42 protein-coding genes (2 of these 42 only partly in view) are annotated in these 57,671 nt (G+C 67.1%); 19 read left to right on the top strand and 23 right to left on the bottom strand.

From position 1 onward, the window contains the following. The 4 genes from KY501_RS31560 to KY501_RS31545 form a co-directional block, all read left to right on the top strand. Positions 1–3,545 carry the 3' portion of a UvrD-helicase domain-containing protein gene (locus tag KY501_RS31560; protein WP_224367346.1) on the top strand. 103 nt of this gene lie to the left of the window's left edge, so the window shows 3,545 of its 3,648 coding nt (coding positions 104–3,648); the start codon falls outside the window, past its left edge; its stop codon occupies positions 3,543–3,545. 10 nt (positions 3,546–3,555) lie between these two features. Beyond that, entirely contained in the window at positions 3,556–4,866 is a 1,311-nt protein-coding gene (locus tag KY501_RS31555) for an adenylosuccinate synthase (protein ID WP_224367345.1), read from the top strand. 24 nt (positions 4,867–4,890) lie between these two features. Then, a complete protein-coding gene (locus tag KY501_RS31550) occupies positions 4,891–6,261 on the top strand; it encodes a tetratricopeptide repeat protein (protein WP_224367344.1) in 1,371 nt (456 codons plus the stop codon). A gap of 64 nt (positions 6,262–6,325) precedes the next feature. Beyond that, complete coding sequence (locus tag KY501_RS31545; protein WP_224367343.1) at positions 6,326–6,760, top strand: PH domain-containing protein; 435 nt, start codon at positions 6,326–6,328, stop codon at positions 6,758–6,760. A gap of 4 nt (positions 6,761–6,764) precedes the next feature. Here the strand turns inward: KY501_RS31545 and KY501_RS31540 are convergent, their stop codons facing one another. Further along, positions 6,765–7,556 (bottom strand): FHA domain-containing protein, encoded by a 792-nt coding sequence (locus KY501_RS31540; RefSeq protein ID WP_224367342.1) that lies wholly within the window; start codon positions 7,554–7,556, stop codon positions 6,765–6,767. 166 nt (positions 7,557–7,722) lie between these two features. Between KY501_RS31540 and KY501_RS31535 the strand changes: the two genes are divergently transcribed. Continuing rightward, positions 7,723–8,928, top strand: coding sequence for a carbohydrate-binding family 9-like protein (locus KY501_RS31535; RefSeq protein ID WP_224367341.1), 1,206 nt, complete (start codon positions 7,723–7,725; stop codon positions 8,926–8,928). 21 nt (positions 8,929–8,949) lie between these two features. Here the strand turns inward: KY501_RS31535 and KY501_RS31530 are convergent, their stop codons facing one another. Both KY501_RS31530 and KY501_RS31525 read right to left on the bottom strand, forming a co-directional pair. Next, on the bottom strand, positions 8,950–9,204 hold the full coding sequence (locus KY501_RS31530) for a hypothetical protein (RefSeq protein ID WP_224367382.1): 255 nt from the start codon (positions 9,202–9,204) through the stop codon (positions 8,950–8,952). A gap of 4 nt (positions 9,205–9,208) precedes the next feature. Then, on the bottom strand, positions 9,209–11,674 hold the full coding sequence (locus tag KY501_RS31525) for a DNA internalization-related competence protein ComEC/Rec2 (RefSeq protein WP_224367381.1): 2,466 nt from the start codon (positions 11,672–11,674) through the stop codon (positions 9,209–9,211). Positions 11,675–11,870: 196 nt separating this feature from the next. Between KY501_RS31525 and KY501_RS31520 the strand changes: the two genes are divergently transcribed. Together KY501_RS31520 and KY501_RS31515 are read left to right on the top strand one after the other, a co-directional pair. Continuing rightward, positions 11,871–12,368, top strand: a complete 498-nt coding sequence (locus KY501_RS31520) for a CarD family transcriptional regulator (RefSeq protein WP_224367340.1) — start codon at positions 11,871–11,873, stop codon at positions 12,366–12,368. 63 nt (positions 12,369–12,431) lie between these two features. Then, positions 12,432–13,094, top strand: a complete 663-nt coding sequence (locus KY501_RS31515) for a hypothetical protein (protein WP_224367339.1) — start codon at positions 12,432–12,434, stop codon at positions 13,092–13,094. A 39-nt stretch (positions 13,095–13,133) separates the two neighbouring features. On the opposite strand, the gene KY501_RS31510 is transcribed toward KY501_RS31515, so the two are convergent. Then, positions 13,134–14,021, bottom strand: coding sequence for an SDR family oxidoreductase (locus tag KY501_RS31510; protein ID WP_224367338.1), 888 nt, complete (start codon positions 14,019–14,021; stop codon positions 13,134–13,136). An 86-nt stretch (positions 14,022–14,107) separates the two neighbouring features. On the opposite strand from KY501_RS31510, the gene KY501_RS31505 reads away from it, so the two are divergent. Then, positions 14,108–15,028: a LysR family transcriptional regulator gene (locus tag KY501_RS31505; RefSeq protein ID WP_224367337.1), complete on the top strand. Its 921-nt coding sequence runs from the start codon at positions 14,108–14,110 to the stop codon at positions 15,026–15,028. Positions 15,029–15,035: 7 nt separating this feature from the next. Here KY501_RS31505 and KY501_RS31500 read toward each other — a convergent pair whose 3' ends face one another. Continuing rightward, a complete protein-coding gene (locus KY501_RS31500; RefSeq protein WP_224367336.1) occupies positions 15,036–16,388 on the bottom strand; it encodes an FHA domain-containing protein in 1,353 nt (450 codons plus the stop codon). Positions 16,389–16,558: 170 nt separating this feature from the next. Here KY501_RS31500 and cysS point away from each other — a divergent pair, with 170 nt between their 5' ends. Then, on the top strand, positions 16,559–18,037 hold the full coding sequence (cysS, locus tag KY501_RS31495; protein WP_224367335.1) for a cysteine--tRNA ligase: 1,479 nt from the start codon (positions 16,559–16,561) through the stop codon (positions 18,035–18,037). 24 nt (positions 18,038–18,061) lie between these two features. Here cysS and KY501_RS31490 read toward each other — a convergent pair whose 3' ends face one another. The 7 genes from KY501_RS31490 to KY501_RS31460 form a co-directional block, all read right to left on the bottom strand. Further along, positions 18,062–21,430: a discoidin domain-containing protein gene (locus KY501_RS31490; RefSeq protein ID WP_224367334.1), complete on the bottom strand. Its 3,369-nt coding sequence runs from the start codon at positions 21,428–21,430 to the stop codon at positions 18,062–18,064. Between the two features lie 142 nt (positions 21,431–21,572). Next, positions 21,573–23,162, bottom strand: coding sequence for an HTTM domain-containing protein (locus tag KY501_RS31485; protein ID WP_224367333.1), 1,590 nt, complete (start codon positions 23,160–23,162; stop codon positions 21,573–21,575). After that, on the bottom strand, positions 23,143–24,063 hold the full coding sequence (locus tag KY501_RS31480; protein WP_224367332.1) for a DMT family transporter: 921 nt from the start codon (positions 24,061–24,063) through the stop codon (positions 23,143–23,145). Before KY501_RS31480 ends, KY501_RS31485 begins: the two co-directional genes overlap by 20 nt. Positions 24,064–24,071: 8 nt before the next feature. Next, on the bottom strand, positions 24,072–24,290 hold the full coding sequence (locus KY501_RS31475; protein ID WP_224367331.1) for a tautomerase family protein: 219 nt from the start codon (positions 24,288–24,290) through the stop codon (positions 24,072–24,074). A gap of 5 nt (positions 24,291–24,295) precedes the next feature. After that, positions 24,296–25,150: a class I SAM-dependent methyltransferase gene (locus KY501_RS31470; protein ID WP_224367330.1), complete on the bottom strand. Its 855-nt coding sequence runs from the start codon at positions 25,148–25,150 to the stop codon at positions 24,296–24,298. Next, complete coding sequence (locus KY501_RS31465; RefSeq protein WP_224367329.1) at positions 25,147–25,692, bottom strand: GNAT family N-acetyltransferase; 546 nt, start codon at positions 25,690–25,692, stop codon at positions 25,147–25,149. Before KY501_RS31465 ends, KY501_RS31470 begins: the two co-directional genes overlap by 4 nt. Before the next feature lie 5 nt (positions 25,693–25,697). Next, entirely contained in the window at positions 25,698–26,648 is a 951-nt protein-coding gene (locus KY501_RS31460) for an iron-containing redox enzyme family protein (RefSeq protein ID WP_224367380.1), read from the bottom strand. A 295-nt stretch (positions 26,649–26,943) separates the two neighbouring features. On the opposite strand from KY501_RS31460, the gene rocF reads away from it, so the two are divergent. After that, the gene (rocF, locus tag KY501_RS31455) at positions 26,944–27,882 is read left to right on the top strand and encodes an arginase (protein WP_224367328.1); all 939 of its coding nucleotides are present in this window, start codon (positions 26,944–26,946) and stop codon (positions 27,880–27,882) included. Here the strand turns inward: rocF and KY501_RS31450 are convergent. Beyond that, positions 27,863–28,324, bottom strand: coding sequence for an SAM-dependent methyltransferase (locus KY501_RS31450; RefSeq protein WP_224367327.1), 462 nt, complete (start codon positions 28,322–28,324; stop codon positions 27,863–27,865). The genes rocF and KY501_RS31450 overlap by 20 nt on opposite strands. A gap of 156 nt (positions 28,325–28,480) precedes the next feature. Here KY501_RS31450 and KY501_RS31445 point away from each other — a divergent pair, with 156 nt between their 5' ends. After that, positions 28,481–28,942, top strand: a complete 462-nt coding sequence (locus KY501_RS31445; RefSeq protein ID WP_224367326.1) for a dirigent protein — start codon at positions 28,481–28,483, stop codon at positions 28,940–28,942. 27 nt (positions 28,943–28,969) lie between these two features. Here KY501_RS31445 and KY501_RS31440 read toward each other — a convergent pair whose 3' ends face one another. The 7 genes from KY501_RS31440 to KY501_RS31410 form a co-directional block, all read right to left on the bottom strand. Next, positions 28,970–34,696: an ATP-binding sensor histidine kinase gene (locus tag KY501_RS31440; RefSeq protein ID WP_224367325.1), complete on the bottom strand. Its 5,727-nt coding sequence runs from the start codon at positions 34,694–34,696 to the stop codon at positions 28,970–28,972. Positions 34,697–34,888: 192 nt separating this feature from the next. Beyond that, positions 34,889–36,727, bottom strand: a complete 1,839-nt coding sequence (locus KY501_RS31435) for a sensor histidine kinase (RefSeq protein ID WP_224367324.1) — start codon at positions 36,725–36,727, stop codon at positions 34,889–34,891. 834 nt (positions 36,728–37,561) lie between these two features. Beyond that, entirely contained in the window at positions 37,562–38,143 is a 582-nt protein-coding gene (locus tag KY501_RS31430; protein ID WP_224367323.1) for a hypothetical protein, read from the bottom strand. Between the two features lie 74 nt (positions 38,144–38,217). Continuing rightward, positions 38,218–40,236: an adenylate/guanylate cyclase domain-containing protein gene (locus KY501_RS31425; RefSeq protein WP_224367322.1), complete on the bottom strand. Its 2,019-nt coding sequence runs from the start codon at positions 40,234–40,236 to the stop codon at positions 38,218–38,220. Positions 40,237–40,274: 38 nt separating this feature from the next. Further along, positions 40,275–40,979, bottom strand: coding sequence for a carboxypeptidase regulatory-like domain-containing protein (locus tag KY501_RS31420; protein ID WP_224367321.1), 705 nt, complete (start codon positions 40,977–40,979; stop codon positions 40,275–40,277). Next, positions 40,961–41,728, bottom strand: coding sequence for a hypothetical protein (locus KY501_RS31415; protein ID WP_224367320.1), 768 nt, complete (start codon positions 41,726–41,728; stop codon positions 40,961–40,963). Before KY501_RS31415 ends, KY501_RS31420 begins: the two co-directional genes overlap by 19 nt. Positions 41,729–41,837: 109 nt before the next feature. Then, positions 41,838–43,406, bottom strand: coding sequence for a serine/threonine-protein kinase (locus KY501_RS31410; protein WP_224367319.1), 1,569 nt, complete (start codon positions 43,404–43,406; stop codon positions 41,838–41,840). Positions 43,407–43,474: 68 nt separating this feature from the next. Between KY501_RS31410 and KY501_RS31405 the strand changes: the two genes are divergently transcribed. Then, positions 43,475–44,641, top strand: coding sequence for a peptidase associated/transthyretin-like domain-containing protein (locus tag KY501_RS31405; protein ID WP_224367318.1), 1,167 nt, complete (start codon positions 43,475–43,477; stop codon positions 44,639–44,641). After that, a complete protein-coding gene (locus KY501_RS31400) occupies positions 44,638–45,261 on the top strand; it encodes a hypothetical protein (protein WP_224367317.1) in 624 nt (207 codons plus the stop codon). The genes KY501_RS31405 and KY501_RS31400 overlap by 4 nt, the downstream gene beginning before the upstream one ends. Positions 45,262–45,288: 27 nt before the next feature. Here the strand turns inward: KY501_RS31400 and KY501_RS31395 are convergent, their stop codons facing one another. After that, the gene (locus KY501_RS31395; protein ID WP_224367316.1) at positions 45,289–46,617 is read right to left on the bottom strand and encodes an FHA and sigma-54 interaction domain-containing protein; all 1,329 of its coding nucleotides are present in this window, start codon (positions 46,615–46,617) and stop codon (positions 45,289–45,291) included. A gap of 181 nt (positions 46,618–46,798) precedes the next feature. Between KY501_RS31395 and KY501_RS31390 the strand changes: the two genes are divergently transcribed. The 4 genes from KY501_RS31390 (at position 46,799) to KY501_RS31375 (ending at position 53,391) form a co-directional block, all read left to right on the top strand. After that, positions 46,799–48,973 carry a hypothetical protein gene (locus KY501_RS31390; protein WP_224367315.1) on the top strand — a complete coding sequence of 725 codons (2,175 nt, stop codon included), beginning with the start codon at positions 46,799–46,801 and terminating at the stop codon, positions 48,971–48,973. A gap of 8 nt (positions 48,974–48,981) precedes the next feature. Continuing rightward, a complete protein-coding gene (locus KY501_RS31385; RefSeq protein ID WP_224367314.1) occupies positions 48,982–50,853 on the top strand; it encodes a hypothetical protein in 1,872 nt (623 codons plus the stop codon). A 71-nt stretch (positions 50,854–50,924) separates the two neighbouring features. Then, entirely contained in the window at positions 50,925–51,989 is a 1,065-nt protein-coding gene (locus KY501_RS31380) for a zinc metalloprotease (protein WP_224367313.1), read from the top strand. Between the two features lie 232 nt (positions 51,990–52,221). Beyond that, complete coding sequence (locus tag KY501_RS31375; RefSeq protein ID WP_224367312.1) at positions 52,222–53,391, top strand: hypothetical protein; 1,170 nt, start codon at positions 52,222–52,224, stop codon at positions 53,389–53,391. A 129-nt stretch (positions 53,392–53,520) separates the two neighbouring features. On the opposite strand, the gene KY501_RS31370 is transcribed toward KY501_RS31375, so the two are convergent. Then, positions 53,521–54,111 carry a TetR/AcrR family transcriptional regulator gene (locus tag KY501_RS31370; RefSeq protein ID WP_224367311.1) on the bottom strand — a complete coding sequence of 197 codons (591 nt, stop codon included), beginning with the start codon at positions 54,109–54,111 and terminating at the stop codon, positions 53,521–53,523. Between the two features lie 147 nt (positions 54,112–54,258). Between KY501_RS31370 and KY501_RS31365 the strand changes: the two genes are divergently transcribed. Then, positions 54,259–55,260, top strand: coding sequence for an SDR family NAD(P)-dependent oxidoreductase (locus KY501_RS31365; RefSeq protein WP_224367310.1), 1,002 nt, complete (start codon positions 54,259–54,261; stop codon positions 55,258–55,260). 314 nt (positions 55,261–55,574) lie between these two features. Further along, complete coding sequence (locus KY501_RS31360) at positions 55,575–55,868, top strand: hypothetical protein (protein WP_224367309.1); 294 nt, start codon at positions 55,575–55,577, stop codon at positions 55,866–55,868. An 80-nt stretch (positions 55,869–55,948) separates the two neighbouring features. Here KY501_RS31360 and KY501_RS31355 read toward each other — a convergent pair whose 3' ends face one another. Beyond that, positions 55,949–57,671 carry the end of a beta strand repeat-containing protein gene (locus tag KY501_RS31355; protein WP_224367308.1) on the bottom strand. It continues 2,705 nt past the right edge of the window, so only the last 1,723 of its 4,428 coding nucleotides appear in the window; the start codon falls outside the window, past its right edge; it ends in the stop codon at positions 55,949–55,951.

Below are 57,671 nucleotides of genomic sequence, written 5' to 3'. Positions count from 1 at the left end.
TCGCGGGCGCTCGGGAGGCGGGCCCGGCGGTGAAGCCCTCGCGGCTGTGCATGCTGACGTTCACGGACAAGGCCGCCGCGGAGATGCGCTCGCGCACCCGGGGGCGCCTGGATGCGTTGGCGCAGGGCGAGGCCCAGGAACCAGAGCTGCGTGCCTCGCTGGAGCGGCTGGGGCGTCCGTTTCCCTCGCAGGATGCATGGCGCGCATTGCGTGAGGATCTGGGGTCGGCCACGGTGGGCACGTTCCACTCGCTCTGCGGGCAGTTGTTGCGCCGTGCTCCTCCGGGGTTGGGCATCGATCCGGCCTTCGAGGTGCTTGATGAGCTGGAGGCGCTTGGGCTGGTGCTGGACGTGTGTGAGCGCGTGGTGCTGGATGCACTGGAAGCAGAGGATGCGCGCGTCCGGGAGCTGTGTCAGGAGCTGACGTTCTCGGGCACGGGGTTCTCCGATGGCCTGGTGGCGTCGCTGCGGCAGGTCTACGGCAAGATGCGCGAGGAGGGCCTGCGTTCGGTGTCCGCGGCGCTCTCGAATCCGGACGAGGCCCGTGCGGAGCTGGAAGTCCTCATCCAGGAAGGATTGCGGCACTGCGCTTCGGCCAGAGAGCTGGACGCCAAAGGCGAGTGGAGCCGCCTGACGTCCATGTGTGAGCGGGCGTTGAAGGGGATGACTCCGGAGAACCTCTTCGAGGCGGAGCATCTCCCATCGCTCAAGGCCGCGTTCCTGGCGGACGGCCGCAACTTCGCGAGGCTGAGCAAGGGGGCGGCAGGTCCCATCCGCTCGCTGTACTGGCTGGTCTTCGGCAAGAGCGACGGCTCGGTGCTGAGGCTGGAGGATGGCTACGCCGCGTGGCGGACCGCTCCCTTCGAGGCCTCCTTCCGCGAGCTGCTCGGTCGTGTGGAGACGCGTCACGAAGCCGAGTTCCTCCGCCGCAACGTCTTCGACTTCACGGCGCTGCTGGTGAAGGCGCGGGATCTGCTGCGTGACCACCCGGCCTTCCGGCGGCAGATCCAGGAGCGCATGGGCGCGCTGCTGGTAGATGAGTTCCAGGACACCAACCGCCTGCAGCTCGAGTTGGTGCTGCTGCTGTCCGAGCGACGCGAAGGTGGCCCCAGGACGGTGGCGCCGGACGACGAACTCCGGGCCGTGCTCCCGCTGGAGCCCGCGTTCCTCTGCGCGGTGGGAGACCGGAAGCAGTCCATCTATGAGTTCCGTGGCGCGGATGTCTCCGTCTTCACGCACCTGGCGAGCAAGATTGAGTCCGAGGGCGGAGTGAAGGACTTCCTCCGGAACAACCGTCGCTCGGTGCCTGCGCTGCTGGACTTCTTCAACCGGGCCTTCGCGGGAGTTCTGGTAGCGAGCAGCCCACCTCGTCCGTACGAGGTGGAGTATGTCCCGGCGGAGGACGACCTCTCACCGGTGCGGCACTCGCTCGCGGTGGAGCCTGCGGTAGAGCGGTTGGCTCTCGGCGAGCCTGAGTCCACTGCGGACGCACGTAATAAGGATGCGGAGGCAGTGGCTCGGCGGCTGAGGGTGATGCTCGCGCCGGGAGCGGCTCCCAGCGTGATGGACGAGGACGGTCAGCGCCTGCGGCCCGTGCGAGGCGGGGAGGTGGCCATCCTCCTGCGAACCTTCACGCACCTCGAGGTGTACCGGCAGGCGCTCATCCGTCATGGAGTCCCCCACCGGGTGCTGCGCGGGCGCGGCTTCTACGGGGCTCAAGAGGTGCTCGATCTGGCCTCGTTGCTCTCGCTGCTCTCGGACTCCGATGATTCGCTGGCGTTGACGGCCGTGCTGCGCTCGCCGCTCGTGGGCCTGTCGGATGCATCGCTCTTCCGGCTGGCCCGCCAGGATGAGAAGCACGGGCTGACGCTGGAGAGCGTGGTGAAGCAGGACCTGGCGGCCGACGAACTTCCGCTGCGGGAACGGGTACGGCTCGAACGTTTCCTCGCGGCGCTGCCTTCGTTGCGGCGTGAGCGGGATCGGCTGGGTGTGCGTGCCTTGCTCCAGGTGGCGCTGGAGGTGACGGGCTATCGCGAGGCCATGGCGGGCTCTCCCTACGCGGAGCAGGCCAGCGCCAACATCGACAAGCTGCTGGCGCTCGCGGGCCGGCGGGACGAGCGCGGCACGGGCGGATGCACGGCCTTCGCTCGGGAGCTGCGGATGCTGGCCGACTCGGATCCCACCGAGGCCCAGGCGGACCTGCTGGACGCCGGAGATCCCCGAGCGGTGCAGATCCTCACCATCCACAGAGCCAAGGGACTCGAGTGGCCCGTGGTGGTGGTACCCGCGCTTGGAGGCAAGCGTCGCCCCACGAGTGCCCGGGCCCACTTCGAGCGCACGCACGGGCTCGCGCTGCGGCCCTGGCTCCCGGACCGGCTGGAGGACTTCCGCTCGCGGCGCTTCGAGCTCGTGAAGGAGGAGCTCAAGGCCCGGGAGTTCGCCGAGTACCGGCGCCTCCTCTATGTGGCGCTCACCCGTGCTCGGGACAGATTGATCCTCTCTGGCTCGGCGGAGCGCGGAGCGTCGGACTCCTGGTGGCACATGCTCGACGAGCGCCTCGGCGAGGATGCGGCGCTCCGGGAGCAGGTCCAGGACGTGGACGTGGACGCGTTCCCTCCGCCAGCGGATCCTCAGCCACCGAGCGAAGAGGAACTGCAGGAAGCGGAGGCGCGCGTGGAGGCCGCCGTGCAGCGCGTGCGAGGTGCGGACGCCCTCCCCGAGCCGGAGGAAGTCGTGGCCTCGGCTGCGGCGCTCCAGGACTTCATGGCGTGTCCGCGGCGCTATCGTTACCTGCACCAGCTCGGGCTGTGCGGCCCTCGGCCGTGGGAGCTGCCATCCCGGACCATGCCGCCGTGGGTGGAGCTCGAGTCCTGGCTGGAGACTCGGAGTCCCGTGCAGCTCGTCCCGTTCCTGCTCCGGGACGTGGACCTGAAGGTGGTCGAGTCCCCAGCACCCGAGCGCCGTGCCCACGTGGAGAAGCTGCTTCGAGGCCTGGGGCGGCTGCCCGATGAAGAAGGCATGGAGGATGCGCTGGGCATGGTGGAGCGCTTCCTGTCGTCCGCGTTCGCCCGGAAGCTGGCCACGAGTCCGGCCTCGAGCCTCCACCGGGCGCTGTCCTTCCTGTTGGACCTGCCCTCGGGAGCAGGGCGAGGTCGGACAACGATCAGTGGCGAGCTGGATCTCTTATGGGAGACGCCCGAGGGTGAGGCCTGGGTGGTGGCCTGGCGGCCGGGGCGACGCCATCCGCTGGGAGTCGCGGCTTCCGCGCACGAATTGGTGGCCCAGGGGCTCGCGGCGAAGCGCCTGGTACGAGAAGGCGCGACCGTTCGGGTAGGCGTTGTCTTCCTGGGTGAGCCCACCCCGGAGCCGGAGTTCCTCACCGTTCCAGGAGGACTGGAAGAGCCCGCCGGGCGGCTGGAAGAGGCCGTGAGGGCTCTGGCGCAAGGGGATTTGCGCAGGGTGTGGCCCGGGCGTGAGAGGGCGACCTGCCAGGCCCTGCAGTGTGGCTTCGCGGAACACTGTCACCCCTCCCCCGGCGCGTGCTAAGGCGAGCCCCATGCCGAACGTCGTCGTGGTGGGAGCGCAGTGGGGTGATGAGGGCAAGGGCAAGGTCGTGGACCTGCTCACCGAGCATGCCCAGGTCGTGGTCCGTTTTCAGGGTGGCAACAATGCGGGCCACACCCTGGTGGTGGGAGGACAGAAGACCGTCCTGCACCTGATCCCCTCGGGGATCCTCCATCCGGGGAAGACCTGCGTCATTGGCAATGGCGTGGTGGTGGATCCGTCGGTGCTCGTGGGCGAGATCGATGCGCTGAAATCGCGGGGCTTTCTCAAGGATGACTCGCACCTGCTCATCTCGGACAACGCGCACGTCATCTTCCCGTGGCACAAGCTGCTGGACACCTTCCGCGAGAAGGCGCGTGGAGGCAGTGCCATCGGCACGACGGGCCGGGGCATCGGCCCTGCGTACGAGGACAAGGTGGCGCGCCGGGGCATCCGCGTGAGGGATCTGTTGCAGCCCGATCGCCTGCGCAAGCGCATCGACGAGCGGCTGCCCGTGGCGCTCGAGGAGCTGCGCGAGCTGTGCCGGTTGGCCAACGAGCCCGTGCCCGCGCTGGAGGCCGCGAAGCTCGCCTCCGACTACGCCGCGCTGGGCGATCGCCTGCGGCCCCACGTGGGGGACGCATCGCTGTTCCTGGCCGGGCAGGTGGCTCGGGGTGCGCGCATCCTCTTCGAGGGCGCTCAGGGCACGCTGCTGGACGTGGATCACGGCACCTATCCGTACGTCACCAGCTCCAACTGCGTAGCGGGCAACGCGGCGGTGGGCTCGGGGCTGGGGCCGACGACGATCGACAAGGTGATGGGCATCAGCAAGGCCTACACCACGCGCGTGGGCGGAGGCCCGTTCCCCACCGAGCTGACCGATGCGCTGGGAGATCAGCTGCGCAAGGTGGGGGATGAGTACGGTGCCACCACCGGCCGCCCGCGGCGCTGTGGCTGGCTGGACGGCGTGGTGCTGCGCTACGCGGTGCGCGTCAACGGCTTGAGCAGCCTGGCGCTGACGAAGATGGACGTGCTGTCGGGGATCAAGTCACTCCAGCTCTGCAATGCCTACGAGCTGGACGGGCAGCGCATCACCGAGCTCCCGGGCGACTACGAGGACCTGGGGCGCGTCAAGCCCGTCTACGAGACGCTCCCGGGCTGGGATGAGAAGCTGGCCGGGGTGCGGACCTTCGACGAGCTGCCCGAGAACGCGAAGCGTTACGTGCGTCGGGTGGAGGAGATCAGCGGAGTGCCGGTGACGTGCATCTCCGTGGGCGCGGACCGGGGCGAGACGGTCCTGCTGCAGAACCCCTTCCGCGGCTGAGTCGCGGGAACCCCAGGAGCCGCCATGGTGGTGCATTCCATCCTCATCGGTCTCACGGCTGCGCTCCTGGGCGCGGCGACGCCTTCTGCTCCCGCCCAGGCAGCCTTCGAGCGCGGGGAGAAGGCGCTGGCGGCGAACAAGCTGGACGACGCGGCCGCGGCCTACCGCAAGGCGCTCGAGGCCACGCCGAACTGGGCCCCGGCGCTCAACGGCCTGGGCAGTGTCCTCTCCAAGCGGGGCCAGTCGTTCGAGGCCATGGCGCTCTTCAAGTCCGCCACCGAGGCGGATCCGGAGCTCAAGACGGCCTGGTTCAACCTCGGCTACGCCGCGCGCAAGGCCGGGGACTTCGCCGCCGCGGCGCGGGCCTACGAGCGCTACACCCAGCTCGATCCGAATGATCCGGATGGCTTCTACGGGCTCGGGGAGAGCCTCCGGCAGCTCGGCCAGGGCGACAAGGCCATCACCGCTTACGAGGCCTATATCTCCAAGGAGAAGCGCCCCAGCGAACAGAAGTGGGTGGCCCAGGCCCGCGAGCAGGTGAAGGCTCTGCGTGGCCCGGTCGCTGCTCCAGCCGCGCCTGCGACTCCAGCGGCCACCACCGCCGCGCCTGCTCCCACGGCCCCGGCACTTGCCGCAGCGTTCGCTCCTGTGCCCTCCTCGGTGGGAACGCTGCCTCCGGGCGGCACGCCCAACACGAACCTCTCCATCACCCGGGTCCGCGACGGAGACGCGCTGATGAAGGAGCGCCGGTACCGCGAAGCGACCTTCGCCTACCTGGACGCGACCCACGCGGATCCGGCCAACGTGGAGGCGCTCTTCAAGCTGGGCAACGCGCTGGCGGTGCTGGGCTACTACTCGCAGGCCGTGGAGCGCTGGAACCGGGTGGCGCAATTGACGCAGGATGTCACGATCCGCCAGAGCGCGCTGGACAACGTGGCCAAGGCCCAGACGCGCATCGCGCAGCAGGGGGGCTCTCCCCAGGCTCAGGGGGTGGCGCCGGGCTTCGGGCCGGTGGCGGATACCATGCGCGCCCAGGCCCGCCGCGCCTACGAGCAGGGCGTGCAGCGCATCCAGGCGCGGGACTACACGGGCGCGCTGCAGAGCCTCACCCAGACCATCCAGCTCGAGCCGACCCTCTCGGTGGCCTACACCGCTCGGGGCAGTGCCTACATCGGCCTGCGGCGCTATGCCGAGGCGGCGCTGGACTACGACTACGCGCTGCGTCTGGCGCCGGATGCGGCGTCACCGCTGTACGGGCTGGGGGAGTCCTATCGGATGCTCGGCCGCAACGCCGAGGCGCGTTCCTTCTACGAGCGCTACGCCAACTCCACGGCGAAGGACGTGCGGTCGGAACTGCAGGCCGAGGCCCGGCAGAACGCTGCCCGCCTGCGGTGAATATGCAGGCCATATTCCCGGAGGATGGCTGGCAGATGTCACACCCTCGCCTTAGCTTGTCGATATGGACGGGCGAAATTCCGAAGCAGGCGGCCGGCAGATCTTTCGTCCTCGGCGAGTTCTCGCGGCGTTGATGGCTGCTGCGGGAGTGCTCTGGGTGACAGTCCTGGGGTATCTGCTGAGCTTCGATGATGTGCCGCTGAAGACGTTCCTGGCGGTGATCTTCTTCGTCGTCTTCTTCGGTGTATCGCTGGTGTATTACGCCCGCACGCGGATCGTGGTGGACGCGCGAGGCATCACGTATCGCGGCATGGTGCGCACGCGGCACTACGCGTTCCAAGACATCCGCAAGGTGGATGTGATGCCGGGCCCCGTGACCGTGTACGCCATTCGAGACACGGGAGGCGGGTTCGTTCACTTCACCAGCTTCTTCCAGCATCACCGGCGGTTGGCAGCGCTGCTCGTGGAGCGTGCGGGGCTCAGGCCTCTGTCGTTGTGAGGCTTCAGCTCAGCAGGGAGTAGAGGACGAGGACGCCCACGAGGGCCATCGTCACCCCGAGTCCGATGAACCACCCGACGCTCCGGGATTTTTCCGGGGCTGGTTCCGCCAGCGAGGGCGGAGGATCGCTCCGAGCGGGTTCCTCCACAGGCGCTTGGAAGCGCAGGAGCGTCTGCCCCAACTCGATGACATCTCCATCCGCGAGCGCTGCGGTGCTTCGCAGGCGGCGGCCATTGAGGAAGACGCCATTGGGGCTGTCCAGGTCCATGAGCGTGAACGTGGAGCCCTCGCGAAGGATGCGTGCGTGGGAGCGAGACACGGCGCGGTCTCGCACGCGAAGGTCCACGTGGGTTCCGCGGCCGATGTCCGTCCTGGCCTCGGCCAGGGGGAAGGTGCGGCCCACGTCCAGACCGGTGAGCCAGGTCAGGGTGGCGGCTCGAGAGGGAAGCTCGTCCGCTCCCTCGGTGAGCAGGTGCTTGAGCATGGCCCTGGTGCCTACGCTGCGGCCCTCTGCCTGGGCAGCCTGGAGGACCTTGAGGCTCATCTCCTCGGGCAGGCCCACGACTTCCCCCGGTAGCACCAGCCGAGGCACTCGTGGTGGAACCTTCACGTCATTCACGGTGAAGGTCTGCGCCGCCTCCACGGTCAGGCGAGGGCCTTCGATGCGCAGGGTCAGGAAGCCGGGAGGGAGGGCCTCCAGCCTCACGTGATCGTCGGAGCCACCCCCGAGCAGGTGCTGGCCTTCCGAAAGTTCGAACGGCGTGATTGTCCCCAGGTGCGCGAATTCGAAGTGCATGGGTGGGCACAGAGCAACCTCGGTGCCAGAGGCCACCCCAGCGCTTTTCCGAGGGGAGAGGACCTTCCAATGCCTGGATGGGGGGGATCGGAGCGTCCACGCCGCTGGACGGTCAGTCTCCATTCCGAGACTTTGCCAGGAGACCTCCCTAGGATTCGCGGCGCCGATGCGCTCCCTTCGCCTGTCCCTCGTTCCTTTGCTGACGCTGACCCTGCTCTTCGGAGCCTGCCGGGACGAACAGGCGGGTCCGCGTCCACGAACCCAGAACTTCCCCACGCTCGAGCCCACGCAGCTGCGCACCCTGGACGCCGCGCCGGCGGATCTCACGTTCCGCAGCGGGGCCACGCTGGGGGGCGGAGCGGTGATCTACCTGGGCTCTCGAGTCATTCCCGCGCAGGCCGCTCCGGGCCAGGCGGTGACGCTGGCGCACTACTTCCAGGCGGTGCGGCCGCCACCGCAGGGCTTCGGCTTCTTCGTGCACGTCATCGACCCGAACAGCGGGCAGATACTCATGAACGCGGACCATGAGTTCCAGAATGGCGTGGCTCCACTCGCGATCTGGCCGGTGGGCAAGGTTATCGAGGACACACACAGCATTCCGATGCCCCAGGTTGCCGCACGGGTGGTGCTCGGCTTCTGGCGGGGAGACGAGCGGCTCCCGGTGGACGACCCGCGTGCGCAGGACGGCTCGAATCGGGTGCTGGGCCCGGTGCTCGGCTCGGAGCCCGAGCTGCCCGAGTACAAGGCCCACCGCGCGAAGAAGCCGCCGGTGATCGACGGATCGCTCGACGACGAGGCCTGGAAGGAGGCCACCTCGGTGGTGCTGCATGGCAGCTTCGACGGTCGCCCCGTGGCGCTGCGCACCGAGGCACGCCTGGCGTACGACGACACGAACCTCTACGTCTCCTTCGACGCGGCGGACCCGGACATCTGGGGCACGCTGCTCAAGCGGGACGATCCCATCTACAACGAGGAGGTGGTGGAGGTGTTCCTCGACGCCAACGCGGATGGGAGGACGTACAACGAACTCCAGGTGTCTCCGCACAACGTCATCTTCGACGCGTACTTCCCGGCGAGGCGCCAGGGCATGGACACGGGCTGGGATTCGGGGATGAAGACGGCGGTGAAGGTGTTCGGAACGCTCGACAATCCGTCGGATCAGGACGAGCGCTGGACGGTGGAGATGCAGATCCCGTTCGCGAAGCTGGCGGAGGTGCCGAACGTGCCGCCGAAGCAGGGCGATCGCTGGCGCTTCAACATGTACCGGTTGGAGCACCTCAACCGGAAGCAGATCGAGGGCCAGTCCTTCTCACCGGTGTTCGTCGGAGACTTCCACGCGCTGCCGCGCTTCGGCTGGCTCACCTTCGACTGAGGCCTGGGCGAGCCGGGGCCGCTACGCGTGCGGAGTGATCTCCCAGGGAGCGTCCGCGACGGAGCGCTCGGCGGGATCGCCGAGAAAGCGGAGGAACCCGCGAGCCTCGAGGGTATCGACAAGCTCCTCGGCTTCCAGTTCGGAGAAACCCTTCAGCTCCACGAGCATGTCGCGGAACAGCGATTTGCCACGCAGGTAGCCCACGGGCTCCCCATGGCTGAGGGCTGTCTTCAGGTCCGTCGTGAGCTGCCTCAAGTCGAGATCGTCCGAGATCATCCCTTCAATGTTGGGCATGGTGGGCGACAGGGGCAACTGTGGGCTCGGAAGGCGGCTCCTCGCGCGGCAGATGGCCGTGCAGACGGACATCGCGGCCATCGCTCTCGAGGGTAACTGCTCCGTCGAAATCTGTACGGAAGCACTCGGTGCCGAGCGCGCGGTAGCGCTCGACGATCTCCGGGTGAGGGAACCCGAACCGGTTGCGGCGTCCCACGCAGAAGACGACATAGCGGGGTCGGGCGCGAGCCAGGAACGGCTCGGTGGACGACGTGCGAGAGCCGTGATGGGGTGCTTTCATCACCGTCACGGGGCCCACGCGATCGAGCAGCATCTCCTCGCCGGCCTCCTCCACATCTCCAGTGAGCAGCACGGTGACGTCGCCGTGCCGCACGAGCACCACGGTGCTGCGATCATTCACGCCCTCGAGCAGCTCGCGATCCTCGGGAAGGGGAGGTGCCAGCACCTCCAGTGTGGCCTCGCCGAGGGTGAACGAGGGCCAGCCGACCTGGACCTCCTCGACCCTGGCGCCCGCCGCGGCGGCGATGAGCTGGCGGGACAGGGCTCCATCCGTGCTGCCCGCGGGCAACCAGAGCCGGTCCGTCGGCACCTGGCCCAGAGTGGAGACCATCCCGAGCGCATGGTCCGGATGGGGATGGGAAAGGATGGCGAGATCCAACCGGTCGATGTGCTCATGGCCGAGGAAGGGGAGGACGAAGCGGGTGCCGGTATCTCCGCCGCCGGGAACCCCGCCACCGTCCACGAGGGCGTGGTGTCCCCGTGAGCTGAGGACCACGGAGTCTCCCTGGCCCACGGAGAGGAAGGTGATGCGCAGCGGAGCCTGGGGCGCGAGCACCGGAGCGAGGAGGGCCACAACCAAGGCCACGGGAGCGAGCAATCCACCGAGGCGCCACCGTCCAACGCCGAGCGCCCAGGTCGCGAGCCCGATGGCATACAGCACCGTCAGTCCCGCACTGAAGGTCGGCAGCTTCACCGTGGCGAGAGGTACGGCGGCGAAGAAGCGGGTGAGGACGAGCAGCAATTCGGAGACCCAGGCACCGCCCCACAGCACCGGAGTGGCCAGCATCGGAGAGACCGTGAAGATCGCCGCACCGCCTGCCGCGAAGCCTGTGAGCAGTCCGCACAGAGGCATGCAGACGATGTTGGAGACGAGGCCCGCGATGCTCGCACGCCCGAAGGCGCTGGCGACGAGGGGAACGCTGGCCACCGTGGCGGCAAGGCTCGCGCAGAAGGTCTCCAGGATCGTCTCCCGGGTCTTGCCGATCCAGCGCTTCAGCCTCCGCTCCTCCTTCGGATCCGGCGGAGCCACCGGGATGGCCCCACGCAGCGCGGGAGTGAGCAGCAACAGGCTCAGCACGGCGAGGAAGGACAGTTGCAGCGACAGGTCCACGACGCTGGACGGAGTCCAGATGACGAGCACCAGCGCGGCGGTGGACAGGCTGTTGAGCCCATCGGCTCGCCGCCACAGCGCGAGCCCCAGTAGCACCACCGTGGCCATCACCGCCGAGCGCACTGCCGGAGGCTGGTTGCCCGTGAAGACCACATAGGCCCAGACAAAGGGGACGGAAGCGGGAGCCGCGAACCTGCGAGCCTCCATGCCACGGAATCGCCCACCCGCGCGGACGAGCACCCGCCGCAGCAGCGCCAGCGTCATCAGCGCGAGCGCCGCCACATGCAACCCGCTCACGCTCAGAACATGGGCCAGCCCGCTGCGGGAGAACGCCTCCTCCAGCGAATCATCGAGCGCCGCGCGCTGCCCGGCGGCGAGCGTGAGGAAGAACGCCGCGGCATCCTCCGAGGGTGCCACCCGCCGCACCGACGTAGAGAGTCCCTCCTGGGTCCGCGCGATGTACCGCTGCAACCCGGAAGCGGGGGACAGCACGAGAATCCGCCCGCCCACGGCACTGCCGCTGAACGCGAAGGCCTGCCGCTTGCGAACAGCGGTGAAGTTCTTCTCACCCGGGTTGCTGGGAGGCTCCAGGGGTTGGATCCGCGCCTCCACCCGGACACGTTGTCCTGGCAGCAGCGGGGGAGCGGACCCATGAAGATACAGGCTGGCGCGGAACCGGGCCGGCGCAGTGGATGCGGTCTCCACCCCCGCACGCGCCACGGCGAGCTGCACGCGCGTGGAATCCTCGAAATGATCCACTCTCTCGATTTCGCCTTCGATCACGGCGGATCCACCGCGGATCAACTCCGGAGGAATCTCCACGCGCGCCTCGATCCCAGCGAGCCCCGCCCCCGCAAGACCCAGCGAGAGCAACAGCGCGAGGTGAGCACCAGGCAGGCGAGCAAGCGCCAGTACGGCTGCACTCAGGACAGCCGCGCTGATCAGGAATTTCCCGCTGAGAGGGCTCGTTCCCTCGGCGTGAGCGGCTGCGCCCAACATCACGCCTAATGCAGGAAAGAAGAGAGGGCGCGCTCCAAGGTCGCGCCATAGATATCTGTCCAACCCCAACCCCGCCCGTCCTATCGCCGACGTGCCACCCACAGAGGAGGGAGGCACACACGAAATCCGACACGGTAGTTTGACGGTTCAGAGGCGGTCAAGGTCTCCCGAGCAGAAATGTTGCCGGGAGGTGTGGTTTGTGGTAGTAGTGCCGTGCTTCCGTAGGCCGGAGCCGGATCATTCAAGGAGGCGGTAACGAGTGCAGACCAGCTTCAAGACTGGTGACAAGGCGGTTTACCCGGGGCAGGGCGTGGGCGAGGTGATGGGCATCGAGCACACCGAGGTTGCCGGGCAGCGCCAGTCGTTCTACGTGCTGCGCATCCTGGAGAACGGGATGCGGATCATGATCCCGATCAACAAGGTGGGATCGGTCGGCCTCCGCGAGATCATCAGTGAGGAGGACGTCAAGCAGGTCTACTCTATCCTCAAGGAGAAGGACATCTCGGTCGATTCCACGACGTGGAACCGCCGCTATCGGGAGTACATGGAGAAGATCAAGACGGGTTCCGTCTTCGAGATCGCCGAAGTGCTCCGCGACCTCTACCTCCTGAAGGGCGACAAGGATCTCTCGTTCGGTGAGCGCAAGATGCTGGATACGGCGCGCTCGCTGCTGATCAAGGAGCTGTCGCTGGCCAAGGACTGCTCCGAGGAAGAGATCGAGTCGGACCTGAAGAAGATCTTCAACATCGCCGCCTAGCACTCGCTGCGCCCCTGGCGCATGCTCAGCCCCGGGCTCCCTTGAGGAACCCGGGGCTTTTTCATGTCCGAAGAGCAGTTCGTACGGGAGGAGCGGGAGCGGCGGATTGCCGAGCTGGAGACGCGCCAGGCCCGGCGGCCTCGCAGCCCGCTGCGGGCGCCGGTGTCGCTGGTGGCCATCGGCGTGGCGGCGGCGCTGTTCGCGATGCAATGGCGTGAGGTTCGGTACTTCTTCTCGCCTCGGATGCCGCTGTCGTTGGGCGCGGAGGGGGACTACCGCTACGAGGAGCTGGTCTCCAGCCGCTATGTCCAGTTGCACGGCGTTCCCACGACCCAGGGCGCGTATGAGCGGGAGGGGGACTCGGTCTACGTCCTGGTGGGGTTGAGGGAGTCGCCCTTCGTGGTGCGCCGGCCGGCACTGCCCGGCGAGGAGTGGCCACCGGGACGCAAGTCTCCTCCTCCGCCCAACCAGCGGCCCTTCGCGGTGCGAGGGCAACTGCTGGCCGAGGAGGATGCCTCTCGCTACCGAGATGCGTTCGCGCTCCTGCGCTCGAAGGGAGAGGTGCAGCCGCTGAAGGGCCGGCTGTGGATCGTCATCGAGGGCCAGCGGCCGGGAGAGGACTTCGGGCGGCTGGCTGTGGCGCTGTTCCTGGTGTTCATCATCGCGATGAACGCCTGGTTCCTGCTGCGAGGGCTGCGCGGAGGTCCCTCTCGCTCCGAGGGCTGAGGACACAGGCTCTCAGCGCTCGGGGTGGTAATGGGAGGCTCAGGCCTTGGTCAGGGTGGCCTTGTGGGCCGTGAGGAATTCGCGCACCGTCTGAGGCGTGCGTCCCGAGAGGCGCTTCACTGTGTCCGTCACGGTGGCCAGATCGCCCTTCTCGATGGCCACATCGAAGGAGGCGTAGAGCTCCGCCGCGACCTTCGGCAGACCATGCTCCTGCATGCCGCGGATCAGGGCTTCGGCAGGCACGGAGACGTGGACGATCTTGCGGCCCACCACCTCGCTGACGATCGCGGCGACCTGATCGCTGGTCAAGGACTCGGGCCCGGTCACATCGAGCGTGTTTCGTCCCGAGGACGCCTCGGCCAGCGCGGCGGTGGCGGCCTGCGCGCAGTCCTCACGCGTGACGAAGGCCGTCGCGCCCTTTCCGCGCGCATCGATGATCTGCCCCGAGGCGATGGCTCCCGGAAGGGTGTGCAACATCAGGTCGGTGTAGAGGTTGTTGCGCAGGAAGGTGTAGTCGAGCCCCGAGGCCTGGATCGCCTCCTCCGTCTGACGGTGATCCGGGGCGATGGTGACGGGCGAGTTGGGGCCCGGGTTGGGGAGCGACGTGTAGACGATGTGCCGGACGCCCGCGGCCTTCAGAGCGCGGATGGCGGTCTGGTGCTGGGCCAACCGGCGACCGGGGCGGTCCAAGGCATCCGTGCTGATGAGCAGCGCTCGCCCGGCTCCTCGGAATGCCTGGGCCAGACCCGCCTCATCCTCGAAGTCCGCGCGGCGGACCTCGACGCCTCGCGCGGCAAATTCCTTCAGGGAGTCCGGATTGCGCGTCGTGGCGATGATCGGGCCCGCTCCGCGAGCGAGCAGAAGTTCGAGAACGCGGCGTCCGAGCTGACCCGACGCGCCAGTAACGAGGAGAGGTGTGGTCGACATGTGCGGCTCCTGAGTGGATGACGGGTGAAATCTGCTCCGGTGCCGCCCTTGAAACAATGCTCGGAATCGAGCATCTGTGGTGCGCCATGGCAACAATCGATCTGAACCTGATGCATTCCTTCGTCGCAGTGCATGACACCGGCAGCTTCTCCCGCGCCGCCGAGCGGCTGGGCGTGCCGCGCTCCACGGTGAGCCGGGCCGTGGCCACGCTCGAGGAGTCGCTCGGGGTGCTCCTCTTCCACCGCACGACGCGGAAGGTGTCGACCACCACGGCCGGTGCATCGCTGTACGATCGGGTGGCGCCGTCGGTGAACTCGCTGATGGCCTCCCTGGCCGAGCTGCCGGAGCGCGAGGAGGAGCCCTCCGGTACGTTGCGAGTCACCTCCACCGTGGACCTCGGCGTGACGGTGTTGGCGGAGGCGGTGAAGCGCTTCACGGTCCGCTACCCGAAGACCCAGGTGGAGGTACTCCTCTCCAATACGCTCGTGGACCTCGTCCGGGACGGGGTCGATCTGGCGCTGCGCATCTCACTGAGGCCCTTGCGGGACTCGACCTTGGTGGCGCGGAAGGTGGGGTCCATCGCCATCCAGCTCTATGCCTCACCGGCATACCTCGCGCGCAAGGGGACACCGCGCACGCCCGAGGAGCTCCAGAGCCATGACTGGATAGGGTTCCGTGGAGCGCCTCAAGTGCTGCAAGCGAAGCCGGGCTCGCTGGGGGACCTGGGCGCTCATGCCCGCGTCACGTGCGATGACATGTCCTTCGCACGTGAGGTAGTGAAGGCCGGCGCGGGCATCGGCATGCTCCCTTCCTTCTCGGCGGACGCGGAGGTGGCGGCCGGAGCGCTGGTGCGCGTGATGCCTCGCTGGGCGTCCTCCACCGGCGCTGTGTACCTGGTGCACCCCGGGCGCAAGCACCTGCCACCCAAGGTGACGGCCTTCAGCGAGCTGGTTCACGAACTGCTGCGGCAGCGGCCCCTCGCGCCGACTGACAAGGCAGGACGCTGAGCCGGAGCTACTTCTTGCCGTTCAATCGCTGGAGTTCCGCCTTGGCCCCAGCGTTGGACGGGTCGTATTCGAGCGCTGCCTCGAAGGCGTCGCGGGCCGCGTCCCGGGCTCCGGCCTTCAGCTGCTTCTGGCCTGCCTGGGTGTAGAGCTTGCCGAGCCGCTGCCGCAGGGTACGTCCCTGCACGCTCCAGCCCTGGGACAATCCCTGATCCACCGTCAGCGCTTCGGTGAAGTTCCGGATCGCGGTGCCGGTGTCCTGCGCCTTGGCTGCCTGCTCACCGGCGGCCTGGGCACTTTGGAACTGGGCAATCTTCGTCGCGAGCGGCTCGATCTGCCCGGCGCGAGCCAGGCTCAGCGCTCCCGCCACATCGCCCTTCTCGTAGCGGGCGAGGATCTCATCGCTATTCGCGTTGGCCGCCGTGGCCTGGCGTGTGGAGCCCTTGGCGCTCGATCGGGAGGACTCCCTGCGGGATGCGGAGGACTTCGAGCCGAGAGAAGAGGCTCGTGGGCCGGAACCCTTGGTTCCCGAGCCAGCCTGCGTCTCGGAGGAGGGCTCGATCGGTTTGGCGGCGCGCTCGGACCCGGCTTCTTCCGAGGTCGTCTTCTCCTCCGCCGTGGCGGGAGGAGGCGGGACGTAGGCTTCCTCCGCCTTCCGGGACTGCGCGTCCGTGGCGGGTGGGGCGCTTTCGGAACCCGGCTTCGCGGACGCCGGAGCAGGGGAGGCCGAACCGGAGAACTTCAGGAGCGCCAGGATCAGCAGGGCCGCCACCGCCGAGCCCACCGCCCCCGCGATGAGGGCCACGCGGGTAACGCTCGAACCCTTGCGGACGGGCGCCTGGCCCGGTGCGGAGACCAGGGGAATCTTGTCCGAACTCACTCCCGAGCCCCGCAGCTTCAACACCGCGTTGCCCAGCGCCAGCTCGTCGCCGACCTTGATCTCGTGATCCGAGTTCACCTTCACCCGGTTGACGAACGTGCCGTTCTGGCTGCCTAGGTCCCTCAGGATGAAGCGCTCGCTCTGGCGCATCAGCTGCGCGTGGCGGCGGCTGATGGACGGGTGCTGCAGCCTCAAGTCGCACGCGGACGCCCGGCCAATCACCAGCGGGCCCTGCTTCACCGGAATCAGCTGCCCGGCGCCCGGGCCCTTCTCCACGTACAGGAAGACCAGCGTGTGGCCCGGATCCGAGTACTCGTTCGTATCGAACCGCGTGGCCAACTCGCGATCCTTGGTGCCTTCGCGAGGGCCTCGCGTGCCTCGCACGGAGCGGCGCGTGCCCGCCGGAAACTGGGGCACTCGCTGGGGACGCGGATCATCCTCCTGCAGCGGTGCCACCTCGTCGTCATCGAAGGGAAGCTCCACGTCCTCCTTCTTGGACGCCGACGCAGCGGGGGGGCGAGGAGGCCGCGGGGGGCGCTTGGGGTTGGGGGGAGCCATTCCAGGGTCCATTCTCCCAGATTGGTGGCTGACTCTGCCACATTCAGCCGCCTAGAGTGTCGTCCGTCCGTTCATTGATGGGAGGAAGCCCTACCGTGGAGCAACCGGCGATCACGCTCTTCAACACCTTGACCATGCAGAAGGAACCGCTGGTCCCTCTCGAGCCGGGAGCCGTTCGCATCTACGTCTGTGGCCCTACCGTCTATAGCTACATTCATGTAGGCAATGCACGTACCTTTACCTCCTTCGATGTGGTGGTCCGGTACTTGAGGTACCGGGGCTACCGGGTGACGTACGTCCGCAACTACACGGATGTGGATGACAAGATCATCAAGGCGGCGCACGAGACGGGCGAGGAGCCGGTGGTGCTGGCAGCTCGCTTCGTGGAGGCGTTCCGGGAGGACGCGAAGGCGCTGCACATGAAGGAGCCGGATGTCTCGCCGAAGGTGAGCGATCACCTGGCGGAGATCATCCGCATCATCGAGAAGCTGGTGGAGAAGGGCGTGGCGTACGAGTCCCAAGGGGACGTGTACTTCGCGGTGAGCCGCTACCCGGACTACGCCAAGCTGTCCAAGCGCAACCTCGATGATTTGCGCGCGGGCGAGCGGGTGCAGCCGGGCGAGCAGAAGCGTGAGCCGCTGGACTTCGCGCTCTGGAAGGCGGCCAAGCCGGGCGAGCCCGCGTGGGACAGCCCGTGGGGCAAGGGGCGGCCGGGCTGGCACATCGAGTGCTCGGCGATGAGCGCGCGCTACCTGGGCGAATCGTTCGACATCCACGGCGGCGCGCTGGATCTGATCTTTCCGCACCACGAGAACGAGATCGCCCAGAGCGAGGCGGCCAGCGGCAAGCCGTTCTCGAAGTACTGGATGCACTGCGGCTTCCTGGACATGGAAGGCGCGAAGATGTCCAAGTCGCTGGGCAACGTGGTGCGGCTGCGCGATGCGCTGGCGAAGGTGGACGCGGAGGCGCTGCGCTTCTTCTTCCTGTCCACGCACTACCGGCACCCGCTGAACTTCTCGGACAAGGCGATCGCGGACTCCGAGCAGCGCATGGAGTACTTCTACGAGACGCTGCGCAAGGTGAACGAGCGCGTGGCGGGCAAGGACTTCGGGAAGGGTCCGCTGCACGGCGATCCGGAGAAGTACCTGCGCGACTTCGAAGGCGCGATGGACGACGACTTCAACTTCGCCGGAGCGCTCGGCGGGCTGTCGGGCCTGTTCACGCTGATGAACGAGCTGGTGGACAAGCCGCCGGTGAAGGACAAGCCGCTGGTGGGTCGCACGCTCCAGGCGCTGCTGGAGGTGGTGCGCAAGGTGTCCGGCGTGCTGGGGCTGTTCGAGGACGATCCGGGCCCGTGGCTGTTGCGCCGGAGAGAGCGAGCCGTGCGCGAGCGCGGCATCGACGTGGCGCAGGTGGAGCAGCTCATCGAGCAGCGCAACGAGGCGCGCAAGGCGAAGAACTTCGCCGAGGCGGACCGGCTGCGCACGGAGCTGAAGACCAAGGGCGTGGAGATCATGGACAACCCGGGAGGCACCACGTGGAAGGTGGCGCCCCCGGCGGCCGAGACGGCCTGAGACATCCGTCGGTGGCAGGCTTTCTCAGCGGTAGTTCGGGACGCCGCAGGCCCAATTCTCCCGATAGGCGGCGCCTTCGGGCACGGGCGGTGGCGGGGGCGTGGGCGCCTCGTCGAAGCCCGCCGTCATGCAGCGCGCCTCCGTCTGGTTGAGGGCCTGCGTCACCGCGTGCGAGTGCGTGGTGCGCCGCGCCACGCGAACGGAGCCATCGCGGAACTGCACTCCCACGATGCTGGCGTGCTTGCCAAAGGGCCGCGCGCCCTCGAGGGTCGCGTCCACATTGCTTGGATCCATGGGGGCTGGCTTGTACCCGTTCCAGTTGCTGCCCACCGACTCATAGGCCCACCACCAGGAGCCGTCCTCTCCATAGTGCGCGAAGGTGCTCTCCGGCAGCTTGTGCAACAAGGGCAGTGAGCCCCGGTAGGACTCGGGGACGAGCACCCAGCGGCGCACCGGCCTGCGGGCCTGCGCCGGGATGGCGAAGTCCCCACCGTTGGCGGCCCGCCACGTGTCCGCCGGTGGCTGACGGGAGCCGCAGCCGAAGTCCGTGTTCCACGCCCACTCCATCGCGTAGCAGAACGTCCGAGGCCCTTGGAAGATCGGCGAGGCCGTGTACGGGAACTTCATGATCTCGTAGGCGGCGCCATCCACGGGCGTGGTGTACTCGATGAGCAGCGCGTGGATGTCAGGCCGGAGGCTGACGTTGTCACACGTCAGGTAGCTGTTGTCGTTCAGATCCGCCACGGAGCGATCGAAACCGGTGTCCTGGTAGGACATGCCCGGAGCGTATCTCCACGAATTGGTTTGCCAGTCGATGCACGTCCCGCTGTCGTAGTCGTTGTACGTGGGGTTGTAGGTGCCTCCGCCGGTGCGCCGGAACATCTCCGTGCCTCCAGGTCCCGCGAGGAACGTCTCGTAGAAGCACGCGGGGCTCTGCATGTGGTGCGCCTGATTGTGCCCCTGGCCCACGATGAAGTTCGAGTAGTTGTGGTTGGCGGCCACTTGCCTGCCGAGCGCGGTGTTCGACAGCGCTGTCCCAGCGCAGGCGAAGCTCGTGGCGCTCAGCGCGCCCGCCAGGGATTGCAGGGGTGCGTCCACGCTCCGCTTGCAGTAGCCGCCGAACACATCCACCCTGAGCAACTGGCGCATCCCTTGGAATTTGGCCGTGCAGTGGATGGAGCCGGCCACTGGATCGTGGTTGAGGTAGTCTATCGGCCCCGAGTCGCAGTTGAGCCTGGAGTTGTTGTAGATGTTGACCTGGAAGCCCTGCGCGTTGGACCACGAGACGCCCGAGTATGTCTTCGACTCCTCTTGGTGCATGGGCGTGCCATAGAGGAAGGCCTCGCCCCCGTAGGCACGCACCAGCCCCTCGGCGGCAGGGGTGCCTCCGCTGCCGGAGTAGACCCGTGACAGCTTCTGGGCCCCACAGTTGTAGAGCTGGTACAGCTTCCAGAGCCGGAGCGTGTCCGTGAAGTGGTCCGTGGCCAGCTCGCCCACGAAGTTGCCGTAGCTCTGCCGCACGCCCAGGCCCAGCGTGCCCAGGGGGATGCCGTAGGGCATGCCCACCAGGTGCGGCTGTCCGCCCGCCGGCAACACCACGAGATCCGGCGAGCGGGCGCCCAGGTCGAACGTCCACGTGTCCGCCGGGAAACTCAGCATGTCGCCAGCGAAGTAGGGCCGCGGGCCGTTCGGGTTCAAGCACTGGTTGTTCAGGGGATCGCACCCCGGCTCCAGCCGCCCGACGATGCGCAGCGCCTGCGGAAGGTTCACCCACCCTTCGTTGTCCTTGAAGGGCCCCTCGGTGTGGTGGCTGAGCACCTCCATCAGGTAGTGCCCCGTGACGAGGAACCAGCGGCACTCGTTCACGGCGAAGAAGTACGTCATGTCGCCTTTCTTGAGGTTCGGATCGCCCAAAACCTTGGCCACCACTCCTTGCGCCGTGCAGGGCGGGAGGTTGTAACTGAAATTCGCGTTCCCGTCGGGCAGCTTCATCCGGCCGTCGTCGCTGCACGCTGTGCCCGCAACGATGGTCATGTTCCCCATCTGCAGGGGCGAGAAGCCGCAGGTGGTGCGGCAAGCCGTGTTGCACCCATCCGTCCAGCAGCCCGCCGGGCCACCACACTCCGGTCCTCCGCCGGAGCCGCCATCGCCCGTGCCACCCCCTCCGGAGCCGCCATCGCCCGGCGCGCCCGGACCGCCATCCCCCGGTCCGTTCGAGCCACCATCGCTGGGACCTCCCGTACCGCCATCCCCGCTACCCCCACCTACGAAGACGATGTCGCCCACGCCGTCGCCGCCGCACTCGGGCGAGCAGGCTGTCGCCATGCAGGTGAAGAAACCCTCCATGTCGATGCGTTCGTCCTCCCAGCCCGACACCCCTGGCGGCAACAGGCTTCCACACTGCTGGCCGAGACACTGGCCGCAGGTGCGCCCCGTCACCGCATGGCGCGGCGTCGGCGGCCACGTCAACGGGGTGCACTGCCCCGACGCGGTGCAAAGCTGTTCCACGGGAGGAGGCTGGTGGCACGAGGCGGTGCCTGTCCAACCCGGTGGGACGACATTCGAGGCGAAGTCACAGGCCTCGGCGCATTGCGAATCCCGGCACGAGAGCATCTGCTGGAACAGCGCGCTGTCGAGGCAACTCTGCTCGGGACTGGGGGGCGTGTTGTTCGTGAAGCATGCGTGGCAGAGTGGATCCGCGGCGCACGCGGTGGCCTCGTCGCAGCACGAGCTACCCAGGCACGTGGCGCACGTCTCCATATGGCTCTTCAGAGCCAGGCGCGAGCGGCAGATCGCCACGTCCCTGCATTCGTCGAGAGCGCAGGCTGCGTAGACTTCGAAGTCGTTGAGGTGGGCCCAGCCCCCGTTCCAGCGGGTGCCACGGAAGCGGACGTAGCGGGCGGAGGTGGGTGCGAAGGAGAGGGACTCGGGGGTGTAGCAGAGCTGGCCACCGGTGTTGCCATTGCAGCCGGCCTTGTTGCGGGTGGTGGTGACCAGGGGGGTCCACGTGGCGCCGTCCGTGCTGCCCTCGATGACGCTGTCCGCGCTGGTGCCGAAGTTGGGATCCCACCCCCAGGTGAGCACGACGCGGGCGATGGTTCGCGGTCGCTGCAGGTCCACCTGGAGCCAGGCGCCCGTGGACATGTTGGTCAGCCACTGAGTCCCCGTGTTGCCGTCCACGGCCATGGACGGCGTCGCGGTGCTCCAGTACCCGCTGGATGTCACCGTCGCGTCTCGCGCGAGATCCTTCGTCTCGCACAAGGCGGAGGAGGACGCCTGGAGTTCGGGGGAGTTCTGGCCCAGGGGTGGCGGCTCCTCCTCCATTCTCGCGCAGGCGGAAAGGGTGAACCCCACGAATGCAGACAGCCCCATGGCAACGAAGTGCTTCAACATGTTCGAACGGCTCCTCTCGGATGCCCGGCAACGGAAGTCGAGAGCGCCGCTTCGACCTCCGTGCCCCTCCGACAGGGCCTGGCTGAAAATGTCGCGCGCCCTGGGTGCCGAGAGGGCAGAGCGGGGTGTCGTGATACCACTGCTATGGTGCGACCACGAGTGTCCCGGGAGACGCTGGAGGGGTTCCCGCCTCGCATGCGTACGCCTTGTCCAGAAGCTCGACGACCTTGGGGGGGACTCTCGGCTGCCCATATCGGACAGGGGAGACAACCATGTCCAGGTTGACACGCACGAGCCTGTCTGGCCCCTCATGCGCTGAGTTCCACTGGTGGCACAAGAACCGCACGAAGTCCTCGCGCAGCTTCGAAGACTCGACGGCGTGGTAGCTCGTGATGTTCTTGGGGTTCCAGGTCGGATACCAATTCACCAACGTCAGGTATTGACGCCACCGGAAGCCACGAATAGACGCCACGAGATCTCCGGGCCGCTCAAAGGACAGCGCCTCTCCAGTGAAGACGTTGATCTTCCGGCCACTCGCCAGCTCCCCAGGAGCGACGTCCCAGCCATCGCTCGCCTCGAACACCTCGGGGTCCGAGAACATCCTGTAGATGTTCTTGATCTTCAGGAAGTTCATCGTCGAGTCGACCAGCACCGGCGGCGTTCGAGGAGAGGAGAAGTATCCGAAGTTGCCGATCTTGTAATAGTAGTGGGTCGCGTTCAGGGTCAGGACAACGCCGACCATCAGGTTGTTGATGTAGACGTGGGCACTCGTGGGCAGGAGCCTGGAATCGCTGGAGACCTCCGGTGTGGCTGCAGCCGTCCACGACACGCGTCGAGAGAGGCGAGGCAGCAGCCTTTCCCAGAACCAAGGGGGGAGCCAGCCGAGATAGGCCGTCGCAGCCAGGTATGGGAGCAGATGCAGATCCAAGCCGATCTGGAACCCAGCAAACATGACGCAACAGGCGGCAATGGCCGCCGTGCGAACAGCTCCGTTCTTCCAGGGGAGAAAGAAGAAGACCGGGAAGAAGGTCTCGATCCAAGGGACGGCATAGCTGATGGTCTTGAGCAGCCCGAGATACTCCAATGACCAATCGAGCCAACGGCTCGAGTACCGGACCGCGGACAGAACGCAGAAGAGGGCTGTTCCATCCAACCATCTGCCGCCCGCGGCGATCTTCGAGAGACCTGTCTTCGAGATGAAGATGGCGAACAGGAAGAAGAGCGCATAGGCGCTGAGCCCCCGGTACCGCGGGGCGGGGGCCGCCTCTCCTCGGGCTCGTCTTCGCCGGGCATCGATCGAGAAGCAGGCTCCCCAGGGCAGGAAGATGCCCGAGAGGAGCAACATCGTGAGGATGTAGTCGCCGGGATAGTCCCCGAAGAAGAAGCGGTTCTGCACGGACACGAAGAGCAACCAGCAGAGCGGCGCCGCCAGGCGCGTCATGAAGCCCAACGTGAGCATCAGCGCGAAGATGAAGAAGAGGGTCGTGAGGACCAGCTGATACCCGTAGCTCCCGCTCAGCGTGTGCAATGAGAACCACCCGAAGTGTTTCACGAGTGCGCGCGCCGTCTCGAGAGAGACGAGTCCCTGGTCCGTATAGTGCGCCTCCAGATCCCTCGCCCGGTAGATGATGTCGCCAAGCAACCCCACTCCCGTGAGGATGCGCATCAGGCCGAGGGATCTGAGATCCGCGGTGAAGACCTCGCGGACGGAGTCACGAAGGTTTGATGGCATGTGCAGACTCCGCGCCACTGCCCCGAGGCAGCGCGCTCTTTGCGACTCGGGCCGAGCGCAGCATGATGACTCCGACCCCCGCGAGCGTCAGCCCCGCGCCCAGGACGAACCTCATCTGAATGGGCTCATGGAGGATCAACGCCCCCGCCAAGGCGCTGAAGACAGGAATGGTGAGCGTGAAGGGAGACGTGATGCTCACCGGGTATCTGGCAATGAGGTGATACCAGATGGCATAGGCGAGAAGGCCAACGAACAAGACTTGATAGGCCAGCGAGGCCCACCCCACCGCGCTCATCGCCTGCAGTTTGTGAAGTTGCTCCTGCTCGACCAGCATCGAAATCACGGCCAGCTGGGGTGCCGTCAAGAGACTCATCCAAGCATTGACCGAGAACGGATCGATAGGACCTGGCTTCTGCATGTCCTTGAGGAGCAGGTAGCTCACCGCCCACGCCACGGCGGATAGAACGATGAGCAGCGCGTATCCCCAGTGCGCCGAGAGCCGCGGCTCTCCGAACAACGTCAGCGTCCCGAGAAAAGCGAGGCCTGCCCCCACGCACCACGGGAGACCCGGCCGCTCCCGAAGCACCAGGAAGGACAGGATGCCGGCCATGGGGACTTGCAACTGCACCAACACGGCTCCAGTCGCGGCATCGACTCGGGTCAGCCCCAGGTAGACCAGGCCAAAGTGCAACGTGCCCAGAACCCCGGACAATGCCAGCAATCGCGGGAGATGACGGCGCGACATCTTCGCGAAGGGTGCCGCCAGCGCTCCCACCAGCAGGAAGCGCAGGGAGAGCAAGGCAAATGGGGGCACCTCGTGAAGCCCCAGCTTCGCGAAGGCGTAGTTGCATCCCCAAATCATCATCACGAGGAGCGTGAGACCGAGATCCAGGAGTGACACGGGTCCCCTTACCTTGCCGGCTTGGACCGTTGTGTGCGGAGGCGCGCTTCCACAGTCTCTCCCCCCACGGACCAGCCCGACTCGGCCAGTTCGTGCAGGAGGATGCGCGTCTGCTCGGGTGATTTGCCAAGGCTCTTGGAGATGGCCTCGGTCACGGAACGGAAGAGTTCCTCCTTCTGGGAGGCATCGTCGATGGGAGGGGTGACATAGATGTGAACGATGGGCATGGAGTTCAGTCCTTGATACAGGTGAAGCACGTGCTGACACTCGTGACCTGCAGGCGTCCCTCGCTGATGAGCGTCTCTTGCATGAGTTGACGCACCGTTGCCGCGAGGGCTCCCTCCTCCGCTCCTGCGGCAACGGCATTCTTGAATCTCATGGTGTGGAGATAGTGATGGTGCAACACCTCCACGCTGGGGAAGCGCATGGTCCCGTCGTACCGATTCCGCTCGGCCACCCGGAGAGATCCCGTGAGATGGCCAGGAGCGTTCTCCTCGCAAAATCGATCCGTTCCCGTGGGAGCGAACAGCGCGCTCTTGAGGTCCCAGCCGAGCCGGAGCAGGGCTCGATCCTGCCAGTCAATGAGCTCGTGCAGCCAACGGAACGAAGGAACCATGCAGATGAGACGGCCTCCGGGCCTGAGAACCCGCGCCAGCTCTTCGACAGCCTTCGGAATGGACTCGACGTGATAGAGGACGTAGTTGCAGAGAACGACGTCGAAGGAGCCGGAAGGGTAAGGGAGCTCCTGCACGCTTCCGGTGAGGGCTTCGAGCGAGAGCTGCCGGGCCCGAGCCTCCGCTGAGACCGCGTCAACCATCGCTGGCGACAGGTCCACAGCCTTGAGAGTCGCTCCCTTCTTGGCTCGCTCCGCGACAGCGAGCGCGAATCGTCCCAGGCCACAGCCCGCATCCAGGAGAGAGATGGGCTCCTCCAGTGAGAGCCGGCTGACGACCCAGTCCACGACGCTCACCGGGTTCACCCGGTACAAATCCCACCCGGAAGAGCGGACCTTGTAGTCCTCGGTGGCCCCGTAGTTGTGCGTCAGCAGATGAGATTTGTCCGTATATGCGAGCGCTTGCGACGTCATGGACCTCGCCTCTTGGATTGCTCGTCGAGCGGCTTGAGAATCGCCATCATGTGTCCGTCCACGTGGATACCCTCACGGATGGCATTGCGCCGCTTGGTCCCCTCATGGACGAACCCCACCTTCTGGTAGAGATGCATGGCCGATGGATTGTCCACGTAGACCTCCAGCTCGATGCGCTGCAGGTCGAGGTATTGGAAGCCCACATGAATGGCCGTCTCGAGGAGCTTCCTGCCGATCCCCTGGCCGGCGGAGTTGTCATGAACCGCCATCACCAAGGACGCAATGCGGCGCCAGCGGCCCTGCCCCCAATCGAGAAACAGGTACCCCACCGAGCGATCGTCGTTGCGCGAGGCGGCGATGAACCAATGCCGGTTCTCCGCGGTCAGTGCGTGCTCGACGGCAAGCTCACTCGTGCAAGGCATTGCCGTCGTGCCCCAGATCACATTCGGGCTGGACATGATCTCATGGAGCGCGGGGACATCCGAGCGCTTCACCCCGCGGATGATGACCTCCGTGGTCCTCCGGGCGGCTCGCCTGGCCATCGCGCTCACCTGTACTCGCCAGAGAAGAGCCGGGCCTTGACCGCTGCGTAGTAGCGGATGGCCACGTCACAACGCGTCAATACCCCCCTGCAGACCTCCTCCATCAGCCTGGGGCTTCGCTGAATGAGCGGCAGCAGGACATGCTCCAGCCACTGGGCACCGTGGTTGTGATCGACCCCGACGTGCATGAACTGATAGTCGATCACCTCCGGCGGCACGCCGTGCCGGGTACAGCCGTCGACCATGGCTTGAAAGCGCTGGGACGCGGTGTGCTCGAGCACGCCGAGCGCGCCAAGGAGGCGCGGCGCATGACGCCGGCTCAGTCCGTACATGAGCAGTTGATTGGCGTTGGCATACATCTCGTAGAAGTCGATCAAGTTCGAATCAATCCCCTGGGCTTGGAGCTTCTCCCGCATCCAGGTGACCGACGTGTTGAACATCGTCGTGTGGACAAAGCGCTTGTTGCCGTGCCCCATCTCGTCCCAGTAGTTCTCGCCGATGATGAGCTTGACCTGACCCGATGTCCCGAGTTGAGCCAGAGCCATGAGGTCGTCGAACCGGCTATCCACCTTCTCCTCGACGACGATGAACATCGCAATCTCTGGCAGGCTGGCCTGGTGGGTCAGGTACTCCGAGAAGCCCGAGGTGGCCGCGGTGTGCCTCACCGCCTGGTCGAGGTACCACTCCTTGAACTGCGCGCTCGAGGAGGGCAGCTCGAGGTCAGCGGTGCGCGCATCGAGCAGCTCAATCCAGGACCGCTCGATCTCGTGAATCTCCTGCACCCGCTGCGGCGTGGGCACGGCGGAGAAGTGCTCGGGCTCGGCGAGCATCGAGGTGTAATGACGATGCAACCGCTGATGAAGCTCGAGGCTCTCGAGCGGGTCATGGTCAGCCTTGGCGACCGTTGCGCCTGCCAGGTCCGTCAGAGAGTCAGGGAGTGATGCCAGGCCACGCATTGTCACGAAGGGTCTCCTGTCGCCCGAATTGATGAGAAGTGAACCGCGGGCAAAGTACGCGTGAGCTTTTTTTGAGTCAACCAACCGCCTGGGAGATTCGTGACTGGTTTTGACGCTACCTTGTCGCACATGTGATGTATGGATTTCACATCACGATACACTGGTTCCTGTGTAATGCGTGTTGTGGTGTATTGATGTGATGTGTTGCGCGGCGTGTGTCGCGAATCGTGCTTGCTATTGCTTTGAACTCTCACCAATTCGCGCTACAAGCCTGAGGTCTTTGAGAAGGAGCCTCATGCACATCGAGATCGTGGGGGTGCCGGCGGATCTGGGTGCTGGAGAGCAAGGAGCCGCCCTGGGGCCCCAAAGCCTCCGAGAGGCCGGTCTCTTCTCCGCGCTCTTGATGGCAGGACATACCGTCGAGGATCTGGGGGATGTGCAGGTTCCCACGCGAGACTCTTGCCTGACCGGCGATCCCAGGTTGCGCTACCTCGAGCCGATCCGCGCCGTGGCGATGCGGGTCCGGGATGCAACGGCCGCCGTGGTAGCCAGGGGTCACTTCCCTCTGGTGATTGGCGGTGACCACAGTCTGTCATTGGGGTCGATCCGCGGGGCCGCCCAGAGGAAGCGCCTCGGCGTCATCTGGATTGATGCCCATGGAGACTTCAACACCCACGAGAGCACGCTGTCTGGAAACATCCACGGGATGCCGCTCGCGTCGCTCGTGGGGTTGGGAGAGACGAGCCTGATCAACCTGGGCAGCTCCAATCCCTCCTTGATCGATCCCTCTCACGTGGTGCTCTTCGGGGTTCGAGCGCTCGATCCCGGGGAGACGGAGTTGCTCGCCCACTCAGAGGTGACGGTACTCTCCATGGACGCGATACGTCAGCGGGGAGTCTCCTGGGCGATCACCCAGGCGATTCAGGTCGCCTCTCGCGATACGGATGGCATCTACGTCAGCATCGATCTCGACGGGATGGATCCCGAGTTCGCCCCGGGCGTCACCACACCGGTGAGCGGTGGACTCACTCGCGAAGACTCCCTGCTGGCGTGTTCATTGCTCGGTTCCTACGGAAGACTGGTGGGAATGGACCTCGTCGAACTCAACCCCACAACCGACGTTCACAGGCGCACCGCCACCCTCGCGGTGGAGCTGGCCCGCACCTTGTTGGGATCGAGCCTGGCGAGCGCTCGCGAGGACGGGCCCTTGAGCGCTACCAGTACTTCTCCATGATCTCCCGTGCCCACGCGGGCTCGCGCACCTCGCCGCGCGGCGCGAAGCCGCTCATCACCGGCTTGATGTCGAGCACCGGCGTGCCGTCGATGGCGTCGAGGCCTTTCACCTCCAGGACGCGGCCGTTCACGGCGACGACCTCGCAGACCGTGACGCCGATCCGGTTGGGCCGATTCTTGCCGCGCTGGGCGAAGATGCCGATCCTCGGCCAGGCCTTGTTGCCGCGCGGATGGCGGGCGCCGGTGACGATCTGGTCGTCGGTCACCTTGTCGAACACGTAGACGATCTCGGCGTGGCTGAAGGTGTCCAAGCCCATCAGCGCCTCGTCGTCGAAGCGCGCCGGGTCCAGGACGATCCTGGCGCGGCTCTCACCCCAGTCATCGTCCTCGGGGGCCGTGCGGCCGCCCTCGACCCGCCCGATGGGCGTCATGGTGATCGTCATTCGGTCCTCCCCGGCCTTCTACCCGTTGTCGCTGGGGTGCGACTTTACATGGGGTTCCATGGATTGACTCATACGCCAGGACTGCACTTTGGAACATTGACGAGTTGATTGCCTGGGCCACACTCCGCTGCCCACTCACTCAACGGAGAGACCCTGATGACCGAGCGCATTCTCATGGCGGTACTGGCTGCGTCCTTGTCCATGTCGATGTCGGGCTGTAGTTCGGCGGATGCCGCGGAGCCGTCGACCCTCACCACGATCGCGGATGCCCGCAGCGGAATTGCCACGCCGATCGATGTGGGGCCAACGGGGGACTCGCCGGGGGATATGTTCGTGTTCGACCAGCCGCTGCTGAACGAGGCCAAGGAGAACATCGGCTCCAACAGTGGCTTTTGCGTGCGGACGCTGCCCGGCCAGTTCAGCGAATGCCAGTGGACGCTGACGATGGCCGACGGGAGCATCACCGTCGCGGGACGCGAGGCAGAGACCGGCACCTCGATGATCCCCGTCATCGGGGGCACCGGTGCCTACGTGGGGGTGAGCGGCGTGATGGTCAGCACTCCCAATGGGGACCGGACGTACACCCAGGTGCTCACGCTGATGAAGGCGAAGCCGTAATCGCGGTGCTCGAGCCCAGGGGGAGCGTCAGGCACTGGAAGAAGCCATCTCGCCCGTCGAGGCCTCGCTCGAGGCCGGGCCCGCGCAGGGCAGCTCCACCGTGAAGGATGTTCCCTCGCCCACCCGGGTCTCCACGTGGATCGTGCCCCCAAGCCGGGTGACGATCTCGTGGACGATGTGAAGCCCCAGCCCCAGCCCGCCGTACTTTCGGGCCGACACTCCCCGCTTGAGCCGCTCGAAGATGGTGGGGAGCTGATCGGGCTCGATGCCGATGCCGTGATCCCGGACGACGAGCCGCACGTGATCGCCCACCCGCTCGGCGCTGATGTGGATGGGCTTGCCTGCGCCGAACTTGCTGGCATTCGAGAGCAGGTGGGTCACCACCTGCTCCAGGCGTGAGCGATCCCACCGCCCTCTCACTGCTCCCTCGAAGTGGGTCTGCAAGGGGCACTCCATCCGAGCCAGGACGCTGTCCTGTTGCTCGGCCACCTCCTGGATCACCTCCGTCAGGTCGACGCTCTCCAGGTGGAGTTCCAGCTTCCCCTCCTGGATCCGCGAGATGTCGAAGAGCTCGGAGTTCAACGTCGCCAGCCGCTTGGCTTGCTGGTCGATGATCCGCAGCGAGCGCGCCATCGCCGGGGTCGGCGAGCCCGGGGTGGAGCGATGCAGCCCCTGCACCGCCAGCCGCAGCGAGGTGAGCGGTGTGTTGAGCTCGTGCGAGGCGACGCTCAGGAACTCCTCCCGCAAGCGGATGGCGTCCTGAGACTCCTCGAACAGGCGGGCATTATCGATGCAGACGGCCGCCCGGCGCGCCAGCTCCATCGCCAGGTCGAGCTCCGCCTCCCCGTACCGCCGGCCGGGCGTGGCCAAGGCGAAGGTGATGGCTCCGATCGTCTTCCCGCGTGCCTTCAGCGGCACGTGCATGGCTGTCTGAACCTCGATCTCACGCAGCAACTGGACGTACCGGTCGTCGAAGCCTTGCTGCTGGATGCTGGCGTTGGAGACCTCGGTACGGATGAAGGGCTCTCCCGTTCGCAGCGCTCGGGCGAGCAGCTCCGGCGCCTCCCACGTCGGGGGGTACTCCTTCGCGAGCTGGCGCAGGAGCTTCTCCTTGTCGGGATCCAGGTGGGCTGCGGCCAGTGCGCGGAGCTGCTCCCCCTTTTCCACCACCGTGATCACGCACCAGTCGGCGAGGAGGGGCACCACCATGCGTGTCACCCTCGCCAGGGTCGTCTCCGGGTCCAGCGACTCGGAGAGCGCCAGGCCCGAGTCGGCGAGGAAGCGAACGCTCTGCTCGGCTCTGCGCCGCTCCTGGACCTCGACGTTGAGCCGCTCGAAGAGGCGGCTGTTGTCCAGGGAGATGGCGATCTGCGAGGAGAGCATCCGCAAGACACCGACTCGCTCGGGCGTGAACGCGCGGGTGGTGAGATCGTTCTCCAGATACAGCACGCCAATCGTCGCGGCGGTCCGCTGGAGGGGCACGATCAGGACGGACTTCACGGCGCGCCGAACCACATAAGGATCCGCGATGAACCTTCCCTGGTGGGCCGCGTCCGCCAGGACACTGGTCTCTCCCGTCGAGTAGGCGTGCTCGATCGCCGTGCGCGGAAGCTGGTCCGACTCCTCCACGGGAGTGATCTCCAACACCACGGGCTCCGGCAGGATCGCGGAGGCTCGCACCACGAGCATGCCCTTCTCCTCCAGGATGAGCGCTCCCCGGGTCGCGCCCGCGACCTCGAGGCACACCCCCATGAGCTTCTCGAGCAGGCGGCTCAGCACCACCTCGCTGGAGAGCGTTGCCGAGGCCTTCAGGATACCGTGCAGATCGAGTGACGCGCGAGGCGTGGCACTGGCCGTGGAGGCGAGGGGCGCCGCACCCCAGGCCAATCCCTCCGCTGGCTCGAGATCCGGAAACTCCTCCTCCAGCATCGAGACCTTGGCCCGCGCTCCCCACCGGAGGTAGCCGTCCATGGCGGCCCTCAGGTGGAGGTGGGCGAACCGCTTCCGGTGGAGCGCGCGGTAGAAGCGGCCCGCCAGCTCATGCGCCAGCGCCTCCTCTGGGAGGAAGCCCTCGGCGTGTGCTCCATCAATGGCCTGATCGTAGAGCTCCATGGCCTCTTGGAGGCGCCCAGCACGACGCGCGATCTCCGCCTCGACGAGGCAGTGCTTGTGCCGGAAGTTCTCCGGGCAGGCGCGAGCCCAGATGCTCAGCTGACGCTGATTGGCCGCGAGCAGCTCCAACTCCTCGGTTCGCTCCACGCCGTCGCGATCGCAGCGGGCCAGCAGAACCAGGGAGGTGAAGAAGTTCTGCTGGGCCCAGAAGAAGAACCCCAGCAGATGGCGGGAGTCGCTGGCGACCTGGCGGGATACGCGCAGGGCTTCTTCGAGCTCCCCTAGAAGGTAGGAGACCTGGAGGCGCAACACCGCGTAGCAGGCGAAGTTCACCCTGGGCCTTCGGGGCGCGGCGGCGAACACCTTCTCGTCGAAGGTGTCGTCGTCGAAGCGGGCCCGCTCCCGCGTCTGCTCCTGGAGGCACCGGATGGCCTGTCGGTAGACGATGATCGCGTCCCTCACCGGATGCCGGCCCAACTTCCGCATGAAGGCCAGGGCCGAGTCGATCTCGTCCAGAACCCGGGGCAGCTCGGTGCCCATGGCGAACGCGGTCATGATCACGAAGAGGAAGCCGAAGCCTACGAGCGGCAGCTCGCCGGCGGCGATCTCGATGGCGACACTGTGGCGGACCAGCGGCATGCTCGTTCGGAGGGGCGCCTTCCAGTGGTTCAGCTCGATTCCCAGCATCGTGAGAGAGAGGTGCTGCTGGTGGAGATCGCCCAGCCTTCGAGCCAACTCGGTGCCCATGCGTCCGAAGGCGTAGGCCTCTTCGTACTCCTGCCGCATGCTCGCCAGGAAGACGCCGTAGGTCGTGTAGAGCATGGGAGTGCAGACCGAGTGGCCGTACTTCAGCGAGAGGTTCAGCCCGGAGCAGACGACGAAGGACAGGAGCTCCGGATCGGCGGCCATGGCCACCGGAATGATGTCCGAGAAGAAGCGCACACAGGCGAGGGGCTCCGGCTCCCGAATCAGCGGCGCGTTCAGGAGCTCTTCCATCGAACGGCCCCGCCGGTTCTTCTCGATCTCCGCGAGGACGGCGGAGAGGGCCTGGCTCAGATCCCGCTCTGGGAGATCCATGCCGAACAGCCGTAGCCCCTCGCGGCACAGGCGGAGCGCCTCGGCGTAGTCCGTTCTGGCGAAGCAGGCCCTCATCTGGATGGAGTAGACCTCCGCCTTCTCCAAGCGTGAGCAGGCATGCGCCAGGGCGGAGGCGGTCAGCTCCCGTGACAGCTCCGAATCTCCCTGGAGGTACGCACACTCCGCCGCTTCCTTGTGGAGCTGGAAGAGGAGTTCGCGGTGCTCCGGCCGCAGCGCTTCCGCAAGAAGCTCGATGGCTCGCAGCAGATAGACCTTCGCGGCTCCGATCGCCGCGGTCGCCTTGGCCTTCAAGCCCGCGTGGAAGTTGAGTTTGGACAGTTCGAGCCGCTCCGCGTCTCCCTGAATCAGGCTCACGCCCAGGTGAAACTGCTCCACCAGGGCGAAGAGCCGCTCACCAGCATCCTCTGGCGTGAGCTCCTGGAGCAGCCGCCTGCCCGCCGCGTAGTGGAGCCGCGCGCGCTCTGTCTCGGAGAGGAGCAGATAGGCGGCCTGGCGCACACGGTCATGCGCGAAGCGGTACGCGACCTCCCGCGCCTGGGAGCCCGGCCGCGACGTCCCTGGCTCGGGGATGAGCAGCCCTTCCTGGAGGATGCATCCGAGCGCCGCGGTCATGTCCTCGCGAGACTCCTCCACGAGCGCCGAGAGCAACCAGAGCTCCATCCGATCTCCCAGGCTCGCGGCGACCTTCAGGAGGCGCTGGGCCCGTTCGGGCAGCTGGCGGATGGCCGCCACCATCAGCTCGACCACGTTGTCGGTCACCTCGACCTGCTCGATGCGCGCGAGCTCCCAGCTCCACTCGCCCCGCTCCGCGTCGAAGCTCAGCAGCTTGGAGCCGTGGAGGAAGCGCAGGAAGCGCGTCATGAAGAAGGGATTGCCCGCGGTCTTGCGCAGCACGAGCTCGGCCAGGGGACGGACGCGCTCCCGTGTGCAGTGGAGCGCATCCGCGCAAAACTCGGAGACGGAGGGCAGCTCGAGCGGGAGTAGCGTGAGGGTCCGGACGGACATATTCCCAGCCTGCTCAATGGCCGCGAGAGTCTGGGCGAGGGGACTGTCCGCGCCCACCTCCTCGGACCGGTACGACCCTACGAGCAGGATGTGGCGGGAGTCCGGATCCGTGGCGAGGCTCTTGAGCAGCCGGAGGGACGCGGGATCGGCCCACTGGAGATCGTCCAGGAACAGGACGAGCAGGCGCTCGGGCGAGGCCAGGCTTTGGATGAAGGCCTGGAACACGAGGGGAACGCGGTTCTGCGCCTCGATGGCCCCGAGCGTCACGTGTGGAGGTTGCTCACCCAGGAACGCTCGCAGCTCCGGCAGGACCTGGATGATGAGCCCGGCGTTGGAGCCCAGCGCCGAGGATATCCGGTGCCGCGCGAGCTCCTGGCTCTCCGCCGGCTCCGACAGCAGGCCGCGCACCACTCCCCGAAACGCCTCCACGAAGGGTGCATACGGCGCGTTGCGCTGGAGCTGGTTGAACTTCCCGAAGTGCAAGCGATCCTGTGGCCCGACGTGCCGGCGCAGCGCATGGGCGAGGGTCGACTTCCCCGCCCCAGCAGGCCCGGCGAGCATCGCCAGCTCACTGGCGCCTCCACGCACCCGCTCCAGGGCCCGGCGCAGGGCGGTCAGCTCGGCCTCACGGCCATAGAGGCGGTCCGGGAAGGAGAGCTGTCGGGACAGATCCACTCGCCCCAGCTCGAACGAGTCCAGGACTCCCGATGTCTGTCGCTGCCGGGCTTCCTCGAGGTCCGCCAGCAGGGACTCGGCGCTCTGATAGCGCTCCGCGGGCATCTTCGCGAGCAGCTTGAGCACCAGCTCCGAGAGGATCTGTGGCACCGCCGGGCTCGCATGGTCCGGAGGGACGGGGGGCTTCGCCAGGTGCGCATGGACGAGCTCGCCCGGATCCGAAGAGACGAATGGCGGCGCACCGGTGAGCAGCTGATAGAGCGTTGCTCCGAGCGAGTAGAGGTCGGCACGGTGATCAATGGGGTGGTTCGTCCTGCCCGTCAGCTCGGGAGCGATGTAAGCCAGGTTCCACTGAAATTCCTCCCAGATTGCTCTCTGCTCCGACGCGCACGAGAGCCAGGTGGAGAGGTCGAAGTCGACCAGCGTCAGGCGCGAGCCCTCGGAAGCCAGGACGAAGTTGCTCGGGCTCAGGTCCCGGTGGAGGAGGTGGCGCTGGTGCAGGTCCACCAGGATCCGCGTCATCTGGAGCGCCAGCTCCAGGAAGCTGTCGGCGGGCACAGGGCGCCGGGCCTGCCATTCGGCGAGGTTTCTCGGGCCGGCGTCTTCGAGAGCGAGCACGGGCATCTTCGCCAGGTCCTCCTCCAGCGAGACGGGTCTGCTCACCCCGGGAACACCTTGCGCCTGGAGCTGCTGCAGCACCTGATGTTCATGGCGGAGCATCTCCGCGCTGCCCGCTGCGAGGGGTCCCGGCCGGACGCTCTTCAGCACTCGGGGAGCACCATCCGGTCCATGTTCCCGGTGCACGATGTAGCGGCGGCCTCGATGGATCACGTGAACACCGTCGAAGCCGGACCTCTGCTGCATGGCAGCCCCCATGACCAAGCGTCCACCGCCACGCGTGCGGGGTACAGGGAGCACGATTGCCTGGCTGGCCCAGGGACACTTCCGTCCTCCCATCCCTTTTGAATATGGGAATCGATCGACCCTTGAGGGGAGGGGACAGGAAGGTCGCTCCGCTGCTCTCACGCCCCTGGGAGGAAGAGCAGTTGAGCTCCTTCACCCACCCGGGCTGAGGCCGCCATGGTCCTCGCCCCCCGGCGTGGGCCGCACCGGTCCCGAACTGGTATGGCAAGCAGACCGGTTCGGACTGGCCGCGCCCGACAGGGCCTCCTTCATCGTCGGGAGGGTGAAGAAGAAGCAGCTCCCTCGTTCGGGGCTGCTCTGGACCCAGATGCGTCCGCCGTGGGCCTCGACGAACCCCCTCGCGATCGCCAGCCCCAGGCCGGCCCCTTTCTTCAGCCCACCCCGGCCCTGCCAGAAAGCCTCGAAGAGGTGGGGCTGGTCCTCCGCGGGAATCCCAGGCCCTGTATCGCTCACCGAGAACCTCAGCATGTCCTCCACCGGTTCGACTCGGAGGGTGATTCTTCCGCCCGCGGGCGTGAACTTGAGCGCGTTGCCCAGGAGGTTCGAGAGGATCTGGCACGTCCGATCGCGGTCGGCGAAGACGCGAGGGCAGTTCTCCGGGACGAGGATCGCGAGCTGGATGGACTTCGCCTCCGCGAGCCCGAGATGCAGGGCGACGACCTCCTCGATGACGGGGCCGATCGGCTCCGGCTTGCGCTCCACCAGGAGGCGGCCGGCCTCCATTCGAGTCACGTCGAGCAGATCCTGGATGAGCTGCGTCGCGCGATCGACCGCCCTGAGGATGGCATCGAAGTGACGTCGGTTGGCGGAGTCCTCCTCGGGCAGGCGCTTCATGAGGATTCCGGCACTCATGGTGACGACCTGCAAGGGGGTGCGGAGATCGTGGGCGACGATCCGGAGAACCTCGTCGCGGATGCGCTTGGCCTGTTCTGACTTCTTGTAGAGCCAGGCGTTGTCGAAGGCGAGAGCGGCTCGGCCGGCCAGCTCTTCGAGCAGCGCGAAGTCGCGGCCTTCGTAGTGGCGTCCCGGCTCGCAGGTCCCGATGCTGAGCGTGCCCACGACATGGCCACGAGCCGTGAGTGGCAGGACCACGCCCGAGCGCAGCTGAAGGCGTCGGAGCAGCTGCAGGTGTCGAGCGTCCGCCGCGGCGGCGGCGAGCGTCGCATCGGAGACCTCTGGGAGCAGCATGGGCTGGTTCGTTCGGAGCACCTCCGCCATGAGGGTGCCCGGGCTGGACGGGTCTGGGGGATAGTCGGCGAGGAGTTCGTGCAGAATCGTCTGCTTCTCGGGATCCTTGGCCACGCCTTCGAGTGACTGGAGCCGCCGTTCGTCATCGAGCAGCGCGACGATGCACCAGTCCGCCAGCGCTGGGACGATGAGTCGCGCCACGGTGGCGACCGTGGTCTGGGGATCGAGCGAATCCGCGAGCCGCGGCCCTGTCTCGGCGAGGAAACGCCAGGCCTGATCGAGCTGCTTCTGCTCGGAGATGTCCTGGATCTGCGAGATGAAGTAGAGCGGCTCACCGCGGGAGTCGCGCACCAGCGAAGCCGTCAGGAGGACGGGGACGATGTGGCCATCCTTGTGGAAGTAGCGCTTCTCCATCTGGTACGAGCTGATCTTGCCTTCGAGCAGCCGGCGCACGTTCTCGAGGTCTGGCTCCAGATCCTCGGGATGGGTGATGTCCTGGAACGTCTTGGCGAGGAGCTCCTCTTGAGGGTAGCCGACGATCCGGCAGAGCGAGTCGTTCACGTCCAGGAACTGGCCCTTGAGGTTGACCAGGGTCATCCCGATAGGTGCATCCTTGAATGCGGTGCGGAAGCGCTCCTCGCTGTCCCGGAGCGCCTCTTCCGCCTCCTGTCGCGGCGCGGCCGGTGGGGGGCGAGAGCCCGCGCTCCGCGAGAGCACGGCCAGCAGCCGGCCGAGCGCTCGCGCGAGCCGATGCCGAGAGACTCTGGGTGGTGACGTCATCATGGAGACAACGCGATGACCGTCGCCTGGATTCGCCGTGGACGTGGGGCAGCGTCCGTCCGAGCGCTTCTCTCGGAGCGCTTCTCTCCCGAGGGCTAGGCCACCGTGGCGCTGGGCGGCGGTTGCGGCTGGGCCTTGGGCTCCATCCGCATGCCGCCAATTGGAAGGTCACCTTCCCGTCCCGCTGGTAGCAGACATGGGGCACGCCATCCGTTGCGCAGGGAGACGACCACTTGTTCGCCGCCGGCCTTGCCTTCCGCTAAGGTAGACTCTGGCATTGGGACATTCGCTTCCCATGGCCAGAACGCAAGGAGGGTAAATGCATCGGCTGTTGAAGCCATTGATTGTCACTGCAGCTCTCGCGAACGCTTTCATCCTGGCTGGATGCGGGGGCGTGGGTCCGGAGAACGATCCCGCTGCTGCTCCAGAAGGGGAGACGATGCGAAGTGCCTTGGCCAACTGCGGCACCAGTACCTGTATCGGCACTCAGAACCTGTGCTGTGAGAACCTGTCGGGCGATTTCATCTGTACGGGTTCGTCCTATAGCTGTACCACGAACTCAGACTGCACCAACCACGTCCCCTCTTGGTTCTGCACCACGGCGCACTACTGCGTCCCCAGCAGCCAGTGGCGAGACTGCACGACTCCCTAGTTGGTCGCGAGAGTAAGGATGGAGAGCAACGCCTTGAGCAGTTGTCAGTTTGAGGCGTTGGCTCGTCAGACGAGCCGCGGTCACACTCTTCGGCCTACCCATTCACGGGCATGTGTCTGCGTAGGAGTGCTCACTTCGACCGGGGAGATCCGCGACACGACCCCAAGGGTGCTCGGGAGAGCAGCTCAGTACTGGCCACTCTCGTCGGTGTAGGCGCCCTCCGTGAACTTGCAGAGATAGGGGAGGACCATCGCATCACGGGACATCCCCACCACCAACACCAGCAGAACCGACGTGAACACCAGGCTCGCGATGGCGACACTCCTCTGGCCGCCAAACAACCGGGTGCCCAGCTTCTGGAACAGCACGGCCTGCAAGGTGAAGAGCGCGGCAGGTAGGATCAGCAGCACCAGCAGCATGGAGCGATCCAACGAGCACCTGGCCATCTCGTATGAGGCGAGGCTGAAAAGAGGCCCGCCGGCCGAGAGCGCAGCCAACAGCAGGACGAGAGCAGCACCGACGAGCAGGAAGAAGGCTCGACGGAACCACGACGGCTGGGGCTGACCCTCGACGGTCGAGCCTCGCACGTTCACGAGTACGACGCGGTTGAGGAACAGCGCACCCAAGGTCCAGACAACCAGGTCGAGCCATAGAGTCCGGGTGAAGACGAACAGACTCTTGTCCATCGAGTTGAAGCAGGCGAGCGCACACAGAGGCCACATGGCCGAGGCGCAGAGCAGGATGGGAGAGAGCGCGCGGAGACGCATCCTCCGAGAATAGCAGGCTCTGCGTGGCTGCCGCCTTGCATTGCAGCAACCCCCTTCCTTCGACGGGCAGAGGCTTACTTGCTGTCGAGCGAGAAGATGCCATCCCAGTCCTCCGGGGGAGGCCTCTGGATCAGAGCGTCGCACCGTGCGGCGAACCGCCGCGAGCACCCGTCCTCCGGGGAGTCAAGAAAGGCGGCGCGAGCCTCGACGAAGCGGCGAGCTCGGTAGAGCGCGAGGCCCTGCGCGAAGCGCTCCACATGCGCTGGGGGCGCCGTGCCTGCCACCCCGAGGAGCTCGAAGACCCGGACCGGCTGCTGCTTGCCCTTGACTCGCAGCCAGTCGAGCTCGCGCGCCACAATCCTGTCTCCGGCGGCAGAGACCGTGTCCTCGGCGACCAGGGTGCGGGTGCCGTAGGCCTTCGAGGCGCCCTCCAGGCGTGAGGCGAGGTTCACCGAATCTCCGATGACGGTGTAGTCCTGAGCCATGCGCGAGCCGATGTTGCCCGCAACGCCCTGGCCCGTGTTGATGCCGATACGGCAGGCGATTCGCGGCAGCCCCTGCGCCTCGAGACCGGGAGCGAGCCTCTCCACCAGCGCCACCAGATCAAGCGCGGCCAGGCACGCGCGCACCGCATGGTCCTCCTGAGGCAGCGGCGCGTTCCAGAAGCACATGATGGCGTCGCCGATGAATTTGTCGAGCGTCGCGCCGTGCCGGGTCAGCACCTCGGTGGCCTGCTCGAAGTAGGTGTTGAGCAGGCCCACCATCGCTTCCGGGCTGAGCTGCTCGCTCATGGAGGTGAAGCCCACCAGATCGCAGAAGAGCACCGTGAGCACCTTCCGTTCACCGCCTGGTGCGGCCTTCTCCGGATGCTTGATGAGTTCGTCCACCACCTGGGGCGCGAGGTAGCGCTTGAACAGGCCCTTGATCTGATCCCTCTGCCGCAGGCCGCTCACCATCTCGTTGAAGGACTGCGCCACCCGGCCCACCTCGTCCGCGCCGCGCACGGGGACCTCGACGGAGAGATCCCCCAGCCGGACCCGTCCCGCCGCGGCCTCGAGTTGGACGAGCGGCGAGGCCATGCTCCGGGCCATGAAGACCGCCACCGCCAGGGCGCTGAGCGCCACACCTACCGCCGTGGGTACGAGCCACCGCTGGAAGCGCTCGAGGACGGGGGTGATCTCCGCGTCGAAGTCGCGCAGGACGAACACCTGGCCGATGTGGGTTCCATCCACCCCGAGCAACTCGCCCGCGCGCGCCAGGTAGTGCGTGCCGCCGATGTCCAGGTCTCTGGCCCGCCCGGCCTGGAAGCCGCGCTCGTCCAAGCCGACCACCGTGGGCAGCCGGGTCGCCAGGGCCCCGTCCCCAGCGCGCAGGATGAAGCGGGCGCGGGTGTCCGTGGCCGGGCTCGGCGCGGCACGCGGCGCCGACGGCTCCTCGAGCAGGAGATCGCCAGCCCACTGCCCCGAGAGCACCACGCCCACCTTCTCCCGCCGGGAGCCGAAGGCGGGTTGCGCGTGGACCAGGAGCAGATCCCCGGGGCGGATCTGCTCCGGAGGCACGAAGGTGAAGGGCAGGCCGCGCAGCTGGCTAGCGGACCAGAGCGCGGAGGTGGGGCCTTGCCGCAGCGCCGTGTCGAGCAGGGGGAGGGAGACGGGGGCCTCTCCCCACTGCTCCGGCGAGGCCCGGGTGTAGACCAGGCGCCCGTGGGCGTTGAAGAAGGCCCAGAGCAACGGGCCGCCGCGGCTCCAGCCAAAGGCCTCGGTGTCCGCGGAGGCGATGACCTCGCGGGCGCTGAGGATGCCAGCGGTCTCCGAGCCCACCTCGCCCAGCCCGGCCTCGGCATCCGAGGAGTTCACCGAGAGGGACATCTCCTTGAAGGAGCGATCCAGCGTGCGTGCCTCCGCCACGTCGCGGATGCGCTCCTGGCTCGCCTGGGCCAGCCGCTGGAAGGACTCCAGGGTTCGCTCGAGATCGCTGGCGATCTTCTGCTTCGCCGCCGCCCTCACCGCCAGAGTGGTGAGCAGCAGCGCCGTGACGAGCGATGCGCCAGCGAGCGCCATGAAGGCGAGGATGAGCTTCCGGGCGAGCGACATCGGCGGCACGATAACCGCCCACGCGCTGGCCCGCGAGCCTAGTCGCCCTTTGTCCCAGCGTAGTCGGGCCGGGGGACGTAGGGCTTGCCGTGCTTGTCGAGGTGGGTGTCGCACTCTCGCGCCTCCTCGAGCTGCAGCGTCACGGTGCTGGTGCGGCCGGGCTCCACGTGGACCTCCCCGCGCGCGATGTCGCTCTTCTCGGTGCTCCGGTGCACGGCGAAGAGCGGGTAGCGTCCGGGGGGCACGTTCCGCAGCACGAAGCGCCCTTCCTTGTCCGTGAGGGCGAAGGCGCGGTTGGGCACCACCACCAGCGTCGCGACCATCGACTCATGGATGTCGCAGTAGATATCGATGATGCCCGTCTTGTTGAATGTCTCGACGTACTTCTCGCCGGGGCGGTTCTTGCCTGCGTCGAACTTGCGAGCGACCGAGCGCGAAAACACATTGTGGAGCACTCGATCCTGGTTTTCGAACTCCACCTTTTGTCCCGCGACAATGGGGAGCACCGAGGGGGTGAAGCTCTTGTCGCGTTGGCCCATGCGCGCCACCTCGGCGGGGGGGGGCTCCGTGTAGCCGGTGATGTACACCACCACGCCCGAGCGGTCCTCCTTCGGCCGCGACTTGCCGTCCGGACCCGCGATGGAGATGAGCACCTCACCCTGCACACTGCCTGGCTCCGCCCGGGCCAGCGGCGCGGCGAGCAGGAGCGTTGCGAGGAGGGACGTTAGAGCGCGACTGCCCATATGAGCCTCGGCATGAAGCGGGGAGTTTCGGGGTAGAGCGAAGTCAGCCCGACCAGCGTGCCGACAGTCACCCAGGTCCGTCCAAACGTCCAGGCTACGCTCGGGCCGATGAAGAGGTGCGGTTGCTGCTCCAGCCCTCCGAGGGCGAATTCTCCGAATGACTCGAGCGACACCTGGAGCTCGTCCGGAATCACGGGGTAGGCGAGCCCGGCGGAGCACATCCCGAGCACGCGGACCGGCCCCTCGTCGCCGCGCAGCGCGGGGATGCCCAGTTGCGCGCCCAGGTTGAGCACCGCGCGCAGCCCGCCTTCCCACTGGTACGAGCCGACGAGCTCCGCGTCCACCCGCGAGGGGTTCGCCGTGTGGATGGCCTGGTGCCAGGCCAGGCGGACGAGCGGCTGGAACGCTCGCTCGTCTCCGCGGGGGAAGAGTCGGTAGCGCAAGTCCGCCTCGAAGGAGTCGAGCGCGGTAAGGCTCTCCGTGGAACGCACCTGGAAGGGGAGCGCGAGCTCGAGCCGTTGGCTCAGCCCGAAGACGGGCGCCCACCAGACCCAGTACACCGAGGGCCGCTGAGGGAAGGCGGGCGCACGGCCCCTGGCCCATAGCCATTGCTCGAGCTCGAGATCCCCTTTGGGGGCGATCTCGGTGTCATACGCCCAAATGAAGGGGCGGCGTCCCGCTTCCACCGGACTGGCCCAGGCCAGAACCACGAGGTACGCGGTCATGGCCGCCCAACGGGCTGCGTGCATTCGAGCTCCTTGCCCCCACCCATCAGGGCGCCTGCCCCTGTGACTATCGCATAAGTCGTGCGTCTGCTCCTGCTCTCCGGCGCTCTCACCAGGACGCTCGTGCTCCCCCTTACTTCTCGGGTGAAGCTCGAGCCACGGGAACCACCCAGCGCAGTGGGGCAGCGAGCGTATGGAATTCGGTGAGCTGGACCCGCTCCGGGCCAACGCGGTGGCCATCGGGTGTCTTGAGCTCCAGGACGTGCTCTCCCAAGGGGAGCTCGATGAGCATCGGTGCGTGGCCTCGGCGCTGGCCGTCGATGATGACCTCCGCGCGCAGTGCCCCCTCTCCTCCCACCGTCAGTGCCCCCGAAGCTCCCCGCGCGGGGCTCGCCTGAGCACGGACCGGTCGCTTCGAGGGACTCTCCTCTTCTCGCGGGGCCGGGCGCGTCACGGGGGCCTCCGCCGGAGCGGGTGGCGGGCTCTCCCCTGTGACAACTTCCTCCTGCTCCGGGGGGGGCTGCGTGGGGGCGAGGGCTGAGACTGGCTGCACCATGGGCATGGGCGGCTCGTCTCTCCGCACGAGTCTCCAGGGGCTTGCAACTCCGAGCCATCCCAGGCCTCCCAGCGCAAGCACGGCGAACCATGGCCACCGCCGCCGCTGAGGCTTCTGCTCCATCCGAGGAGGAGGCGTGGCGGGGACGGCCATTGCGCTCCCGGGAACTGGCGCCAGGACCCCGCCGAGGAGCTGCTCCACCTCCTGGAAGGAGCCGGCCCACCCGGAGACGCGGCGAGCCCGGGCTTCCTCCTTCTCACGGACCCGAGCCACCCACTCGCTCAGCAGCGCGCGCCCTGATCGGGTGCTTCGGGCCACCAGCACCTTGTCGGTGGCCTCGGCGAACTCCGCTGCGCTCTGGAATCGCTGATGCCTTGCCCTCCGAACGGCCCGTGCGATGAGGTCCCGCACCTCCACCGGGAGCGTGTCTGATAGCTCCAGCTCCTTGCCTGCCAGCAGATCCGCCATCCGCTCCTCGCCCGCGAGCGGGCTGTGACCCGTCAGCAACGCGTGCAGCACGCACCCGAGCGCGAAGACATCCGAGCGTCCATCCATTTCTCCTCGCGTCACCTGCTCCGGCGGCATGTACGCCGGCTTGCCCTTTGTGAACCCCGCCAGCGTCCGCTCCTGCCTGTCTCTTGCCAGCGCGATGCCAAAGTCCGCCAGCTTCACGTCCCCTGTCCACGACACGAGGATGTTCGAGGGGCTCACGTCTCGATGTACGATCCCCAGCGTCTGCCCCGCCCCATCCCTTGCCTCATGGGCATACTGCAACGCATGAGCCACCTCGGTGCACACGTGCAGCGCCAGCTCGACCGGGAAGGCCTCACCTGCCTCGAGCCCTCGCTGCCTCAGCCGCTCGGTGTCGACTCCATCCACGTATTCGAGCACCTGATAAGGGGTGCCCTCCACCACGCCATAGTCGAGAATGGACAGGATGTTGGCGTGATGCAATTGGCTTGCGATTCGCGCCTCGTCGAGGAACATCCGAGCCTGGGAGGGATCCTGTTCATGCTCGGCGATGAGCCGCTTGATGGCCACCCGCCGCACGAACCCTCCTTCCCCCTTTGCGCTCGCCTCCCAGATCTCACCCATCCCGCCCCTGGCGAGTTGTCGGATCAATCGATAGCGGCCATCCCACTCCACGCGTTCACTCCATCCCTGGAGGGTCTCTGTTGAGCAAGTCTCGGCCTTCAATATACCGCCGTCGCGGGTTGCCCTTCCCCAGGAGCTGCTCTGTCTTCTCGGCGCTCCTGGGGCTCTGGAGCGCTGCCTCCTTCGCGGCCGAGCCCGCGTCCAGTCTCCCCTCGATCACCCTCTTCGTCGTGGGCGCACCCGAGGCTCGCGCCTCCGTCCACGAGTGGGTCCAGGAGCGGCCCACCGGGTTGCCTGTAACGCTGCGGCTGGCCGAGCTTCCCACAGTTCCCCCCCAACCCGGTGGAGATCCCCAACTCCTGGAACTCGAGCGGCACTTGCAAGAGGCTCGGCGGCACTACATCAACGCCGAGTTCGCCGACTGCCTCGAGGTCATTGGAAATGAAGGGGTGCTCCCCAGGAGCCTGAGCCAGGGGCACCGTCAGATCGTTGCCCGATGGCTCCTCTGGCAGGTCGCTTGCCATGTGGGGATGAGGCGCGAGGAGACAGCCCTCCAGGTGGCTTCGGAGCTGGGGGTGCTCGGGTTGGAGCTGCCCGAGGACATCGGTGTACTGCCTCCCGAGGTAGGACGAGTGCTCGTCCACGGCGCGGAGGAAGGTGCGGCGCGGGCACATACTACGCTGCATGTCACGTCCGACTTCGGACCCGCTCGGCTCTCCCTGGATGGGCGGCCCGGTGTTTGCGTCGCCCCATGCTCAATCGATGTCCTGGAGGGACGGCACGTGGTTCGCGTCGACGCGGAGGGGAGACAGTTCGCGGTCCAGGTCATCTCGGCCAAGGGGCCCGAGCTCCCCGTGGCCTTCACCACGCTGCCTGCCTCGCCCGAGCTCGCCGCCAGCCAGTGGGCAGCACACTACGGTGCGTCCTCGGCGAGCCTGGACTCCGCGGGCTCGCTGCGCCTGCTCTCCACCGCGCTGCGGGCACCTCGGCTCGTGCTGCTCACCGGCGACGCCGAGCGCGCTGGCTATCGGCTCAGGGGGACGCTGGCCATCCAGGGGCTCGCGGCGGCGCGGACAGAACGCCAGGCGGAGAGGAAGGCGCTCCATGGGGCGGTGGAGGGTGTCTTGAGGGATCTGCTCGTCCAGGGGCATGTCGTCGAGCCAGCTCCGGCCCTCTATCGGCGGCGGGACTTCTGGATCGCCGTGGGGGTGGCCGCGCTCGTCGCCGGTGCGACCACCACCGCCCTGCTCTGGCAGCGGCCTGTTCGAACGGAGGTGGGGTTTTGAGAGAGTTCATCCTCGAGGGGCTTCTGGCCTTGATGCTGCTCACCGGGTGCAACGAGGTGCGGCAGGTGCGGCTCACGTTCGGAGAGGAGGGGGAAGGGCTCGATGGGTTCTTGTGCCGGGAGGACGACGGCACCTACCTGCTCTCGCGGGCCGTGCCCGCTGGGGGGGGGACCGTGCCCTCCTCGCTCGTCATCGACTTCGTCCGCCTTGGAGGGTTGCCGGGGTGCCGCTCGGGCCAGCTCATCCGCTGGTGCGCGGACCACGACTGTTCCCTGATACCCGAGCACCGCGTCTGCATCCCCGCCCCATTGCCGGACATCACCGACCTGCCTCGCCCCGAGGCGCGGGAGGAGATCCGCCAGGCGCTGCGCAACCTTTCGGGTTCGTCCGTCTCCACCGAGGCGCCGGAGGAGTTCATCATCGTTCGCGCCGTCGCGACGCTCCAGACGTGCGACGTGCTCGCGGCCAGTGGTGGCGCCTTGCCGGCGATGGATGAGGAGGCGTTGGTGGGGTGTGCGTATAGCTGCCCCGTGGAGCTCAACGCCATCGAGGGGGATGTGTATCTGGGCTTCGACACGCTCACCGAGCAGTGCGCCCAGGGGGTGCGCGTCTGCTCCTAAGGGGATCTGCACTGGAGACCCTGAGCCTCAGCGCAGGTGGTGTCGGTGGAGAAGATCGATCAGGTAGCTCCTGTCCATCTGTGCCAGGCGCGCCGCCAGCGAGACGTTGTTCCCCGCACGGTCCATCAGCGCCTTGAGGAATTGGAGCTCGAAGTCCTCGAGCACCTTCTGCCGCGCCTCGCGATAGCTTCGCTCCAGGGGCAGGGCCACCGAGGGTACCGGAGGCGATGAGGCCTGCGTGGCGCTGGCGCCTCCCGCCACGTGCTCCAGGGAGGGGGGCTCGCCCATGGCGAGGATGGCCTCCACGTAGTTGCGCAGCTCTCGCACGTTGCCCGGCCAGCGATGCGCCTGCAGCGTGGCCATCAGCGGCGGTGGTACTAGCGCCGACAAGAGTCCCGTGTACCCGGCCTCGTTCAGGAAGTGCTCCACCAGAAGGGGGATGTCATCCACGCGTTGGTGGAGTGGGGGCACTTCCAGCCGCACCACCGCGAGCCGGTAGTAGAGATCCAACCGAAACGTATTGGCGTTGACCTCGGCTCGGAGATCCCGGTGGGTGGCGCTGATCACGCGCACGTCCACGGACAACTCCTCGCCGCCTCCGAGCCTCCGGAAGCGCCGCCGCTCCAGCACTCCCAGCAGCGCCGTCTGGAGGGCAGGGGACAGCTCGCCGATCTCGTCCAGGAAGAGCGTGCCGCCCTGCGCCCGCTCGAAGACGCCAAGGTGACGGCGATCCGCCCCCGTGAAGGCGCCGCGCTCGTGGCCGAACAGCTCGCTGGCGACGAGCCCGGGAGAGATGACACCACAGTCCAGCGTCACGAAGGGCTTGTTCGCGCGTGGGCTCTCGTCATGGAGGGCACGGGCGATGAGCTCCTTGCCCGTGCCAGACTCTCCCTGGAGCAGCACGGATGCGTCCGTCCTGGCCGCCCGGAGAATCTGCGCCATGAGCCTCCTCATCGGGGCGCTCTGGCCTCGTAGCGGCCCCAAGGCACCAGACTCATGAAGGGAGAGAGTGCGGGTGGGCCCATCCCCCACCCGCAGCGAGGTCCTCCCGAGTGTCAGGACGGTCCCCGGAGCCACCGTGCCGCGCTCGAGGAATGCGGTGCCTGCCGCCGTGCTGTTGGTGGAGCCGAGATCCGTCACCGCGACTCGATCTCCCTTTCGCGAGAGCTCCAGGTGGTACCGGGACACGGTGGGGTCCGTCAGACGCAACTCATTGCTCTCTGCTGTCCCCACCGTCACTGTCTCGCCGTCCGCGAGGTGGGACAGGCCCTGATCCGGCCCCCCCACGACTTCAATGGTCAGCGTGCGGATGGGGACCCCTACTGGGCGATCCGGGCGCGTCGTTCCGCTGGACATGGCCCGGCAAGCTAGCACAGGGCCGAGTGTTGGCGGTCCCCAGAGGGGTGTTGGTCACTGCCTACAGGCTGTACCCGGCAAGCGGGGCCTTTCCGAGTGCCCATCCCTTCGCTCGGCGCGCTGGTACGGCCGTTGCGTATGCCCCCAGCCGACCCACGCATCACCACCTCAGAGGTCCATCATGAAGAATCCTGTGCGGTCCCTGTCATCCAGCATGAGTCACGGAGCCAGGCGGAGGTATGGAGTCATCGGTTCGCTCCTCTTCCTCCTCGCGAGCGCGTGTGGCGGGTCGGACACCGGCGGTCCCGACACGGGCGGTCCATCCACCGGCGGGCCGGACGTCGGTGAGCCGAACGTCCCCACGTGTCCCAATAGCGCCGATAACGGCGTGTGTCTCAGCAAGGTTCGGTTGACCTACCTCAACCTGCGCTACGACCTGAGCCAGCCCGTCTTCGTGAACAATCGTGTGCCCATCCAGTTCGGCGTCACGTCGACGAGCCTCAACCCCAATGCGCCGGCCACCCGCAACGTTGCCGTCAGCTTCAGTTTCATCGAGGCCCACCCCGCCAACCCCGCCGAGCCGATCGAGTGCGCCTCTAGCGCCGCCGACATCGCTCTCGTGGGCAATGGCCAGGAGCAGCTCTTCGACGGCTTCATCTGGCCGACCACTCTGTGTGGGGCGCTGGTCGGGAAGGCCGTGAACCTGCGCGTCACCTTCGACGGAGACGAAGCGGGCACTGGCATCGACTACCCGGCGGTCTCTTTCACCGAAGCGGCCCGAGGCGCGGAGCTCAACCAGACGTGCCGCAGCGTCGCTGATCCGTCGGCGCCGGAGCTCCATCGGGGCTGTGTCTACAACGTCGACATCCAACCGACTCCGAACGACGGGAGCAGCAACCTCATCGACGTTCGCTACGAGTCAATGGAGCCAGCCTCCTCGGTAGCCATCCTCCCTGCGGCCGACTCCTCCAACGCGGAGGTACTCGCCCCCAGCCTGGTCGTGCAGTCGACGCTCGTCGTCAACGGCCGCGACCCCTACATCTCGGGGTTGGCTCCGGAAGACGTGCCACCGGAACTCGAGGCGAGCGCTCCGGGGATCACCGAGGATCTCCAGTTCGGCCACGCGCCCGCGGAGCTCGGGACCCTCACGGCCATGCCCGGCCGCGCCACGCTCCGGTACGAGATTGCGCCCGCTGGAACGCAGAGCGGCTGGCTTCCGCTGACGGTGGGGGATCCGAACTCGGAACTCGGCCGCGTCCATGAGGTCGTCATCGAGCGGCTGCTTCCCGGCACTCCGAACATGTTCGCCCATGAGCTCTTCGCCGAGGCGGAGACCCGCGCCGCGCTGAGCGAGAACGGCGAGTGGGCCGACGTCAGCGATTTCTCGGTGCGTGGGTGCTTCACGGCCTCCTTCGCGCAGGAGGGCAACGCGGGAGAGACGGACACGAGCGACTGCCGCGTGTTCCCCATCGTGCTGGTGCGGGAGATCCCGGACTCCTCCGCCGCGACGGCGATCGCATTCGACCAGCAGTTCAGCCGGAAGCTCGGGAGCGAGGATCGGATGAGCATCGCGGTGCGGCTCACGACCCAGAACAGGCTCGACCGGGCCGGTGCCTCCAGCCGCATTGAGGGTGAGGTCGAGCTCGAGGGCAAGCTCGGGCGTTCCTACTCGGTGACCATCGCGCGTGCCGTCGGGCAGGCCACGCTCGGCGTGGACCCGGGAGAGACGGGCTACGAGATCGCGGTCGACGCGTTCAACCAGCGCATCCACAGCTTCTCTCAAAGCGCTCCCTCCCTCGAACACGAAGAGGAGTTCTCGGCGGCGAAGTCGTTCTCGCTTCCGAATCTCGGCTTTGGCTTCGGCCCTGTGCGCGTCGGCTTCAAGATCAGCCTGGGTGGCGAGGTCGGCTTGACGACGAACGACAGCCTCTCGGTCTCGACGGACACGGCACGGTGCTCGGACCTGCTCCGGAGCGAGGATGCGCTCGGCATGTGCGGGGCGATCTCACGGACGATCACCCCCGGGTTCAACTTCACCGCCTCGATCGAGGGCGGCATCGACATCCGTCTCGTCAAGGCGGCCGTGGTGGCTGATCTCGAGCTCATCAACACCGACTTCCCGCTCCAGGCCTCGCTTGCCTTTGGCCAGCGCGACAACGGAAACCTGGTGGTGCTCGGCAACGCCAACTGGGAGCTCGGCATGCAGCTCATCCGTGGAGACGTCTCGATCGTGGGCCGTGTCGGGATTCGCCGCTTCAGCCGCACCCTCCGTGTACACCTCTTCAGCTTCAGCTCGCGCCGCTTCACGCAGACGCTGCTCGACCGCTCGATGGACGTTTCCGAGGTGCTCGAGTGAACGGGCGAATGAGCGGCGTCGCGGCGGGGCTCGGGCTCGCGGCGATGGGGCTCGTGGCCGTGATGTGGGAAGACGTGACGGGAGGGGCGACGTCATCCGTGTCGCATGGCTCGATGGAGCTCCAGAAGCCCACGCCGGGCACTCTCGAGTGCGGCTTCAAGAGAGGGGAGACCGTGGCGTTCGACTTCGCGTCCAGTGCCACGCTCGACGCCCCCTCCTTCGCGGGGGAGGGAGACTCCTTCCGAGGCCTCTTGAGCTGGGTCGTCGTCGAGGAGGCTCAACGGGGTCAGCCCGCCCTCCTGCGAGCCTCCGTGAGCTCCGTGCGCCTCGACCAGGCGCTCTCCCAGGAGCGGGTGAACGCCGCGGAGCTCGTGGACAGCCCCTTCTATCTGCGAGTCGATACGACGTGCCGCTTCGCCGGCATCGGCTTCTCGCCACGCTGGAGCGGCGCGAGCCGGCGCCTCGTGAGCACGCTCCTCGCGGGCGTCGAGTTCGTGCTGCCGGGCGACGGCTCGACACACTGGAGCGCCGCGCAGCACGATGGGGTGGGCGCATACACCGCGGAGTACAGGCGAGACGCTTCGGGTCGGGGCATGGCCCGCATCATCCGCACCAAGCCGCGCTATGAGCTCGACGACACGGCCCGGCGCCTGGGGCTGCGCGTGCAGGTGCTCGGAGCCAGGGCCGAGGCGGACTTCGACTCCGAGCGCGGTGGCTGGGCTCGGCGCGTGGAGGGCCAGGAGACGATCCGCATCCATTTTCCTGGAGAGGCCCCGCAGGGCTTCACGCACCGCTTCCACCTGAACCGCGAGGACGCGCGCTTTGTCTCAGTGAGCGAGTCGGTGGCGCCCGGTGAGGCGGACTTCGCGGAGGTCTTCCAGTCTGACCCGAGGACGCCGTCCCCCGAGGATCCAGCGCTCGTGGCGCTCGATTCTGGCGCGGCGCGTGCCCGTTTCCTCGCCTTCTTCCGCGAGGGAGGGAAGGAGGCCGTGTTCCCCGCCGCGCGCTTCCTGGCGGGATGGCTCCGCGCGCACCCGCGGGAGAGCGCACTGCTGCTTGCCGACCTGAGGCGCGGCGCCATCGACGAGGCGGCGCACTCCGCATGGTTCCTGGCCTTCGAGTTGGCGGGCACCGAGCAGTCCCGGCAGGTGCTCGCGGACGCGCTGGTCAGCAGGGGCCTCTCGGAGCTTGATCGCAGCCGGGCGGCATCCGCGTTGGCCGACCACGGCGAACCGTCGCGGCGAGCGGCGGACCTGTTGCTCTCCCAGGCCCGGGAGTCGGACTCGCCCATGGTCGCGAACGTGAGTCTGCTCGGGCTCGGGAGCATGGCTGGGCGCACGCGGCCCGGTGACCCGCTGCGCGACGAGCTACATGCCGCGCTGCGTGGAGAGCTGGAGCGCGCCGCGGGTAGCGACGAGGAACTCGCTGTCCTGGATGCCATCGCCAACAGCCGTGACGACTCGTTTCGTGCGGAACTCGACGCGCGGCTGCGCACGGGGCCTCCCTCCCTGAGAGGGCGCGCGGCCGAGGCGCTCGGACACCTCTCTCCAGGAGTGGCCCGGCCACTCCTCGTCTCCCAGCTCGAGAACGAACCGAGCGCAAGGGTGAGCACCGCCATCCTTCAGAGCCTGAGCCAGATGGCTCCAGGAAAGGAGCTCGACCTGACGCAGGCCGAGCTGGCCCTGGCGGGGCAGAAGCTCGCCAGCTCCACGAACGCGGAGGAGCGCGCTGCCGTGATCGACTGGGTAGGCCGCGCCCGCCGCCAACTCGAGGCTCGTCGCGTCCTGGCTGCCCATTTCCCTCGGGAGCCAGACGTCCACCTCCAGCAGCGCATCGGTGCGTTCGTGGCTCCCGGGGAGCTGCGCGAGTTCATGCGATGAGCCCCTCGAGGACACGAACCTTCGTGCCATGCCTCGCGTTCATGGGGCTCGTGGCGTGCGCTGGGGGGGACTTGCCTCCCCGCGCCTCCCTCGAAGAGGGAGAGGCTTGGATCACGGCGGAGCCCGTTGCCTTCGGCGCGGGCGGGCTCACGCCGGTCCTCTCCGTGCCGCCGTTCGATGGGGAGTCAGTCTCTCTATGGGCGAAGAGCGAGCCGGGCACATGCTTCGCGCTCGCTTCCCTCGATGACGCCCAGGGCCGGACCTGGGTGAGCCAGCGAGAAGCGGGCCCCTATTGCACCGATTGCAGGGTGCGCACCTCCCTCGCGCAGGAGGAGGCGTTGATCGTGCTCACCGGCGGCGAAGGCTTCGCGCCCGGCGAAGGCTTCGCCGTGCGTTTCGGGCTGATGGACTGCGAGACGCTCACGCCCACCGGGACGGGAGGCGAGTCTCGGCTCCAACTGGCATGGTTGCCGCGCCAGAGTATTCCGGAGCGCGGGCACCTCTCGTTGCGCTTCCTGGTGTCCCAGCACTCCATGCTCTTCGGGCAGCCCGATCGACAGCGCGAGTTGCTGGAGCGCTTGAATGACGAACTCGAGGAGGTGGGTCTGGAGGTGACCCTGGAGGCGGCCGCCGAGCTCCCGGACGCGCCGTCGGAGACGCGCTTCTGGACGACGCAGCTCGCCGGGCTCTCTGCCCTGCTCGAAGGCGCGCCGCCCGCGCTGGACACAACGGTCGATGTCGTCTTCGCCGGGTGCCTCCGGTACGACGATCCCTTCTTCGGACCTCCGGAGCCGGTCAACGGCTTCACCCCCCGCGTGGGTGGGGGCGTTGGCCCCGCGTCGGCGGTTTTCATGCCTGGCCTGCGTTGCGACTCCTTTGGCGGAGGCCCGGCCTCCTGGCCGCTCGGCACCTACGCCCATGTCATCGCGCACGAGCTGGGGCATTTCCTCGGCCTCTACCACTCCGTTGAGACTGACGGCACGGCTGACCTCCTGAGTGATACGAATGAACAGAACATCATGAACCCCAACCCAAGCCGCGTTGGCGCGCGGGGCTGGAGCCCCTCCCAGAGGCGACAGATTTTGAGTCATCCCTGGGTTCGTTCGAGCTTGGCTCCGCGTCCTCGAACGCCATAGGTGGGCCGAGCCACCGCGAAACACCAGCGCCATGCCGACGAACATGCCCCGGCCGTAGGCTGCGTCCAGTGCCACGATACGGCTTGAACTGTTGGCGGCCCCCTTCAGGGTGTCGGTGACTCCCTACAGCTCACAGGCGACTATCAAGGCACCCAGGCCACCTCTTCCCTGCGGCAGGTGCTCGGCACGTTGCTTGCTGTGGTGGGGGCTCGCTAACCGCGAAGGAGCGAAGATGGCCAGGGTTCAGTTCATCGCGTACCAACTGCAGACCGCCGCGAGTGGAGACATGGCTCGGCAGGACTATCCGGGTCTCGTCGACCAGAAGCGCGACATCGAGGCCCGCTGCAAGATCCTCATGGATGCGGTCGATGCCACCGTGACGAACAGCAAGGTCGACTCGACGGCGAAGAAGATCTTCGCCGCCCCCGAGTTCTTCTTCCGCGGTGGCAGGGGTGGCGTCTACGACGTCGAGAACCTCTCCTACCTCAGCGAGACAATGGACACGTACCTGTCGGTCGATAAGTACGCCCGGTGGACCTTCGTGCTCGGCACCGCGCTGGCCGCGATGCCGGTATCGGGGGGGCGGACAGAAATCCTCAACGTCGCGCTCATCCGCCGTGGCGGAGCGAGGCTCACCGGCACCCGCGCCCGCTCGGATGAGTCGAACGTGCTGTCTGTGGGCAGCTCAGAGACCCGGCTCGTCTACAAGGAGTATGTCTCCGCGATCGACTTTCTCGGGCCGCACTTCGGTGACGCGGCGACCTTCTTGGGCGCCGGCGCTGGCGCCGCGCAGGCGAACGTTCGCGGCGCCACCGGCACCCTGATGCCGACCTCCGGCGCCCGGCCCACCGGTGGCGTCGCGCACACCGCGATGGCAAACCTCTATAACCAGGTTCATCACTGGACTCCGTCGGTCAAGCTCCGGGTGGAGCTCGCCAGCCGGGTGGCCGCGGGAAATATGACGCGGGAGGAGATGGTCCGGATCACTACACCCGTCACCTTCACGCCGAGCGAGGAGAGCCGCTCCGGTCTTGGCGGCGGCTGCCGCTTCACGATGGACGGGCTCGAGTACACCGTCGAGATCTGCCTGGATCACTTGAAGCAAAGGGCCGCGGGGCTGACGCCCGCCGACATCCACCTCGTCACATCCTGCGGCATGACTCCGAAATACGGCAACCTCAAGGTCAACGGCCTGTTCTTCCAGGTGGACGGCATCTCCGACAGCGAGGACCGCGCCTGGGCCCTTCAGTATACCGGCGCTGGCTTCAACCCGTTCGAGCCCATCGCCACCATCAACATGGCGAGCCAGCGCCGCTGGAACCGCTGGGTTGGTGAGGGCACCAACCTCTTCCAGGAAGGCCGGGGCCAGGTGCTCGTGTTCCCCGTGATGCAATCCCCCTGAGCCGGCGTCGCATGCTCCTCGCCGCCGCGAACCTTGCCGCGCTCGCCATGCTCAGCGCCACTCCCGAGGATGCCCCGGTCACGAATGCGATGACCCGTGCCGCGCCACCGGGCCGCCAGGCGGCCGGCGTCACGGCGACAGGAGTGCCATTCGGACCGCGAGCGCCACCAGGTCGTCGCGCTGCCGCGCGGGCGTGGGCATCCCTTTGACCGAGCCGTCCAGGCGCAGGATGGCGTAGCCGTGGAGCGCGGACCAAAGGCCAAGCCCCCGAGCCTTGAGCACCGCGGGCTCGCGGCCGACCGCGCCTGAGCGGGCGATGCGATCGATGATCCCGCCCATCGCCCGGGCACGCAGCTCGTCCAACTCGACGAAGCGCTCCACGTCATAGAACAGCCGCGACATCATCAGGCGGTAGCACCCGGCGTTGGCGAACGCATAGTCGAAGTACACCTGCGCGCAGCGCGTGAGCTGAACCTCGATGGCGAGCTCCTCGTCGACCGCTTCGAGGCGCTCGATCAGTTCCTCCCATCCTACCCTCGCGCAGGCGGCCAGCAGACCGGGCTTGTCGCCGAAGTGATGGTACGGAGCCCCCGAGGACACCCCAGCGCGTCGGGAGACCTCACGGATGGACAGGTCCTCGGGGTGATCACGATGCAGTAACTCCAGCGCGCACCCCACGAGGTGAGCGCGAGAGTCATCGTGCGATGGCTTGGTGGGCACCCTCCGAGATTCCACGTGAATGCGCACCGGTCAAGAAGCCCTTGAGGGCGCCTCGCATCCGAGCTAAGCACTGCTCAGTTTTGACTGAGCAGTGCTCAGTCAACTGTCCTGGACTTCCCACCGCCGACGTCCCACGAGAACCGCGACATGTCGATCTCGACTCATTCCGTCCCGTTGCCCCGGCACTACCCAGAGTTCGTGAAGACCCTGCCGCGCCTCGAAGGCCGAACCATCGCCATCACCGGCTGCACCAGCGGGACGGGGCTGGTGGCGGCGCGGACGTGTGGTGAACTCGGGGCACGCGTCTTGATGCTCAATCGCCCGTCGGAGCGGGCGGATCACGCTCTAGCGGTGCTGCGAGAGGCGGGAATCAACGCGGTGCTGGTGCCTTGTGATCTGCAGCGCTTCGAGAGCGTGCGAGCGGCGGCTGGGGCCCTCGAGCGGACGTGCCCCGAGGGCCTGGACGTCCTGTGCAACAACGCCGGGGTCATGGGCCTGCCGGATCGCGCGACGGGCGATGGCTACGACATCCAGATGCAGACCAACCACCTGTCGCACTTCTTGTTGACCTCCTGGGTATGGCCACTGCTGGAGGCGGCAGCCGCGGCCCGCAAGGAGGCCCGGGTCGTCAACCAGTCGAGCGGGGCCCGCCGTGGAGGGCCGTTGCGCGCGGACCACCTCGCGGCCAACGGGGGCAAGCTCGGTGGGGACGGCTTCCCGGGGCTGGACAAGTGGCGTCGATACCAGCAGTCCAAGCTGGCCAACTTGTTGTTCACCTATGCCTTGCACGATCGGATCTCCGCGGAGCGGCCGGCCAGCGGCGTCAAGAGCTTGTGCGCGCACCCGGGCCCCACCCACAGCGACCTGCAGGTCAAGACCACCCGAGATGGCGGCACGCGGTTGATCGACAAGCTCATCTTGTGGCGGACCCTACGGGTCGCCCAGGCCGTGGAGGACGGCGCGCTGGGGCTGTTGCGCGCGGCGTGCGCGCCCGGAGTTCGCAGCGGCGAGTTCTATGGCCCCGTGGGGCGCGGACAGCCCGGGCCGGCGGAATTGCTGCCCCCCGAGCGGGATCCCAAGGCGGAGCGCCTGCTGTGGGACGCGAGCTTGTCGGCGACCGGCGGGGTCGACTTCTTCTCCCCGAGGTAGCTCAGCGCGCGACTCAAGGAACTGCTCTCCTCAATCCTGACTTTGGTTGAGAGCTCTCAATGCGTTCACGGCCGGATCGACGAGGCTCGTGCGAGTGTTGGCGCTGAACAACATGTTTCAGGGTGATCCGTCCGCGAGACGGGACGGCCAGTCCGCGGCCGTGGACTGGCCTTGAGGAGAGCCGTTGGCGCAAATGCCTGTTTTCACAGGCGCCCAGCGTTGGCCCGCCGCGTGCTCCAGGGCGGGGCAGCCGCAGGGGACCTGCGGCCGGAGAACGCATGGTGCGTTCCCCATGCCGAGGAAAGGTACGTCAGATGTCCAACATGATGGAGCTGACCGGATTCGATCTCGACGAGCCTGAGCGCCCCGCGCTGTCGCCGGAGCTGGCGTTGCTGGAAAAGCGCTACAACCTGGCCGCCGCTCGATGGTTTCCCAAGGGCACGAACGTGAAGGTGACGCTGCACGAGGAGAACGGCGAGGTGCTGATGGACATCAAGGGCGTCCCCGTCGATCAAGTCCATGTGCTGGTGGATGTGCTGACCCGCCCGCTGCCTGGGACCCCTGACGCGCTGGGGCCTCAACTGCCGTTGCCGATCCGGCCGTCATGACCTTCGGGCTGTGATTCACGGCCCCGCGTTCCCGAAGTTCGGGGACGCGGGGCTTTTTTGGGGCCTTGCCTCTTCGGGGCTCAGGAGTGCTTGCGCCGGGCCCCCACGCGTCCGAGCAGTGACAGCAGCAACAAGCTGAACGCCGAGGCTCCGGCGCCCGTGTCACTGCAGCCGCAACCACTGTCATCCTCTGGGTCTGGGTCGGAGGGGCTGTCGTCGACGCAGACGCCGCCCTGGCAGGACTGGCCGTCGCCGCACTCCGGAGTCGCACTGCAGAAGGTGTCGGCGTGGTTGGGGTCGGTCTCGCCCGGATCGATCTTGCCGTTGTGGTTGGCGTCCTCCTCGCTGTCCTTGCGCCCGTCCTTGTCCGTGTCCGCCAAGAGCGGGGACGTGCTCGTCGCCGGGTCCACGTCAGCGATGAAGGATCCCTTGGAGGTGTCGGTGTTGGCATGGGCCGAGGCGACCGCCATCTCCGTGCCGTCGAAGAGGCCATCGTTGTCGCTGTCTGGGTCGAGAGCGTTTACCAGGCCGTCACCGTCGGAATCCTCCGAGGGACTCTGCTCGTTGCCGTCGAGCACGCCGTCATCGTCCGTGTCCGCGTCATGGGGATCGGTTCCCGTTTGGAATTCCGCCAGGTTGGAGAGCTTGTCGGAATCCATGTCGAGCGAGCCATCGCCCGGCTGATTCGGGTTGAGCCCGTGGGCGACTTCCCACTCGTCGGGCAGGCCATCTCCGTCGAAGTCCGTGGCGACCGTCACTGAGGTAGTAGCGCTCAGGCCGCCCAGGGTGACCTTGACGGTGTTGGAGAAGGTCCCGCTCTTGGCGCCAGCGGTGAAGATGCCCGAGGCATCGATGCTGCCTCCCCCATTCACCACCTCCCAAGTGGTGGGGAGCGAGGTCACTACATTGTCGAGTGCGTCGAACGCCTTGGCGCTCAACGCGATCGTCCCGTTCACCGCGACGGTCGGGTTGAGCGGAGAGAGGGCTACACGCTGGATACCGCCCGCAGCCACGACGACGGACGCGGTACCCGTCACCCCATTTGCCGTGGCCACCACACTGTCCAGATAGGTACCGGTCACCTGCGTGGCGGTGAAGAGTCCGTCCTGGGAGATGGTGCCGGCGCCATTCATGACGGACCAGACGGGAGTGATGGGCACCGCGTTGCCGTCAGTGTCCTGGCCCTGGGCGCTGAACGAGCGCGCGCCTTGAGGCTCCACAGTGAGGGAGGCAGGGGACACGACGATGCGTGCCAGAGCGCTGGCGGAGATCGTCACGTCGGCCGAGGCGCTCACGCCGCCCAGAGTCGCGGTGACAGCGGACAAATAGGAGCCCGCGGCGGTGCCGGCGGTGAAGAAGCCCGTGGCATCGATGGAGCCCGCGGTAGCCGGGAGGACCGTCCACGTTGGAGTGCCCGGGACGGTGTTGCCCCAGGAATCGGTCGCGGAGGCGGTGAATTGCCGGGTGCCACGCACTGGCAGAGTGACGGAGGCGGGTGCCACCTCCAGGTTGTGAACTGTGCCCGGGTTCACCGTGACAGAGGCCGTCGCGGACAAAGAGCCGCTGGAGGCCTTGACCGTCTGTGCGAAGGAGCCGGCGACGGTGCCCGCGGTGAACAGGCCTGCGGCGTCGACGGAGCCACCCCCGTTGGCGATGCTCCAGGTGATGGAAACAGGCACGGTGTTGCCGGCCGAGTCCTTGCCCGTGGCGGTGAACTGCTGGGTGCCCTTGATCTCGAGCGTCGCGCTGGCAGGCGTCAGCTCGATGCTGGCCAGGGCACCCGGCTGAACCGTGACGGTGGCG

This window comes from Hyalangium versicolor (assembly GCF_020103695.1).
GTDB classification, from domain to species: domain Bacteria; phylum Myxococcota; class Myxococcia; order Myxococcales; family Myxococcaceae; genus Hyalangium; species Hyalangium versicolor.
This window is presented reverse-complemented; position numbering and strand designations above follow the sequence as displayed.

What these genes read in the sequence shown, in the direction of transcription:
- KY501_RS31555 (WP_224367345.1), top strand. Translation starts at nt 3,556, where the DNA reads ATGCCGAACGTCGTCGTGGTGGGAGCGCAGTGGGGTGATGAGGGCAAG.
- KY501_RS31550 (WP_224367344.1), top strand. Translation starts at nt 4,891, where the DNA reads ATGGTGGTGCATTCCATCCTCATCGGTCTCACGGCTGCGCTCCTGGGC.
- KY501_RS31545 (WP_224367343.1), top strand. Translation starts at nt 6,326, where the DNA reads ATGGACGGGCGAAATTCCGAAGCAGGCGGCCGGCAGATCTTTCGTCCT.
- KY501_RS31540 (WP_224367342.1), bottom strand. Translation starts at nt 7,556, where the DNA reads ATGCACTTCGAATTCGCGCACCTGGGGACAATCACGCCGTTCGAACTT.
- KY501_RS31535 (WP_224367341.1), top strand. Translation starts at nt 7,723, where the DNA reads ATGCGCTCCCTTCGCCTGTCCCTCGTTCCTTTGCTGACGCTGACCCTG.
- KY501_RS31530 (WP_224367382.1), bottom strand. Translation starts at nt 9,204, where the DNA reads ATGATCTCGGACGATCTCGACTTGAGGCAGCTCACGACGGACCTGAAG.
- KY501_RS31515 (WP_224367339.1), top strand. Translation starts at nt 12,432, where the DNA reads ATGTCCGAAGAGCAGTTCGTACGGGAGGAGCGGGAGCGGCGGATTGCC.
- KY501_RS31510 (WP_224367338.1), bottom strand. Translation starts at nt 14,021, where the DNA reads ATGTCGACCACACCTCTCCTCGTTACTGGCGCGTCGGGTCAGCTCGGA.
- KY501_RS31505 (WP_224367337.1), top strand. Translation starts at nt 14,108, where the DNA reads ATGGCAACAATCGATCTGAACCTGATGCATTCCTTCGTCGCAGTGCAT.
- KY501_RS31490 (WP_224367334.1), bottom strand. Translation starts at nt 21,430, where the DNA reads ATGTTGAAGCACTTCGTTGCCATGGGGCTGTCTGCATTCGTGGGGTTC.
- KY501_RS31485 (WP_224367333.1), bottom strand. Translation starts at nt 23,162, where the DNA reads ATGCCATCAAACCTTCGTGACTCCGTCCGCGAGGTCTTCACCGCGGAT.
- KY501_RS31475 (WP_224367331.1), bottom strand. Translation starts at nt 24,290, where the DNA reads ATGCCCATCGTTCACATCTATGTCACCCCTCCCATCGACGATGCCTCC.
- KY501_RS31470 (WP_224367330.1), bottom strand. Translation starts at nt 25,150, where the DNA reads ATGACGTCGCAAGCGCTCGCATATACGGACAAATCTCATCTGCTGACG.
- KY501_RS31465 (WP_224367329.1), bottom strand. Translation starts at nt 25,692, where the DNA reads ATGGCCAGGCGAGCCGCCCGGAGGACCACGGAGGTCATCATCCGCGGG.
- KY501_RS31460 (WP_224367380.1), bottom strand. Translation starts at nt 26,648, where the DNA reads ATGCGTGGCCTGGCATCACTCCCTGACTCTCTGACGGACCTGGCAGGC.
- rocF (WP_224367328.1), top strand. Translation starts at nt 26,944, where the DNA reads ATGCACATCGAGATCGTGGGGGTGCCGGCGGATCTGGGTGCTGGAGAG.
- KY501_RS31450 (WP_224367327.1), bottom strand. Translation starts at nt 28,324, where the DNA reads ATGACGATCACCATGACGCCCATCGGGCGGGTCGAGGGCGGCCGCACG.
- KY501_RS31445 (WP_224367326.1), top strand. Translation starts at nt 28,481, where the DNA reads ATGACCGAGCGCATTCTCATGGCGGTACTGGCTGCGTCCTTGTCCATG.
- KY501_RS31440 (WP_224367325.1), bottom strand. Translation starts at nt 34,696, where the DNA reads ATGCAGCAGAGGTCCGGCTTCGACGGTGTTCACGTGATCCATCGAGGC.
- KY501_RS31435 (WP_224367324.1), bottom strand. Translation starts at nt 36,727, where the DNA reads ATGATGACGTCACCACCCAGAGTCTCTCGGCATCGGCTCGCGCGAGCG.
- KY501_RS31430 (WP_224367323.1), bottom strand. Translation starts at nt 38,143, where the DNA reads ATGCGTCTCCGCGCGCTCTCTCCCATCCTGCTCTGCGCCTCGGCCATG.
- KY501_RS31425 (WP_224367322.1), bottom strand. Translation starts at nt 40,236, where the DNA reads ATGTCGCTCGCCCGGAAGCTCATCCTCGCCTTCATGGCGCTCGCTGGC.
- KY501_RS31420 (WP_224367321.1), bottom strand. Translation starts at nt 40,979, where the DNA reads ATGGGCAGTCGCGCTCTAACGTCCCTCCTCGCAACGCTCCTGCTCGCC.
- KY501_RS31415 (WP_224367320.1), bottom strand. Translation starts at nt 41,728, where the DNA reads ATGCACGCAGCCCGTTGGGCGGCCATGACCGCGTACCTCGTGGTTCTG.
- KY501_RS31395 (WP_224367316.1), bottom strand. Translation starts at nt 46,617, where the DNA reads ATGTCCAGCGGAACGACGCGCCCGGATCGCCCAGTAGGGGTCCCCATC.
- KY501_RS31390 (WP_224367315.1), top strand. Translation starts at nt 46,799, where the DNA reads ATGAAGAATCCTGTGCGGTCCCTGTCATCCAGCATGAGTCACGGAGCC.
- KY501_RS31385 (WP_224367314.1), top strand. Translation starts at nt 48,982, where the DNA reads ATGAGCGGCGTCGCGGCGGGGCTCGGGCTCGCGGCGATGGGGCTCGTG.
- KY501_RS31375 (WP_224367312.1), top strand. Translation starts at nt 52,222, where the DNA reads ATGGCCAGGGTTCAGTTCATCGCGTACCAACTGCAGACCGCCGCGAGT.
- KY501_RS31365 (WP_224367310.1), top strand. Translation starts at nt 54,259, where the DNA reads ATGTCGATCTCGACTCATTCCGTCCCGTTGCCCCGGCACTACCCAGAG.
- KY501_RS31360 (WP_224367309.1), top strand. Translation starts at nt 55,575, where the DNA reads ATGTCCAACATGATGGAGCTGACCGGATTCGATCTCGACGAGCCTGAG.